We start from the raw sequence: 57,671 nt of genomic DNA, 5'->3' as shown, positions 1-57,671 counted from the left end.
CTTTGAAGACGAGCCGCTCGATTACGGCTATAAGGATGAATTACACTTTGTAGGCGATAAGCAAACATTCATTTTCAATAAAAAAACGAAAGAATCTATTCTTATAGAGAAGCTACCTTAATAAATTAAAGCCAAAAAATAAAGTAACTCGCTGAGTATTTCAGATATTCGGTGAGGTTTAAGTGATTGCGTTACGTCATTACATATTATGATGTCTAAATACCATGCTAGATTTTTAATGCTAGGGCGTATCATCATCCATCTTGATATTCACATGGCGCTTGCCCAATGCTTGACCTTGCAAAATAGCTTTGGCAGCAGTTGCTTCTTGGGCAGTATCGAAGCCGCTAATATGGTACTTACGTGCATTGTCACTATCGACAATTTGTAGCTGTGCGCCGATGAGATTCACTTTATCGCCATCAAGCAGTTGAATATGCGCACGCTTACCGTGATTGTCATGAACCAATTCGCCTACACGCACCCACAAGATGCCGCTATTGATAACGCCACTCATGGATTTTTTACGCTGCTGGCGTTGCTTATTAAAAATAAAACTGCCGATAATAAGCAACGCCAGCGCACCAATAGCCAAACGCTCAGAGAGTAGACTCATCGCCATCGCAACTGCAACCGCACCAACCAATAACGCGGCCCCAAACCAAAACAGGCCATTATCAGCCATTGGTGGCTGATCCTGTAAGGTAATTTTGGCGCCATCATCAGTCAGCTTAAGCATGCAGTACTACCTATTATAGGATAACGATAAAATCAAAATAGACTATCAAAGTCTCTTAAGCATTAATAGCAAGTTACCAACCTAAGGCTGTTTTTTGCATGGCAATAAGCTCAGCGATGCCTTTTTCAGCGAGAATCAGCATATCGTCGGCTTGCGCACGAGTAAATGGCTTTTCTTCCGCCGTTCCTTGCAACTCGATAAACTCGCCTTTTTGGGTCATAACCACATTCAAATCGGTATCACAGCTAGCATCTTCTTCGTAGTTCAAATCTAGATACGCTTTACCATCTTTCATACCAACTGACACCGCCGCGACCAAACCAATCAGGGGATCCGCTTTTAGCTTTTTAGTTTTTTGGATACTTTCTAACGCATCAATAAGTGCAATCGCTGCACCGGTCACACTTGCAGTACGAGTACCGCCATCAGCTTGTAGCACGTCACAATCAAGATAAATGGTATTTTCACCCAGCTTGCTCAAGTCAATCATCGCCCGTAAGCTACGACCAATCAAACGCTGGATTTCTTGGGTACGACCTGACTGTTTGCCGCGTGCCGCTTCACGTTGGTTACGGGTATTGGTCGCGCGTGGCAACATACCATATTCTGCGGTGATCCAGCCTTTACCTTTACCTTTGAGCCAACGCGGTACGCCTGATTCGACACTAGCCGTACACAGTACTTTAGTATCGCCAAAGCTGACTAATACAGACCCTTCAGCATGCTTAGTATAATGGCGCTCAAAGCTGATCGAGCGAAGTTGGTCAAGCTCACGATTGTCAATACGCATAAAAATCCCTAGTACGGTGTTATAAAAGCAATGTCATAAAAATAATAAATAGAGGGTCAACTGACTAGCCAAACTTTATCTAGCACTGTGTTTATATCGTCAAATAGAATTCTATGATCGAATAGAAGCTAACTGAACGCCTTAGCGAACCCAAATCTTAAGATATCCTAACGTGGCAGCGGCGCAATAGCAAGATTCGCTCAAGCCATTACGCCGCTGCGTTGGTCAGTTGTAATGCTACATTTATTCTAACCCTTCCATCTTACGCAATTCTTTACGCAGGATTTTGCCCACGTTTGATTTTGGTAATTCATCGACGAACTGAACATGACGCGGACGCTTGTAACCAGTTAATTGCTTTTTGCCAAAATCAAGCAGCTCTTGCTCGGTCACGTCGCCTTTTTTGACCACGAATATTTTTGGTTCTTCGCCGCGCTTGTCACTTGGCACCCCAATAGCACCGCACTCTACAACTGCTGGATGCTCACTCATGGCTTCTTCGATTTCGTTCGGATAGACGTTAAAGCCAGAGACCAAAATCATGTCTTTTTTGCGATCAACGATTTTGATAAAGCCTTTTTCGTCCATGATACCGATGTCACCTGTTTTTAGGTAACCATTGGCTGTAAAGCTCTCAGCGGTTTCTTCTGGGCGATTTTGATAACCAATCATTACCTGTGGACCTTTGACACAAATCTCACCACGATCACCAATAGACACTTCTTTTTCGTCATCATCGATAAGAATCACATCGGTGCTAGAGGCCGGAATACCAATTTTACCCGTGAATTCAGCGATGGTCATGGGGTTAAAGGCCACCACAGGCGAGGTCTCAGATAAGCCATAACCTTCAACGATAGGCAAACCAGTGATTTTATGCCACTCTTTTGCCACGCTTGGCAGGACAGACATACCGCCACCGATAGCTGCTTTTAGGTTAGAGAAATCTAAGTCTGCAAAGCTTTCTTTATGTACTAAGCCATTAAACAAGGTATTGACTGCAGGAATAAAAGACGGTTTATATTTGGCCATCTCTTTGATCAGGCCGTCAAGGTCGCGAGGATTAGGAATCAGTAGTCCCGCATAACCTTGATACATACCATACATACCGCACACCATAAATGAGAACACATGATATAGCGGTAGCGCAGTCAGGATGACATCATTCGCTTCAGCATCGTCTTCAAAGGCGCTGTTCATCAAGGCGCTGATCTGTAGCATATTGGCGACTAAGTTGCCGTGCGACAACATCGCACCCTTGGCCACCCCAGTGGTACCGCCAGTATATTGCAACAACGCCACATCGCTTAGATTCATATCAGGGCGCTTATATTTGCTGGCTGAGACCGCATTTAGCGCATGCTTAAAGCTGGTGCTCTCTGGCAGACTATAAGAAGGAATCATCTTTTTGACATGGCGAGCGACGAGATTAATCACAGTGCCTTTTACCGTGCCAAGCATATCACCAAGCTTACAGACGATGACGTGCTTGACCTGACCTTTATCTTGCGCCTCTTCATAAGTCTTGGCAAAGTTTTCGACGATGAATAACGCTTTGGCACCGCTGTCGTGCAACTGATGCGACAGCTCACGGCTGGTATACAACGGGTTGACATTGACCAATACCATACCTGCCCGAATGATACCTAGCATCACAATCGGATATTGCAGGACATTGGGCATCATTACTGCCACTTTGTCGCCTTTGACCAGTCCTAACGACTGTAAATAACTAGCAATTTGGCGACTGTATAGGTCTAATTGCTTAAAGCTAATAGACGAACCCATGCAGATATAGGCAGGTTTTTGTCCATAACGGCTAAAGTTACGCTCGAACACTTCAAGTAAAGAGGTACTGTCATCTGGCATGTCGATAGTCGCATCGATACCATAACGCTCATAAGCATTCAGCCAAGGACTGTCGCTGGCTATCGTCGGCATCGTAGGAAAGGTGTTTGTCTCGGTTGCTGACTGAGTATCTTTCGCCACATTGTCGTTGGTTGTCTCTTTATTGATATTGTCCGTCATAACTTTCCCTAAATATTACCGTTAAAAAGATAGAATAATCTGATGAAATACCTTGGTCGTCAGAGACTTATTTATGCCTTCAAATAGACAAACAATCCTGACGCTCATTACTAAGCCTACTACAAATCGAGCAAAAAAGTTAAGCCGCTAATACGCTTTTACGACGATAATCATGCCAGCTCTATAGCGCCAAACCCATGCTATTCTATCGCTAAATAAGAAAATATATCGGCAGGCACTATAGCAGTTTTACTCATAATTCTCTATGAATACTGGCAAAACACGCTGCTAGAAACAAAAAAAATGATAAGACCGTATCCAAACGGCCTTATCATTTTTGGTCATCACGATGTCTCATAGTGCGACAATGGTTACCAGTGCTCGTAAAAAGTCACTTAGCAAACAACTGCGAAAGTCACTGATAACAATCTATCTAGAATAGATTGTTTACCGTCTACCTTTTTATCCTTTAGCATGATTTTTTTCTTCAAGCGCACGCAGATCTTTACGTAGGATTTTACCGACGTTAGATTTTGGTAGCTCATCGATAAACTCAACATAGCGAGGACGTTTATAGCCCGTTAAATTCTCTTTGCCATAGGCGATGACGTCTTCAGCGGTAAGGCTCTCATCACTACGCACCACATAAATCTTCGGCACTTCTCCACTTTTTTCATCATCGATACCGATGACGCCACATTCCAAAATCTTTGGATGACCTGACATGGCATCTTCCACTTCGTTTGGATAGACGTTAAAGCCTGACACCAAGATCATGTCTTTTTTGCGATCGACGATCTTAAAGTAGCCTTCTTCGTCCATAACACCAATATCACCGGTACGGAAATAACCGTCAGATGTCATGACTTCAGCAGTCGCATCATCACGTTTCCAGTAGCCTTTCATAACCTGCGGACCACGAACACAAATTTCACCGCGCTCACCAAGGGCCACTTCATTGCCTTCTTCATCCAAGATGGCCATATCCGTTGCTGGCATTGGCAAACCGATGTTACCTGAGAACTCGCCAGTACCTTGTGGGTTTGCTGAAGCAACAGGAGACGTCTCTGATAAACCATAACCTTGTACGATCACGTTACCGGTAATCTTCTGCCACTTCTCTGCCGTATCTTTTAATACTGCCATACCGCCACCCATCGACATCTCAAGCTTGCTATGATCTAGCGCTTGAAAAACTTCGCTGTTAGCAAGGGCATTGAACAGGGTATTGACCGCTGGGAAAAACGCTGGTGGATAGTCTTTGTAAGCTTTAATCAAGCTGGCACCATCACGTGGATTGGGTACCAGTGAACCGATACAACCGCGATATAAGCCATACATACCACAAACGGTAAACGAGAAAATATGATATAGCGGCAAGGCCGTCATGATAACCGGCTGCTCATTCATTTTTTCAAACTTATCAAACGCATCGCCAAGATAAGTATCACACTGAATCAGGTTGGCGACTAAGTTGCCATGCGTTAACATCGCGCCTTTAGCAACACCCGTGGTACCACCGGTATACTGAAGTACCGCGACATCGTCGAGACCAATGTTATTAGGGCGTTTATAGCTCTTGGCTGGGAAGCGGTTTAGCGCTTTTTTGAATTTTACGCTACCTTTGATATGGAATGCAGGTACCATTTTTTTGACATGACGCACCACTGTGTTCACAATGAGGCCTTTTAGTGGACTCATCAAATCACCCATAGAGGTCACGACTACATGATCAACCAAGTTTTTGCCAATGTCTTCATAGGTTTTGGCAAAGTTCTCTAACAGAATCAAAGCTTTGGTATCAGAGTCTTCTAACTGATGCTCAAGCTCCTTTGTCGTATAAAGCGGATTGACATTCACTAAGGTCATACCAGCGCGCAATACACCCAATACAGCAACGGGTAGCTGCAAGATGTTTGGCATCATAACCGCGACTTTATCGCCTTTTTTCAGTCCAAGTGACTGCAAATAAGCGGCAATTTGTTTGCTATAACGGTCTAAATCTTCGTAAGAGAGCTCGACATTCATGCAGACAAATGCAGTTCTACCCGCATGGTTGATGAAGTTTTGCTCAAGTATGTCGATTAAAGAAGTGTTGGCAGGTGGCATCTCAATATTATACTGAATACCAAGTTTTTCGTAAGTTTTGACCCATACTTTGTCATTACGACGAATGAGGTTGCCTTGATTTTCCATAATCTTATCTCTCCTAGTAAATAGTGCGCTATCGTTCACCCATATCAATCACAGGGTGATAAACATACGAAAACTCGGAGCGCAAGCAAATCCTCTTCAGGATGGCGAGGCTGACGAAGTGGGCGTATGGCGATGAGTAAACAATATAGCGTTAAATAGCCCTTTGTTCTTTAACATACACACTTTATACAAACTACTCAATACAAAAGATTGCTACCTGAGTTCGCAAAGTACCTTGACGCACTATATTATTTTTTATATCAATAGCTTACCTGATAATTGATAGCAGTTGACAGCAATTATTACCATATTTCAATACTGAACATTTATCTATTTATATCAGCCATCGTAACCTAATAGCCGTTTCATTAGCGTTTGCTGTCGAGCGCACTAGCAAGTTCTGTTAAGGTCACAAAGTTACGGCGCGTGCCCTCTTTATCGCTATTTGGTTGCTTGGTAAAGGTATTTGTCGCCAGTTTAGAGCTGTCACTATATTGCCAATCATTGATATAGTCACTCTGACTTAAGCGTTGACCAAATCCTGCAACGGCGATGGCAAACTGGGTATCTACATTGGCACTGTCTAAAGACTGGCTACGCTTATTAATCGGTTGATTAATGAGCTTAGAGCTGCCACCTTTTGGCGCTTTATAGCGAATTTTTAGATAGCCAAGCTCATTTAGTGCCTGACTGTTTTTGACGCTAGATTTGCTATCGCTATCACTATAACGGCGGTCGCTAAACAATCCTTTTGCACCAGTTGATGTCACTTCAAACAATGCAATGACTGCCTTACCTGCTCCCAACTCGCCGGCATCGATTTTATCATTATTAAAATCCTGCTCGTTCAGTACACGGTTTTCATAACCGATTAAACGCCACTCGCTAACCACATTTGGATTGAACTCCACTTGTACCTTGACGTCTTTGGCAACAGTGTTAAAGGTCGCTGCCAGCTCATCGCCAAAGACTTTTTTGGCTTCAGTCAAACTGTCGATATAGCTGTAATTACCATTACCGTTGTCCGCCATCTGCTCCATCATATAATCGTTGAGATTGCCACGACCAAAACCGACAGTCGATAGAGAGATACCACGATCACGATTGGCTTTGACCAAGTCCAACATCTCGTCGACGTCACTAATACCGACATTGAAATCGCCATCGGTGAGCATGATAATACGATTGATACCGTCTTTTTTCAGCGCTTGTTGCGCTTGTCTATAGGCCAGTTTTAAGGCGTCTTCGCCATTGGTCGAGCCAGCAGCATTTAAGCTCTCTATGGCAGTAAGTATTTTGGCTTTTTGATTGCCCTTGGTCGCAGGCAATGCCACACTTGTACTGCCCGAATACGTGACAATGCTAATACTGTCTTGCGCGCGCATCTGCTCGGTGAGCAACTTCAATGACGACTGTGCTAATGGCAGTTTATCGCGTGATGACATGGAGCCTGACACATCGACCAAAAACACTAAGTTGGCGGGCGGCATAACTTGATTGGTGCTTTTATTAGACCAGCTATTATCAACTGCTTTAATCCCAACTTTGACAATTTTATTATCCTGATCGGCCTTGTCCCACGGCGAATCAACCACTTCTGTTGCGACCACAAAAGGTGCATTGGCGATACGTTTGCCATCATCAAATTGATAATTAAAATAGTTAATCAACTCCTCTACGCGCACGGCATCGACAGGTGGCAGCTGCCCGTCATTAAGATAGCGGCGCACATTGGCGTAGCTGCCAGTATCGGTATCGATGGATAGAGTGGCAACCGCCATCTCAGTAGTGCGGTGTACCGGATTGGCGTCGTTTTTTTGATAATTATCACGGTCTTTTGGCTGTACAATGATTCCTGATAATGGTCGTACACTCAACTGCGGTGCAGCGTTTATCATTCTAGTATTGGCGCTTTTCGTATAGAAACTACTTGGCGCTATCATCTCTGATTGTGCTGATGTTTCTACCACTATGACAGGTGACGTAATATTTTGGTTTGACGCTGTTGCATCTTGCGTGACGGTACTGCTCGATGTCTCCGTCATCGGTTTACTTACCTGTGATGAGCTACACGCCGTCAGTCCCATCATACTGGCGACAGCACTGACTAATAGCGCATTTTTGGTTAAAGAATGAGCATGCGTTCGTGATAAATAGACAGGTGATATAGATGACGATGACATAATAGCTACTCCATATGATAGACGGCTTGGATAGACAGTTCGATGATAATGGTTCTGTGTTAAAGCTTTTATAATAATTATTGCTGAGCACTATTGCATAGTGCCTTATGAAACAGGCGTTTAGTAAAAAGGCAAACCATATGCGTCTAATTCACTATACTTATCTTATTTTGTAAAAGCTATCAGCCAAAGTGCCATCAGTACATCTATCTGGCACGTCATGACCTGTCGTCTATTCTGACTTATACCTTTTTAATTTTGCCAATATCCTTTACGATAGCACTATCCTATTTGCACACTTGCACCAATTATTTATATCTATTAAAACTGATAAGTGAACCCTATTTTATGCCTGATATTATTGATAACAGTCCTGCGATTCTATCTGATGATGTGATGGATACCCGCTCCGTGGCGGAATTCACCGAACAAGCCTATCTCAACTATGCCATGTACGTCATCATGGATCGGGCGTTGCCCAATATCGCTGACGGCCTAAAACCTGTCCAGCGTCGTATCGTCTATGCCATGAGCGAGCTTGGGCTAAAATCGACGGCGAAAGCGAAAAAGTCTGCGCGTACCGTCGGTGACGTGCTGGGTAAATACCATCCGCATGGTGATAGCGCCTGTTATGAGGCGATGGTGCTGATGGCACAGCCGTTTAGTTATCGCTATCCGCTGATCACTGGTCAAGGTAACTGGGGTAGCCCTGATGATCCCAAGTCCTTTGCCGCGATGCGTTATACCGAAGCTAAAATGTCTGCTTATGCCAATACTTTGCTTGCAGAACTCGGACAAGGCACGGTCGATTGGCAAGATAACTTCGATGGCACCATGCAAGAGCCAACCACTCTGCCTGCCCGCCTGCCGAATATTTTATTAAACGGCACGACTGGTATTGCCGTCGGTATGGCAACCGATATCCCGCCGCATAACCTAAATGAAGTGGTACGCGCAGCGATTCGCTTGCTAAAAAATCCTGAGCTATCGGTTAAGCAATTAACCCAATCAATACCAGCACCTGATTTGCCAACGCCAGCTGAAATTATTACCAGTAAAAAAGACTTGCAGTCGATGTATGAGACTGGTCGCGGCAGCTATAAAATGCGCGCCACCTTTCATATTGACCCAAAAGAAAAAAATCTCGTCATCATCGATGCGCTTCCTTACCAAGTGTCAGGCAATAAGATTCAAGAGCAAATCGCTAAGCTCATGACGGATAAAAAGCTGCCTTGGATTACTGATATTCACGATGAATCAGACCATGAAAACGCTTGCCGTATCGTGCTTGAGCTAAAATCTACCCGCGTCGACGTGCAGCGAGTAATGAGCCATTTATTTGCCAGTACCGACCTTGAAAGCAATTACCGCGTCAATATGAATATGATTGGCCTAAATGGTAAACCTCAAGTCAAAAACCTCAAAGAAATCCTTGAAGAATGGCTCGTCTGTCGCCGCTCAGTGGTCACGCGCCGTTTGCAATATCGCCTCGATAAGATTGATAAGCGCTTGCATATCCTTGCAGGTTTGCTGATTGCTTATCTGAATATCGATGAAGTCATTCGTATCATTCGTGAAGAAGACGATCCAAAATTATCATTGATGCAAGACTATGACCTGACTGAGATACAAGCCAATGCTATCTTGGACATTCGTCTGCGTCAGCTCGCTAAACTAGAAGAGATTGAGCTTCGCCGCGAGCAAGATGAGCTGGCTGCTGAACGCGCTATCATTCAAGAATACTTGGACAATCCAGACAGCCTGACCAATCTGATGATTGATGAGCTTACCGCCGATATGAAAGAACACGGTAACGAGCGCGTGGCACAATTGGCAGAACGCGAAGAAGCGCAAGCGCTCAAAGAGTCGGATCTCATACCGAGTGAGCCGATTACCGCTATCTTATCCAAAGCGGGATGGATACGCGCGGCCAAAGGTCATGATGTCGATGCTCAAGGCATGAGTTATCGCTCAGGCGATGGCTATCAAGCCTACGCGCGCGGTAAATCCAACGAAAAAATCTATGTCCTCGATAGCACTGGGCGTAGCTATAGTATCGATGCGCACAATCTCGCTTCCGCGCGTGGTCAAGGTGATCCGTTGACCAGCGTGCTCAAACCGCCAGCAGGTGCAAGTTTTGAGCAGTTGCTCACAGGCAAAGATGATGAGCGTATCATCCTCGCCAGCTCCGCAGGTTATGGCTTTATCAATACAATCGGCAACCTCGATAGCAACCAAAAAGCGGGTAAAAATATCATTAACTTCGCTAGTGATAAAAGCTTGCTTCCCGTCGCTCGGATCGATGCGCCAGTCGAGAATACTGCCAATAGTGAAGATAATGACAATACTATTAAGCATACGCCTGACCACGTCGCCGTCGTGACGAATGCCGGATATTTACTCATCTTTGCGTTAGAGGATTTGCCTGAGCAAGCACGCGGAAAGGGCAATAAGATGATTACCCTCAAAGGCGATGAAGAGGTATTAGCTATCACCCCAATGAGCTTGCAAGATAGCTTGATCATTACGGCGGGCAAACGTCATGTGACCTTAAAGCCGATGGATTTGGCAAATTATAAAGGCAGTCGCGGTAATCGTGGTGGACAGTTGCCAAGAGGCTTTCAGAATGTGACGAGTGTTGAGGTTGGGTGATTAGGTCGAATATAAAACATCTTAATAAAAAGGCATCTTAAGATGCCTTTTTTCGTTTATAATCTACAAATGTCTATAAAAATTAAAAGTAGTTTAATTTCAGATGTGACGACACTACTTGACGTCTAATACATACGTATACTTCCCATCTATATTCATCTAGCTATTACTAAGTTAAAATAAGGGTTATAAATGATAGAAAATATTACTTATCATATTCTTCACAAAGAGCAAGGAACTACTGAAAACGTTAGGATTGAAATCAACCCTGAAGTATTAAATATTTCAGACACAAGTCATGAGTTGCTTAATCAGCTAATTGATCGTTATAGAGGTAAAGCAGGTAAAGGGTATGGAAAATTTGAAGAGGATATCGACAACTTCCCAATATCAACTATATTAGAAAACTACCTTAATGAAGATCATTCAGATGACTTTGCTATAACAACAGAACGCTTAATGAATGTACTCAAAGCACGAAGCGAAAGTCAAGCTGGAGCCAAAGGGGGTAAAATTGCTTTCATACATTACACTGAGGCAAATGAAGATTATTTCCTAATAGCATTGCTCACTGAAAAAACTGGTGTAATGGCAAAAGACTGGAACTTAACCCTAGATGAATTTCTGAATATAGATAATATGAGGTTCGCAGGTCGAATTAATTTGAATGAATGGCAAGATGTCAATTGCGATAAACGTTACATCAGCTTTCTTAAGGGTCAAGGTAATGTATCTGATTACTTTAGAAGATTTATGGGTTGTAACGATGCAGTAATGGCGAATTTCGAAACCAAAAACTTAGTTACTTTTATTAATAATTTTGCAACGGAACAAGGTATGGATTTAAATGAACGGAAAATTCTCTCAGAGAATGCTAAGTCTTATTTAAGCCAGTTGTCCGAAGAGAATGAACCATTTATTTTACAAACTTTCGCTAATAACATTTGGTCTGAAAATCCTCAAGTTTTTATTGATAGTATTGAGCGTAGCGGTGAAGAAAACGGTACTTCAATATCAGATGGCTTCATACCTCATAAAACAGCACTAAGAAGGCTTACCGTTTTTACACATAAAACTCAGCATTGGAGTATGAGCTTCGACGCTACAGCTATTCAAAATGAAGATGTTCGCTATGAGAATGGTAATATTATTTTAAGCAATCCACCTAGTGATCTAATCGCCGCTTTTGGTGCCAATAATACAGAGTAAAAATGACTATTATTTTTTCACAGTTAGTTAGTTTATATCGTGAAGCCAAATTTGATAACGAATTGGTTTGCGCAGATTATCACATTCAAAATAGCTCAGATCTTGATTTAGTATGCGAACTACTGGCTGATAACAATTTTGAAAAAACTCAAATAACTCATGTTTCTGGTGATTTATCTGTTGGTAATATCTTAGAACTACAAATAAACCCTCCTAGTACTAAATTAGGATGGCTATACCAAAGTGTGGAGGAATTTGTCAAAAGCGACTTCCCAAAGACCCTGTCTACAACCTCTATATCTAAAAACCCCTACTATATCGTTAAATTGGATTATTATTCGAAAGACTGTGAACCCTTAGATATTATAACTAACTATGATACCGTTAAAAGATTGTTACAACATTTAGCCTCTATATGTATATATCCTGATGTAAGTAATAAGAAACTAGTGTTTTTCAGTAAATATACTTTTGAAGTTAGCTATGACATAGCTAACCGTGTAGGCGAATTTATTCAGATATTTACTGATCTTAATCAAAAAACTAAAAAGGTTATTGAAGATTTCTGTGATTGGCTAGATGACGATCAAGCAAGTAAACATCTCAGCGAAAAAAAGGCCATTCTTTCATATGTCCTTGCTAATACTCGAGAGAATGAGGAAGAGTTAAACCTAATAGATATAGTATTAGAGATTCAAAATATTTATAACGCAACTCTTGCACAGTTTGATTTGTATATTGAAGACTTCAGATATGAAAAGTTCGTCAAAAAACTTGAGGAAAATAGTGAAAAGTTTATAAACCGCGTTAATGATAGTATTTCAAAAATATTATCGCAGGTATTAGCCTTGCCAATCGCTGCAGCTATACCAGCGTTGCTAAGAAGCAATCAGATACAGGTCGACTATGTAGGCCATATTATTATTGCTCTTGCACTGATTGCTTATGCTACTATTTGTTATTTTGCTTTGACTGTGCAAAGTGAAGTTCTTAGTAATATCAAGACTCAGGTTGAACAGTTTGAAGATCATGGAAAAATCCCATCTAGCTTAAAGGAGCAATGGGGAAAGGATAAGAAACAAATCAACAGTCTTATACAGAAACAAAGGCATCTTTATTACGTCATGATGACAGTTGTGTTTTTAGTAATTATTTATGGTGGCTCAAAATTATTTTCAGCAATTTTTAGTTAATTTCACTAATTTATTTCTTGAAGCTTTAAATACAGTATCTTCCTCTCCTAACCCTGCCTCAACCCCAAAATAGGAATCACCAAGTCTTCCTCATCGGTCAAATGTTGCAAGAGTAAATCGGTTGCATCCACCAAGGTTTGATGCAATTGCTCTGCCAACGCTTTATCCTCAACCTCACTTCTCGCCAGCGTATCGTTTTGACTTTGCAATTTATCCAGTAGCGCATTGAGATACTCGTGATCATGACCTAATATCTCAAAAGCAGGCGCGAGTGCAGGATACATGCTCACAAACTCTGGGAAAAACCCATCGTCCTCTACCCCATGGTGTTGATGCAACTTTAAGATATGCATATTGATACGTTTGAGGATTTGTGAGCGATATTCCGCCCAATCAAACTCGCCATCAATATAAGCCTCGCTAATTTGAGTGAGGATGCGTTGGCGTTTACGAATATTGGTGTGCACCTTGAGCCAACCTGAAGTTTTATAGGCATAATCGGCGGCAAACCATTGATCAGGTGGCAGCTTATTGTATAAAAACAACCAATCTGCCTCTAAGCGGCTATCTGGATGTCTTGGCGCGAGACTGAATAAATCATCGTCGAGGGCTTGTTGGCTAGTATTGTTTTGGACGAAATCAGTCATTAGGGAGTCCTCGTTTTTATTGTTAGCGTTCAATTTTTACGGCTTAACTCTTTATATTAATAATTACTATATGGGGTTTTTTATCCCTTCTTTATAGTGGCAACCAAGCAAAACACTTTTCTAATCTTCGCAACAATAGTATTAAAGACATTGTTTGGGCGCGAAACCAGTAACATAACCCACCATTACAACCTCATAACCGCTCATTTATAATGGCTTGTCTTAGTGAATATAAGCTTACGCCATGAGTAAACGTATCAGCCTAATTTTCCCGCATCAACTGTTTGCTGATACCTCGCTTTGGCAAGAGGAGTGCTACCTGATTGAAGAGGACTTGTACTTTACCCAGTTTCCTTTTCATAAACAAAAGCTAGTCCTGCATCGTGCCAGTATGAAAGCCTATGAGCAGAAATTAATTAATGCGGGCAAAACCGTACATTATATTGACTCATCACATGAGCATAGTGACTGCCGCCAGCTCATTGCTAGCTTTGTCAGTATTAAGCATGAGCCTGATACTGACATTAATAATAGCGATGCCATTGCAAAAATATACTGCATTGATATCGTCGATGACTGGTTACGGATGCACATTCAAGAAGCCATAGTAAAAGCTGATATTGAGTTTGATGTTTCGCCAACGCAAATGTTTTTGAACCCGCTACCTATCTATTGTGACTTCTTTAAAAACAATCGACTGTTTCATCATGACTTCTATATCCAAGCGCGAAAACGTGAAAACATCCTTATCGATGACGAGCAAAAACCTATCGGTGGGCAATGGTCATTCGATGAAAACAATCGCAAAAAGTATCCACGTAAACAGACACCGCCTGCGGTCGAATTCCCTGAATTAAGCGTATATTACGAAGAAGCAATAGCGTATGTTGAGGACAACTTTATCACGCACTACGGTGAGGCCAATCCTGACTTTCGCTATCCGACCAGTCATATTGAGGCCGAAGCTTGGCTAGAGAATTTTTTATCGAAACGCTTCAAAGACTTCGGTAAATACGAGGACGCTATCGTTGCCGACGAGCACGTTTTGCATCATAGTATTTTAACCCCAATGCTGAATACGGGACTGTTAACGCCTGAACAAGTCATCACGCGCACGCTTGAGATTAGCGAAGCATATGACATTCCTATTAATTCCTTAGAAGGCTTTATACGCCAAATCATAGGCTGGCGTGAGTTTATGTATGGGCTCTATGAGTCTATCGGGCGTAAGCAGCGCACGAGTAATTTTTGGGGTTTTAAACGTAAGATACCGCCAAGCTTTTATACCGGTGATACCGGCATTGAGCCGATTGATACCACGATTAAAAAGCTGCTTAAAACCGGCTACGCGCATCATATCGAGCGCCTGATGGTTTTTGGCAACTTTATGCTGCTGTGTGAGTTTGATCCTGATGAGGTTTATCAATGGTTTATGGAGCTATTTATTGACTCCTATGACTGGGTCATGGTGCCCAATATCTATGGCATGAGTCAGTTTGCCGATGGTGGTCTTATGGCGACTAAGCCGTATATCAGTGGTAGTAATTATATTAATAAAATGAGTGATTATCCCGTTAAATCCAAAGGCGAGACATTAGAATGGGCGGCGATATGGGATGGCTTGTTTTGGCGCTTTATGCATGTCCATCGTGACTTTTTTGAAAAGAATCCGCGTATTGGTATGCTACTATCGATGTGGGATAAGATGGATAAAGCTCAACAAAAAGAGCATCTAAAAAATGCTAATGATTTCTTAAAAAAACTTGATAAAGAAACTTAAGCTAGTATCTATAAAATAACACTTGCAATAAAAAATAAAGTATAAAACTATAAAGGATATTTATGTTTACCGAATTCAAAGCCAGCGGCGCCTCAAGTACCAATAAAATTCCAACGCCAAAGATCATCTTTTTTGATATTGATGATACGCTAAGTCGTGCAGGAATTATCGCAGAACACAATCAAGCCACTTTAGAAGCCTTAGCCGACAGCGATGTTAAATTAGTCATCTCCACAGGTCGCTCAAAAGCCATATTACCGCCTGACATTTTAGCGTTACTTGAAGCCGATGTCCTCGACGCTATCATCTGTATGAATGGTCAATATAGCTTTGATAACCATAGCAGAATCAGTCACTATCCATTATCAGATATGCAAACGGCTAAAATCGTAACGCTGTGCCAAGCCAGTCAACTTATTCATAAATTCGATTCTGCGACGCATATCGCGTGGTCAGATGAAAACGATCGTCTGCGAGAGTTTAATGCGCGGACGCCGAACTCAATCGTTGATCCCTGTTATTACCAAAGTAATGAAGTCTATCAGTGCTCGGTATTTTTTAATAATCAGGTCGATAAAATGCAAGATATCGATTTTGCCTCGGATGGATTGAAATTAGTACATTGGCATCATATTGGCGCGGATATTCTACCGAGTGACGCCTCAAAAGCGCGTGGCATTCTCGATGTTTGTGAATATTATGGCATCGATGCTAGCGACTGCATGGCGTTTGGTGATGGGATGAATGATTTGGAGATGTTTGATTTGGTAGGCTTTGCCGTAGCAATGGGCGATGCGCAACCGGATTTGATTGCGCGTGCAGATTTTGTCACAGGCACGATTGAAGAGCGTGGTATTCAGTCAGTGCTTGAGCGTTTGGATCTAAGCTAAGCCTTATACAGTTTCAATTTCATAGTTATCTAAACTAACAATAGTAAGATGTTGCATAATACTGTATTTCAAAATTATTAAAGTCTCTGACTATTTTTATTGAAAGCTTTATTAAAAAATACTTACCTTTAATTTTGCTCTTCGTACGGAAATGGAAAGTACTGGCTGCACTCATCTTTATAACAACCAAAGCTATACTTAGAACCATCGCTGCATTCTACATAGCCATAAGCACCAGCATTTAAAGTAATCTCACAAATATTATTATGTATTTTGATATCTTTGAATGTCATATCACAAGTGGTTATAGAGTTCATGATATAAATATCTCTATCAGACTCTTGTGTGACCAATGATAAGATATACTTTAAATCTTTGTGGGTTAGCGACCATAAAATACCATTGTCTGTTACATCGCCTTTAATCGAGGTATCTGCATCAACACATACCGTCTCATAGACTTTATTGTTTTGCCCTTCTTCTTGGCAGGCAGTTGTATATATAGCTATAAATAGTATAACGACAACTTTATAGATATTTTTTGAGGCGATCATAAATGACTTCTCTTCACTAACATTTTTATCAGGCCACTTTTTATTCATTTCTAGATTGAAAGTTTTTAGTCCTAATTACGTACTAAATAATGAACAACGCAAGCAACCATTTTTAATCTGTTATATTGTTAACTTGCTTATTTAGCCACTTTTTTTCAAACATGACTAGGGGCTGTATAGGTTGAAATTTTAACCCGAAAAGAAAGACTCAACCCTTCGCTGCAATCAATCCATAAACCCAACTACCCATTTTATAAAATTCGACCATAATCAAAATAAGCACCACCGCTGCCAATACATAAGCTAGCCAGTTGGGCACACTACTCAACCAACCAATCGTAAATGCCAAGCCCATATAAGTCTCAACTGGCCAATTAATAATAGCGGTCGGTGAGCCAGCGTTAAACAGCGTCATAAAGGCGACGATACCAAGCACAGCCGTGATTATTGCAGCACGTTTACGATTATTCATCTCATTCCTCTTCTTAATTCAATCAAGTTGCTTATCAAGTGATTCATCTTTTAATTTTGAAAACCTATACATTTTTTAGTGTCTTAATCTATGCCACTAACCGCTCAAGGCATTGTTGATTCATCGTTGAGGTATCGTTAAGGCATCGTCAAACCACCATCCACAGCAATGGATTGACCAGTAATAGCCGCACTCAAATCCGATGCCATGAGCAATACAGCATTGGCAAAGTCATCCACTGAGGTCGCTTGACGTAACGGTGTGGTGCTGGCGATATAATCAAATACCTCTTCAGTTGTTGAGCGGCTGGCGTCCGTGGTTTTAAGCAAGCCACCTGCCAACAAATTCACGCGGATACCATGTTGACCAAGCTCAGCGGCTAAATTACGCGTCAGTCCAATCAACGCCGATTTGGCAGTCGTATAGTCGTAATAAGTGACCACAGGATTATAAACAAGGTTGGTTGAGATATTGATAATCTTGCCCATTTTTTGCGTTTTCATTTGTGGTAGTACTGCTTGTACGGTATTAACTGCGCCTTTGACGATGCCATCCATTTGCTGGGAGAAGTGCGCCCATTTAACGGTTTCAATACTGGTATAGTCGGCACTAGGATTAAATTGGTAGCTTGGCAAGGCGTTATTGACCACTATGTCAATGCGCCCGTAGCGCGCAACGACCGCCTTTGCCAGCGCTTGTACTTGCTCAAGTTCAGTGACATTAGCTTGATAAGCAAATGCTTGCCCGCCAGCAGCGACGATGTCGGCAACGACTGCCTCAGCAGCCTCTTTACTATTGAGATAATTGACACAAATGCTTGCCCCTGCCGCTGCCATTTGCTGGGCAATTTGTGCGCCTAGTCCACGACTGGCACCAGTGACGATGGCGACTTTCTCAGGCAATAACGCCGGTATAACAGTGTTATTCTGGGTCATGATGTTGCATCCTTTATTATTATGGTATGGTTGGTCTATTCACGTTATTGAAAATACGGTATAAAAATAAACCAGCTCATCATAGCATGATTGCTTCCTTTGATTGCTTTACCTAGGCTGGGCTATTCTGACACTGCCTTCGACTTGTAAGGCATTGCCTATCGTAATGTCTATTCGCGATTGCCCTTTAAATTACTGGGTATAATAACCATAACAGGGCAACTATCGGTGCTGAGCCTGTAATCATTAGCCGCCTTTATTTATTTTTATCGATTTGCCTTACCTTTATCTAGGAGAGATATTTTGACTCATTTATCATCGCCCCATGCCACTGCCAACACAGCGGCGCGTAACGGTCGTTTAGTACCAAAAGCCTTATTAGCCATGGCAGTCGGCCTAGCACTGGCCAGCTGTAGCAACGCTGACAATGCCGCTGATGGCAACGCTACTGCTAGCAATGAGACGCTAAATCTGTATAACTGGTCAGAGTACATGCCGCAAGAGATTTTGGATGGCTTTGAAGAAGAGACGGGCATTTCGGTCAATTACACCACCTTTGACTCTAACGAAGCCATGTACGCCAAGCTCAAACTACTCGATGATTCTAGTCAGTATGACTTAGCGATTCCATCGACGTATTATGTCGAAAAAATGGCCAAAGAAGGGCTATTGCAAGAGCTTGATAAATCTAAACTGAGTAACTTTAAAAACCTCGATACCTCATTTACCAATACCAAGGTTGACCCTGAGAACAAATACTCAATTCCTTATATGTGGGGCAGCACTGGTTTGGCCATCAATGGCGATTCGGTCGATCCTGCGACGGTCAATAGCTGGAACGATCTGTGGAAACCTGAGTATAAAGGTCAAGTGATGCTGACCAATGATGTACGCGAAGTGTTTGGTATGGCGCTCCTCACCCTTGGCTATTCGGGTAACAGCAGCAATCCTGACGAGATCAAAGCCGCTTATGACAAGCTCACTACCTTGATGCCAAACGTCAAAACCTTTAACTCAGATGCGACACGCATGCCTTATATCGAAGGCGAAACGTCACTCGGTATGACGTGGAATGGCGAAGCCGTCATGGCCAATGACGAAGGCTTAACCAGCTTGGTCTATAAGTACCCAAGCGAGGGCGCGATACTCTGGATGGACAACTTTGTCATTCCGAAGAACGCCAAACAGGTGGATGCCGCGCACAAATTTATCGACTACCTACTGCGTCCTGAGAACGCCAAGATTGTCAGTGAAGAGATTGGTTATGCCTCGCCGAACTTGGCAGCGCGTGAGCTGATGGAGGAAAGCGTGCGTAATAACCCAACCATTTATCCTAGCAAAGAGGTGTTGGCCAAAGCTGAATTCCAAGAAGACGTCGGTGATGAAGCCCTGCAAGTGTACCAGCAGTATTGGGATAAGCTAAAAACGGGTCGTTAATACAGAAGGCTAGAAAAACACGCCCTAAAAATATTGTTTAAGTAAAAACGCTGACTTGTGAGAGTCAGCGTTTTTATTTGTTTTCTTCATAAATGTAAATCTGTCTCGCTGCCTTTATGCTCAATACGGCGCTGTTCACGGCGCTGATAACGCAGGCCAGAAGCAGCAAACCATTGCGGCTTGGTCTTTTGTAATAAATCACTTAATCGCTGCAACTGTACTTGCAGAGTTTGGGTCAACCAAAAATAGCCCTGCCACTCAAAACCTAAATTCTGCACGCTCGGATACTCTGATACCGCGATGCGAGTAATGGGGCGAAATACCTCATCGTTTGGGCTACGTAATACCGCAGCCATATGCTGCATTGCCTGCGTTAATTCGTGCTGATAATGGATAAGCAAAATATGATTTTCATCGTCAATCTCGATATTTGCCAAGCGCGGTGCGGCACTTAACAGCAAATCAATGGTACCGATAATATTACGATGGGTACGCTGAATGGTTTCTAGCGTTTCTTTATCAATGCCCGATTCACTGGCAGTCGCTGCGATATGCGGACGCACGGCAAGCAAGCGCTTATTAATCTTTTGTAACGCCTTCACCAAGGCTTTATTGACGGGTGTATCCGGTATAGAACTGCTCGATGGATAAATAATACTGGCTGAACTGGTCGCCTTACTATATTTAAACGGCTTGGGTACTAGTACATCGGCATCAATATGATTGCCCACTCCTGCATACAAATTGCTGCACGTCTCAAGATTGCTGGCCAACAAAAACCGCCACATCAACGTCGACTTCAGCGGTAAAATTAATGTTGCTGCGACCGCCACCCCTGCGCCAAGCAAAATATTAAACGCGCGATATAAGCCATCTTGGGCAATACTGCTGTGGTCAGGACTCGATACAATCATCAGCATGGTAATGCCTGTTAGCAGCCCAATATAACCCAATTGCTTGACCGCCACATAACCGATTATGCCACTGATAATGCCAATCAGCCCATAATACAACCACAGCCAACCACCGATATCTTTAATCAACCATAAGAAGCTAAGCCCGACCAACACTCCAAGCAAAGTACCCAATATCCGCTCTTTAGCCTTGGTATAAATCGCGCCCTGATATTGCAACAAACCCAAAATTACAAACACGGTAATGGTCGTCCACTCGCCATGTGGCAAGTGCGTAAACTCATTTAACAACAGTGCAATAAGTACGGCCACACCCAAACGTATGGCATGCAAAATATCCGCATGCTGGTAGCGGGCATAAGGCTCTACAAACGGTGCCGTAAATCGTTGCCAAAAAGTCGGTTTCACGCAGGGTATCTCTTATAATAAAGGAATAAAAAGGTGGTTAAATCCTAGCTACTGGCTTAACCACGAATAAAGCGATGGTCAAAAAATAACGCCTTTTACCTATTAAAAGATAAAAGACGTCAAAGGTCAAAACATGCTAGCACATAACGACAAAAAAACATCCGAAGAAGATAGCATTTGGCTATTGATAACACTAAGAGACGCTGACAAGTAGTTGCAAGTGGGTGTCAGTATCTCTGTTACTTACAAGTGTAAGTCTGACTCGCCACCCTGCTCTTTCATTCTACGCTGCTCGCGCCTTTGATAGCGCAGACCAGAAGCAGCATACCACTGCGGTTTGGTCACTTGTAGCAGATCACTTAGCTGTCGCAGTTGAGTTTGCAACGTTTGCGTCAGCCAAAAATAGCCCTGCCACTCAAACGTTGCAGTCTGTACGCTAGGATATTCTGATAGCGCAATACGCGTAATCGGTCGAAAGGTTTGATCGCTTGGACTGCGTAGTACTGCTGCGATATGCTGCATGGCTTGTGTCAACTCGTGCTGATAGTGAATCAGTAGCGTATGGTTTTCATCATCGATATCGATATTCGCCAAGCGCGGCGCCGCACTGAGCAATAAATCGATGGTACCGATGATATTGCGGTGGGTACGCTGAATCGTTTCTATGGTTTCTTTATCAATGCCTGATTCGCTTGCAGTGGCAGCGATATGGGGCCGTACTGCGAGTAGTCGCTTGTTTATTTGCTGCAGCGATTTTAACAATGCTTTATTGACAGGGGTATCTAGAGTAGCGCTATTTTTGGCATTATTCAGGCTCGCTGAGCTTGTCGCTTTAGTATAAACAATCGATTTAGGAGCCACTATTTCAGCATCGATATGATGCCCGACACCAGCATAAATAGTGCTACAGGCCTCCAAGTTATTTGCCAATAAAAAGCGCCACATTAAGGTAGATTTGAGGGGCAAGACCACTGTCACTATGACCGCAATACCCGTACCAATTAAAATATTGAGTGCGCGATAGACACCATCTTGCGCTATGTTAATTTGATTTAAATTAGAGACGATCATTAGCATAGTAATGCCAGTCAGTAATCCGGTATAGCCTAGCCGCCTGACCGAAAAATAACCAATAACCCCACTGATCATTCCAATCAGCAAGTACTCTATCCCTAACCAAGCACCCGTCCCTTTATTGAACCATAAGATCGCAAATGCCACGACAATACCTAAAACTGTGCCCAGTACTCGCTCTTTGGCCTTGGTATAAATAGCGCCTTGATACTGTAGCAATCCTAAAATAATAAAGACGGTGATCGTCGTCCATTCTCCGTGTGGAAAACGGCTTATTTGATTGGCTAACAGCGCAAGTACGATGGCTGCACCTATACGTATGGCATGCAAGATATCAGCGTGCTGATAGCGCGCATAAGGTTCAATAAATGGTGCAGTAAATCGTTGCCAAATTTTTGGTTTCACGCACAGGTACTCTTATTAATTGAAGAATATGTAGTCAGTGAGAAATAATATCGAACCATCATGTACTGCTGATATCGATTTTTCTTGCTACTCTAATTTTCGTGAATGGCATTAGACGTAAAAGACTAAGCGTTACTTAGACATTAGCAGCATAACCAGCTATCAAAAAAAACGTCTTTTGCCTGTTAAAAGGTAAAAGACGTTTGAGAACAAAGCAAGGCAATCAGTCACTGGATGTAAATCAAACCCATTAAACCTCTAAGAAGTCCAAAATACCTTCAGCGGCTTCACGCCCTTCCCAAATGGCGGTTACGACCAAATCAGAACCACGTACCATATCGCCACCAGCGAAGATTTTGGGGTTTTTGGTTTGGAATTTAAAGGTTTGCTTTTCGAGAGCCAAAACACGGCCAGAGCTGTCCATCGCCACTTGCTGTGACTCGAACCAATCGGCAGGACTAGGGCGGAAGCCAAAGGCCATAATCACTGCATCACAAGGGATAATCTCTTCAGAATTTACAATTGGCTCTGGACGCTGACGACCACGATTATCAGGCGCACCTAAATGGGTCGTCACGACTTTTACGCCTTTGACCTTACCATTTAAGCCAATGATTTCGGTTGGCTGACGGTTAAATAAGAACTCAACACCTTCCTCGCGGGCATTGACTACTTCGCGGCGCGAGCCTGGCATATTTTCTTCATCACGGCGATAAGCGCAGACGACTTGCTCAGCGCCTTGGCGGATACTGGTGCGATTGCAATCCATTGCTGTATCACCGCCACCGAGCACCACCACTCTTTTGCCTTTAAAATCGATATACTCTTCGGGATTTTTTTCCCAATCGTTACAACGGTTCACGTTGGCAATCAGGTAATCTAGCGCATCATAGACACCGTCTAACTCCTCGCCAGCGAAGCCGCCACGCATATAAGTGTAAGTGCCCATACCCATAAACACCGCATCGTACTCGCCTAATAGCTCATCGATACTAACGTCGGTACCGATTTCTGTCTCTAGACGAAACTCGATACCCATGTCTTCAAAGATGACCCGGCGATTGCGCATGACGTCTTTTTCCATCTTAAACTCTGGAATACCAAAGGTTAATAAGCCGCCGATTTCAGGACGTTTGTCAAAGACAACTGGTTTAACGCCATTTCTCACCAAGATATCTGCACAGCCCAAACCTGCAGGTCCTGCGCCAATGATAGCGACTTTTTTGTCCGTCCAAACCACGTCAGACATATCAGGTCGCCAGCCAAGCGCAAAGGCGGTATCGTTAATATACTTCTCAACATTACCAATAGTGACCGCGCCAAAGCCATCGTTCAGGGTACAAGCACCTTCACATAGGCGATCTTGGGGACAGACACGGCCGCAAACCTCAGGCAAAGTATTGGTACGGTGGCACAACTCAGCGGCTTGGAATATCTGCCCTTCGGCGGCCAATTTGAGCCAGTTAGGAATGTAATTGTGTACAGGACACTTCCACTCGCAGTACGGGTTACCACACTCAAGACAGCGATGTGACTGCTGCGCCACTGGCTCACTCTCGAATGGTTTATAAATCTCGACAAACTCCGTTGAGCGCGTTGCGATGTCTTTTTTAGTCGGCTCAAGCCGAGGCACATCTAAAAACTGAAAACTATTTTCTAAGCGTTTTGCCATGGTGTTATCTCTTTTATAGTGGGTGATAACAGCCAATATCTGCAGCCTCAATGAGGCAAATTTACGGATAAGGGCTGTCATTTACCTGCTCAAAACCTATGAGTTAAGATGCTCGTAAACCTATTACTGACTGAGCTACTGTGGGTCAGCCATCGTGGTCTTAAGCAAGCTTGCAATGTTTGCCGCTTTTGGCTTCACCAAGTAAAACTTGCGCACGTAATGCTCAAAGTCAGCCAAAATAGTCTGACCCCACGCGCTACCAGTTTTATCCACATGAGTCTCAAGCACTTGTTGTAAGTGAATACGATGACCTTCCGTCTGCTCGCTTGAGATACGGTTTAAGTCAATCAATTCATGATTACAACGATCAAAGAAGTCCCCTTCCATATCGAGCACATAAGCGAAGCCGCCCGTCATACCCGCGCCGAAGTTAAGACCAGTACGACCAAGAATAGTCATGATGCCGCCCGTCATATACTCACAGCAATGATCACCCGTGCCTTCGATGACCGCATGCGCGCCAGAGTTGCGCACCCCGAAGCGCTCGCCTGCTGTGCCCGCTGCGTACAACTTACCACCGGTTGCGCCATATAGACAGGTATTGCCGATAATGGCAGTATCTTGCGCGGTAAAGCTAGAGTCTTTGGGTGGATAAATGACAATCTCGCCACCTGCCATGCCTTTGCCCACATAGTCATTGGCATCGCCTTCTAGCTCAATATGTAAGCCACCAGCATTCCAGACGCCCAAACTCTGCCCAGCAGTACCCGTCAGATGCAGTTTGATTGGCTTCTCATTCATGCCCAGATTGCCCCATACTTGCGCAATCTCACCTGAGATACGTGCGCCAATGGAACGATCACAATTACCGACGTAATAGCTATAATCGCCGCCATTACCTTGACGAATATTGAGCAGCATATCGCTAATCATTTGCTCCGCAAGCAAGCCTTTATCAAACGGCTCATTACGTTCTACCTGACAAGTCTGCGCTTTGCCGCTACTGGCTGGATGGCTAAATAACAGCGGCGACAAATCTAAATGACGCTGCTTATCGGTATTACCCTCTAGCACATCAAGCAAGTCTGTACGTCCGACCAACTCCTCCATGCTACGCACACCCAATGCAGCAAGCCACTCACGCGTTTCGGTGGCGACAAACTTAAAGAAGTTAATCAGCATTTCTGCTTCGCCAATGAAATGCTCGTCACGCAGTTGGGCTTTTTGGGTGGCAACGCCCGTCGGACAGTTATTGAGATGGCAAATACGTAAATACTTACAACCAACAGCAATCATCGGCGTCGTACCAAAGCCAAAGCTTTCGGCACCAAGGATAGCGGCTTTAACCACATCAAGACCAGTTTTTAGACCACCATCGGTTTGGATACGTACTTTGTCTCGCAAGCCATTGACGCGTAATGACTGATGGGTCTCGGCAAGACCCAACTCCCACGGCGAGCCAGCATGGTGAATAGAGGACAACGGTGACGCTGCCGTACCGCCATCATAACCTGAGATCGTGATCAAGTCGGCATAAGCTTTTGCCACACCAGTAGCAATAGTACCAACGCCCGGACGTGAGACCAACTTGACCGAAACCAAGGCGTCTGGATTGACTTGTTTTAAGTCAAAAATGAGCTGTGCCAAATCTTCGATAGAATAAATATCATGATGCGGCGGCGGTGATATGAGCGTTACCCCCGGCACAGAATAGCGCAGACGAGCAATCAAAGCATTGACCTTACCGCCCGGCAACTGACCACCTTCACCCGGCTTGGCGCCCTGCGCGACTTTAATCTGCATGACTTCTGCTGAGCGTAAATACGCTGGGGTCACACCAAAACGACCCGAGGCGACTTGCTTAATTTTTGAGTTACGCAGCGTGCCATAACGTACAGGATCTTCGCCGCCCTCACCAGAATTTGAACGCCCACCAATGGTGTTCATTGCCATCGCGATGGCTTCATGGGCTTCAGGAGACAACGCCCCTAACGACATACCAGCCGAATCAAAACGGGTTAAAATTTTGGAGATATCTTCGACTTCATTAACATCGATGGAGTTGTCCGTCTTCAACTGCAATAAGTCACGCAAGGTGGCAACCGGACGACTATTGACCAAATCGGCATAATGACGATAATTGTCATAATCACCCGTACGTACAGCGGTATGCAGGCTATTAATCACATCTGGATTAAAGGCATGATATTCTTTATTAAAGACAAACTTCAATAAACCACCTTGATCCAGTGGCGCACGACGTTTAAAGGCATTGGCGGCTAGCTGTGCTTGATCAGCAGCCAAGTCTGCAAAGGTAGCGCCTTTAATACGGCTTTGTACGCCTTTGAAACACAAGCTCACGACTTCTTCAGAAAGGCCAACGGCTTCAAATAACTGTGCACCGCGATAAGAGACAATGGTAGAAATACCCATTTTTGATAAGATTTTTAGCAAACCTTTATCTAAGCCCTTACGGAAATTAACCCGCGCTTGAATCGGATCGCCCAATAGCTCACCGGTTGCAACCAAATCATCAATGACATCATAAGCCAGATATGGATAGACACAAGTCGCGCCAAAGCCAATCAATACTGCTATTTGATGCGAATCACGCGCGAGACCCGTCTCAATGATTAAATTGGCATCAGTACGAATACCTTGACCAATGAGGTAATGATGCACCGCACCCGTTACCATAATGGCATTGGCCGGTACTTTTTCCGCATCGATGTCTTTATCAGACAACACAATCAACGTCTGCCCTGCCCGAATGCTGCTGGCCACTTGCTCACAGATAGCAGTGATGGCCGCTGATAGCTCTAAGGTGCGATCATAGTTTAGGTCAATACGGGCAACCTTAAACGCTGGATCATCCAAAGTTTCAAGCTGCTGCATTTTGCTAGCGGACAATACAGGCGACGATAAGATAATACGGTGTGCATCTCGCGCAGATGGCGCAAACACATTGGTTTCAGCGCCCAAGCAAGTCTGTAGCGACATCACGATCGACTCACGCAGTGGATCAATCGGTGGATTGGTCACCTGAGCAAACTGCTGACGGAAAAAGTCCCCGACATGGCGAATCTGCTGTGACAGTACTGCCATGGGCGTATCATCACCCATCGAACCGACTGGCTCTTGCGCATTTTCGGCATTAGGCCGAATGATTTCTGTGCGCTCTTCATTGGTAATGTGATACATTTTTTGCAGCGCTTTTAGCTTATCACCGCGGCAAGCTTGTGCTGCCAACTCTTCTTCTAAGCGCTCATCATCGCGGATACGAGTGGCTTCTTCGCGTAACCATTTACGATAGGGATGGGCTTTTTTCAATAAGGTCGCAATCGCTTTGGTATCTAAGATTTGACCAGTTAAAGTATCAATGACTAGCATCTGACCTGGTCCTACCCGACCTTTTGCCAGTACATCCTTTGGCGCATAGTCCCAAACGCCTACTTCTGACGCCACAGTGATATAGCCATTTTTAGTCGTCACCCAACGTGAGGGGCGTAGACCATTACGGTCAAGCATACAGACGGCATAGCGTCCATCTTGAATCACAAGACCTGCTGGGCCATCCCATGCTTCCATATGCTGCGAGTAAAACTCGTAAAACGCCCGCAAGTCCATATCCATGCTATCGACATTTTGCCATGCTGGTGGCACTAGAATAGACATCGCATGGAACAGATTCATGCCACCAGACATAAGCACTTCAAGCATGTTGTCTAAGCTTGACGAATCAGAGCCCGTGCTATTAACCAGCGGTGTTAGCTCATTCAGATTGGGTAATTTGGCAGATTTTAATTTTGGTGTGCGTGCCTCAGACCAGTTACGGTTACCGGTAATGGTGTTTAATTCGCCATTGTGCGCAAGATAGCGAAACGGCTGTGCCAATGGCCAGCGTGGTAGCGTATTGGTTGAAAAACGTTGATGAAATACCACAATATGTGATGCCAAACGTTGATCTTGGAGATCTAGAAAAAACGCTGGTAGATCTGATGGCATCACCAGACCTTTATAAATAATAGTCTGACAGTTCAGCGAACAAACATAAAACAGCTCGTCATCGACCAGACGTTGCTCTGCTTTTTTACGCGCGACAAACAGCTTACGGTTAAAATCATCCGCATCTAAATTATCAGGCGCATTGACAAACACTTGCTTAAAGTCTGGCAAGGTCTCACGACCAATCTCACCAACGATACTCAAATCAAGTGGCACATCACGCCAGCCAGCAACCTCTAAGCCTTCAGCGATAATCTCTTCGGCGAGTACCTGCTGGCTGTGCTGTGCTTTGGTCTCATCTAAATTGACGAACACCATACCCACAGCAAAGTTATCCGTCACTGTTAACTGTTGCTCGCTAGCAATGTCTTTAAAAAAAGCGGTCGGCGTTGCCAGTAGCAAGCCACAACCATCACCCGTCTTGCCGTCAGCAGCAACACCACCGCGATGGGTCATACAGCTGAGACTATGAATAGCCGTTTTTACCAAATCATGACTGGCTTGTCCCTCAATATGAGCAATCAAACCAAAACCACAGTTATCAGAAAAGTCATCCGGCGTGGCCAAATGCGTATGGGAAGAAATCATTGACATAGCTTGTCCTTTTAAGTAAACGGGCAGCTTATATATCCAATGCGGAACATAAACTGGTGACCGCAGGCAGAACGGGCTGGTAGGTAAATATTCGTATATCCGAATTAATAAATGACGTGCAGCTCAGTAGATAGTTATGTTGTGAGCGTGAGATAACCCCCTGACTCTTACAGTCGCTTGATAGTCTGATAACAGACAAACGGTGTTATAACAAAATGCACCAATAAATAGTCAGTAACCGCCCATGGCAACTGGATAAAAAATACCCCGTATACCAGTTACTCACTCGTCAGCACGTACCTTAACGTTTGGCGTTATATCCTACTAGCGCGGCTTAGTCGACGGCTAGTTGAGCATGCGAAAATATGACATTTGACTAATTTTGAATATCAGACGCTCTATATTCAAGCGCCTTAATGACCCTAATAGCAGTGACAATAAGAGGGATTTTGCGATTTGCAATAAGCTTACTGTCGATGGCAAATCGCTGCGCTTGAGACAACAATCGCTTAGTACGCAACTATGTTATCACTAATAGTACGTAACTAAATGACTGTGCGTTAAATCGTTATTTACGATAACTATACAGAGCGTTGCCCATAGTCATCTTAGTTAATGACGGACAAAAAATCTAGTCTTTTCTGTCGATTCATCAGCCAGATTTTGTAAGAGCTTATATTATGAGTTGCTAATAAACAGTCAATAACTCACTGCAATGGCTTTTACAGCTATAGGATACGAGGGTTTTTAAAGCTGCTTTGACGAAGTTCTTTTAACCTCTATCTTGGTTAGTTGTCTAACAAAATAGGCAAGTATGTAAATGAGCAGATAGACAAACATAAAAAAACCTCACTAAACAAACGTTTTAGTGAGGTTTTTTTAGGGCATAGCACTAACCATAACCAAAAATTAATTGCTTTTTTCTTCGATCAGCTCTTTTATACTGTCATTATTGGCTTTAGGCGCACTACTATTGCTGTTTTTATTAGCGGCATTCGAGCCATTATTTGTACTATTAGTCGAACTTGGCGGCTTAGGCGTTGGTACAACCGGCGGTTTTTTTAGCGTGCTATTATCAATTGTAGGTTTTTTGGCAGCTTGCTCAGGCTTACGAGTATCATCGTTTTTAGCGCTCGGAGCGGTCAGTGTTTGCTCTTCATTGCCGACGGTACGCTCTTCATTGACCGATAGGGTCGCAGAGGTATCGACCGATTGACGAATGCTTTCATCATTACTATTGTTAGCCGCTTCTTGACCACTACGACTGGTATTATTGCTTGCTGCTTGCTCATTAGCACCATCACTATCATTAGCTTGCACTTTCTGACGGACTGGCACTTCACGTTTGGTCGGGCGCAAATTTACAGAGCGCGTGCGTCTCGCACTCAAGTCTTTCACCGGATCAGGGCGCTCATAATTGTCGATGATACTGACGTAGCGATTGATCTCTTCAGGTAAGACACGCACATTGGCCGGCAGCCTAAAGTCAATCAATTTGGCAGCACCAACGGCCTCTTGCGGGCTGCTCATCAAACCATAAGTCAGCATATAACGGACTTGATTGTTGTCATCAAGGTAGCGAAAGTAGGAAAATTTCGCACGGTCTTCCCGACCTTCTAAATAACTGACGATCACCTCGTTTTCCGCAACATTCATGACCTGTACAGTCCATTTGCCTTTGTTAGCCAGCAGATAACGCTTGTCTTTAAACTCATCAGGATAACTGCGCAAATCACGAACGGTCGCATCAAAATTGATCGGCTGCACGTCCGTATCCAGCTCATGCAATGATTCAATGGCCAATGGCTGCTCAAGTTCGGTGCTCGTTGTTTGCGGCGCAGATATCGGCGCATTTTCAATCTTGGCACCCATCGCTGGCGTTTGACTAAACATCCAAACCAAAGCGGTGACGACGCCTAGCAACAGGGTCACCAACAACCAAATCAGTGCTTGACGGCGATATGATTGGCCAGCGTTACGAGTCGACGAGCTAGATGCTGCCATGAGGATGTCCTTGGTGAAATAGAGTTAAACGCTTTAAACCTGTGCTCATGCCAATACAGTAGTGACTAACAGCTCCATTGCAATGGTTCGCTTGCAAGGGTTTAGTGATATCACTAAATTTGACGTTCTGATGAGCTGTGCTGTGACAATACGTCAGTAAGAAGCTCAGCATCGAAATCATTGGTTAATACCGCGTCACCCAGTGATTTTAACAAAATAAGGCGGATTTGTCCGTGTTTCACTTTTTTATCATGCCCCATCAAGTCTAAAGCCGTCTGAACATCAATAGCAGGTGGAGTGATAGGTAAATTGGCCAATGTCAAAACGCGTTTAATACGAGCCACGTCTTCGCTCGTTAACCAGCCAATTTTTTGAGACAGCTCGGCTGCTTGTACCATACCAACGGCAACCGCCTCACCATGCAGCCAATTACCATAGCCTTCGTGGGTTTCGATCACATGACCAAAAGTATGACCGAAATTTAATAGCGCCCGTACACCCGACTCTCTTTCATCTTGCGCCACGACATCGGCTTTGTATTGACAGCAGCGTTTGACCGCCTCGCCAAGTACTGCCAAATCTAACGCCATCATCGCTGGTAAATTGTGCTCAAGCCACGTTAAAAATTCCGCATCCATAATAAGTGCGTATTTAATGACCTCTGCAAGACCTGCTGATAGCTCACGCGCTGGCAAGGTTTTTAATGTACTCATCTCAGCAAGCACCATTTGCGGCTGCCAAAAAGCCCCGATCATGTTTTTGCCTTGTGCGTGATTGATGCCTGTTTTGCCGCCAACGCTTGAATCCACTTGTGATAATAGTGTGGTTGGAATTTGGATAAAGTTGACACCGCGCATAAAACTGGCTGCTGCAAACCCAGTCATATCACCAATGACACCGCCGCCGAGAGCAATCAATGTCACATCCCGATTGAAATGCTCGGCCATGAGCGCATCATAAATCTGGTTAATGCTCGTCTGATTCTTATATTGTTCGCCATCTGGGAGTATACATACCTTCACGATGAACTGCTTTGCCAATGGTGCCTCTAGCGCTGCCAAGTAAAGCGGTGCAATCGTCTCGTTGGTGACAATTAATACTTGCCGACCAGTAATATAGGGCATGATTTGCTGAGCCATAGCGCTTTGCTCAGTGCTGTTTTGTTCAGTAATGACAATAGGATAATCATGACTGTGCGTGTGTACGGTTAAGCCATCATGAAACAGTGGCGTTGCCATGAAAGTCTCCTTGAGCATTTTTAATGAGGGAACGTTAGTTGACTGAGTATCATTATATTTATGTTCTATTATTTTTTGCCATCAATCTTCTTTAGATTCTGGCGTTATAGAAGGCGTGCAATAGAACGATTCGAGTTGCTGTAATAATTGACTGACCATATGACGAGGATAAGTATGACCGGTAGGCATGATGATATGAGCCACTTGCCGATATAATGGGTCGCGGGTGCTGTATAAATCTTGCAAGATTTTTCTAGGGTTGGGCTGTTGTAGTAAAGGTCGCGACTTATCTTTCGCGGTGCGTGCCATTTGTACATCGACTGGCGCATTAAGATAAACCACGATACCGCGCTGCTTTAAAAACTCGCGGTTTTCAGCAGACATAACGGCACCACCACCCGTTGCCAATACTATCTGCTGTTGTTGGCTCAGCTCATCGATGGCACGTGTCTCACGCTCACGAAAGCCCGCTTCGCCTTCTTTAGCGAATATCCAAGCAATATCAGCGCCGGTTTGCGACTCGATATACCAATCACTATCTACAAACGGCCGCCCCAATTGTTTGGCAAGCAATCGACCAATGGTGGTCTTCCCCGCTCCCATCGGTCCCACTAAAAACACCGACGGTAATTCCTCCATCATAGTACTCACTCAGCTAAATTAGGTATGATACAACGTCATTGATATTCTGGCTAGTAATGAGCCATGATTATTGTTGTACCAAATTCAAAAAATACGATTGACAGTGTCTTGCTATGGTCAAATCAACCTAAATTTATCCATAAAAAAAGCAAGCACTAAGGCTTGCTTTTTTCGATTGATAATTGATAGTAAGATTATTAATTTAAACGGCTTACACCATCGTTGATCAGCTTTGGCGTGACAAATATCAGTAGCTCTTCTTTAGAGTTATTACGTACATCCTTACGGAAAGCTCGGCCAACATAAGGCAAGTCTCCTAAGAAAGGCACTTTAGATACCTCATTGGTGGTACGATTTTTAAAGACACCACCTAGCACGATGGTTTGACCATCTTCAACGATAACGTTGGTCGAGATTGAATCTTCAGCGATCGCTACCTGATTATTGATAATAGTCGGTGTGCCGTTAGTGATAACCAGTTGCAAGCCAATTTTACCGTCTGGTGTAATGTTCGGTGTCGCTTCTAAACTCAGTGCGGCTTCTTTAAAGCTGGTCGTGGTTGCCCCACTGGCCGATGCTTCTTGGTAAGGAATCTGCGTACCCGATGACACTTTGGCCGTTTGTTTGTCCGCTGTCAAAATCTTCGGTGTTGAGATGACCTCACCACGGTTGTCGGCTTGCAAGGCTGACAACTCAAGATCTAGCATCACATCGGACATACTCAGCAAACCAAAAGCGATACTACCCGCTGGATTGGCAACGCCTAAGTCAACGTTTAAGTTATCAGGACGGCTGATATCGTAAGAAGGATAGGAAACCGTTTGACCGTTAACTGTCGTCGTTTCAATATCAAAATCCTTCAAATCTGCCAAAGTCTGATTACTACCACCGACCAGTAGGCTACGGTTATTCGCCGCGCCATTCGATAGGATGCCCCAACGAACACCAATCTCTTTACTAAAGCTATCAGTCGCACTAACGATACGCGCTTCAATCATCACTTGACGAACCGGTATATCAATTTTGCTGATAAGCTTATGGATATTTTCGATACTATCCGCCACATCTTTGATAATCAGAGTATTAGTACGTTCGTCAACCGTGACCGTTCCACGATTAGATAATAAGGTATTATTGGCACTGGAATTGGCGTTGCCAGTATTGCTGCCACCAGATGAGCCACGACCTTTCGAGATAAGGGTTAACACATCTTGCGCTTTTGCGTAGCTTAAGCGAATATATTCGGTGCGGAGTGGTGCATAAGATTCAACCGCTTGCTGCGCTTCAAGCTCACGCGCTTCTTGTTCAGCAAGTTCCGTAGCAGGCGCGACTAAGATCACCCTACCATTCTCACGTTTGCCCAGATTTTTACTTTTTAGAATAATATCAAGCGCTTGATCCCAAGGTACGTTGATTAGGCGCAAAGTGATATTGCCTGCTACCGAATCACTAGCGACGATATTCATATCTGTGAACTGCGCTAAGATATCTAAGACACTACGGATTTCTACATCTTGGAATTCCATAGACAGCGCTTCACCACTATATACTCTCTCTTCTAGGGTTGGCTCTCGTAGCAGCTCAGGTTTGCTGATACTAACATTTAACTGGTTACCCGATTGATAAGCTTGATACTCATAGTCTTCAGTCATATTAATGGTAATGACCCCATTTTGACCTTGGTTTTTAGTATCAATACTATTTACGAGACCACTATTAATATTCAAGCGACGTAATAAATTTCTGGGCACCGTGCTGCCAGTCAAGCGTATGACCAGCTTGTTACCTTGGCGCTGCACATCCACCGGAATCGCTTCATTGGCAAGCGCAACACTGACATTACCGCCGCCGTTATTTGCTGCCGAAAAATTCACAGCCGTCAAACCATCATAGCTATATTGCTTACTAACTTGAGAAGCAGCAAGCTGTGGATTTAATAGCGGATTAACTCGCACGATCATCGTATCCGTCGGCACTTGGTTATTAATCACAGTCGTGCTGGTTGCCGTTGTTCTAACTGGGGCAACAGCTACACTACTGGTTTCTACAATCGGTGTAACTACTGCAGTCGTAGTAATGGCGTTATTGTCATTGAGTACGTCTTGAATCGGGTCATTGGTTATGACTGGACGACTGGGGTCAGTCAGGGTCAACAGTAGATCATTACCGTCAATCGCCGTCGTATAGTTGCCTGCTTGTTTAAGCCCAACAATCAGACGCGTGGTGTTGTCGCTGCTTAACGTAGTCACGTCGTTGACCATACCAATGTTGTATTCGCTAAAGCGACTGGCAAGCCCGTTTTGCACTTGCTCAAAATCCAACACCAAACGGCTAGGATCATCAAGCTGATAAGCGGCAGGTAATACCGGCAAGCCTGCAAACCCTAAACGCATTTGTGTCACTGCTGGTGCCGTCTGTACTACAGAGACATTGTCGATGCGCTGGGCAGCATGGGCGCTACTATTAACTGCTACCATGCCGATTGCCAATGCAGAGATGGCAAAAGCAGAAGAGACGCGGTTGCTCATCATCATTACCTTGTTATTGCGTACTGTCATTATTTATTCCTCAAAAAATCTGCCGACTTAACTTATAGGGGAGACCAACGACTGGGGCTTTTCAATAAACCCGGCGCGACTGTCTGGCACAATTTCAATCAAATTAATCTGAGTCGGCGTGATTTCAACAATACGGCCGTCATTTAATCCAAGATAATCACCTACTCTCACACTAGCCACTGAACCATCAGGACGTTGTACGAGTGCATATTGCTGACCTTCAGGCGAAATTACGACGCCACGAAAAACCAGCTGTGATAGCTCGTATTGCTCAAGCGGTTCTTTCACTCTGGTGACATCAGGGCGTACACCATCGATAGAAGTACTAGGACCTTGTACATTGACTAAGCTTGGCGGCAAAAACGGACTACGCTGCGTACTAGCGCTATAGACAAAATCTTCTACCAGTTCAGCTTTTGGTGGTGGCTCGATAGGCTGAGCGGGCTGATTGCGAATATCGGTCATCGCCTGCTCTGCCATACCAATACGATCACTACAACCTGTCATTGATAAAACAGCGGTACTTAAAACCAGTAGCATGGGCAGTTTTTGAATAGTCATTAGTTGCCTCCTGCAGCATCAGTTGTAGCAGCATCAGTCGCGACGGCTTCTTCACCTCCAGGTGCCGCCTCTTTTGAGCGATAGGTTTTGGTTTGTAATACCAAATTCAGCTCCGGCAACACATCCAAAGTAGGTTGTGGATTACTGACTTCAAAATCGTGCATGGTAATAATACGTGGTAAAGCAGCAAGTCCACTGAGAAAGCTACCAAACTGATGATATTCCCCTAACGCTGCAATGCGAATAGGCTGCTCAATAAAGAACTCATTTTCAATTTCAGGCTCTACAGAAATATCTTGGAAACGTATATTACTGCCAACGCCCGTCATATTGATACCCTCTACCAGCTCTGACACACGCGTGTCTTTTGGCAGTTGGTCAAGTAAGGTGTTAAACTCCGTTTCCATCTGGACAACCTGTGCTTGATAAGCCTCTAAATGACGCGCCCGTGATTCTTTTTCACGGTAGCTGTCAAGTAAGGTTTGCTGCTGACTTTCAGCTGCAGTAATCTCATCAATTTTGCTGCTAATCGGTAGCGCCCACGATAGCGCGGCTATCAGAGCAACAATAAATCCAATCACCGTTATCTTTACTGGAAGAGGCCAGCTGCCGTAGTTTTCAGAATCTAAAGACTCAAAACTGCGGCGAAACTCATTCAAGTCAAACTGTTTTTTAGGATTGACAACCGTCTTTTTGGTTTTAATTAGGCTTTTTTTACGGCTAAGTTTCATAACTCACCTCCAAGCCCAGTAGTTGCATTAGCATCTGCAGGTACCGCCGTCTCTGATTGTACCTTGGTCGTTACGACAAACTGCACATAACTGTCTTCAGGATAAACAGGGCGTGGCTGTTCACCAGTCGTAACCGTTTCATTGAGCGCAGGTGCTGGTGCATAAGCGCTGATATTTTGCTGAATATTACTGACCGCTGAATTGCCCATCCATTTGCTACTATCAAGATTACGAATCAAACTTGATACGACATTTGGATTGTCCGCAAGACCTGTCAAGGTAAGGGTGTCACCTTCACGTTTTAGATTATTTAGATAAAGCGCAGGAGGAATGGCTTTGGCCAAATCATCCCACAGGCGTACAGGGACGGGACGTCTACCTTGCAAATCTTGAATCACCTGCATACGCGATATGATATCTTCGCGGCGTTGCTCTAGGCTATCAATTTCAGTCAACGCTTTGTCTAAGCGGGCGTTCTCTTGCTCAATCAGGGCATTGGCATTGCGTTGTTCATCAAGCTCATTATTAAAATAGCTCCACGAAGCGAACGCTGCTAACAAGGCGAGTAAAGTTACCGCCACTACTAGGGTAAGAAATTCTTTGTTACGACGTTCGCGCTCTTCTTGCCGCCAGGGCAATAGATTAATACGAGCCATTAGTCGAAGCTCCTTAACGCAAGACCGCACGCGGCCATTAAACTCGGTGCATCAATGACCAACTGCTCATTATCAATGTGCGGCGCAATGGTCATATTGGTAAATGGATTGGCGATACTGACCGTCACACCCAGTTTTTGTTGCGCCATACCAGCAAGACCGGCAATAGAGCTACTACCACCGGCGAGCACGATATGATCAATACTGCTGTATTGGCTCGAGGAAAAGTAAAACTGTAGGGAGCGGGTGATTTGTTGGATGGTATTTTCTATAAAAGGAGTCAACACATCAGCATAGTAGTCATCTGGCAAGGTACGTTCACGTTTGCTAATATTTGCTTCTTCAGCTGATAGTCCATAGCGATTTTGTATCGCCTCTGTGAGTTGAGAGCCCCCAAATAACTGCTCGCGACTATAGATAAACTCACCATTCTTAGCAATATATAAAGTGGTTTGATTATGACCGATGTCGACCAAAGCGACCAATTCTGGCATGTTTGGTAGGTTATCCGCCATTAGGCCAAAAGCGCGTTCGATAGCGTGGGTTTCAATATCCATTACCTTGGTTTGCAGGCCACCAAAGGTCAAAGCATCTACTCTTTGGTCAACATTTTCCGAGCGTGAGGCCGCAAGCAGTACTTGCACCATCTCATCATTGATCAAAGACGGGCCCAAGACTTCAAAGTCCAAATTGACATCTTCTAATGGATAAGGCACATATTGATCCGCATCCAAACGAATTTGTGCTTCGCGCTCGACATCGTTTAGCACCATATCCATATCAATGATTTTGGTAATCACTGCTGACCCTGAGACGGCGGCAGCGGCGTCGCTGCCAGCTACCTGACAGCGTCTCGCCAAACCAGCTATAATGTTACCCACTGCCTCAGTATCTACAATGAGTTTGTCGACGACTACGCCTTCCGGTAGTCTTTCAATACCATAGGATTTCAGATGAAATATCCCTTGTTGGCGCTGTATGTCGACCAATTTGACTGAAGTGGCACAGATATCTATGCCAATCAAATGTCGACTTTTGGAAGTAAATAGCCTCACAAACTCTATACCTTATATTAAATGTACAATCTGATAGTTATTTGTAATAATTTAGTACAATACTTTACTTACCAGATAGATTCAAGCATTTAAATAAGTTATTAAGGGTAGCTTACACATTTATTATGACCTACCTATTTTGTTCAAGGTATAATAGTCTATCTGTTGCGAATTTTAATTGATAAGTCTGATTATGACCAAAAAAAATGCTACCGTTCGTCTCATTCACTTTTTGGTGGGGCTTTTCATTGCCTGCTTAGCGTTAGCGCTTATTTTAGCGCTGGCCGTGCCTATTGGCTTCTATGGTATGGCGATGTATTTGTCGCCCACCCTACCTAGTATTCAAGAAATCAAAACTGCCAATTTAGAGATGCCCTTACAGATCTATAGTAGTGATGACAAATTAATCGGTCAGTATGGTAACCGTCTCTCGCTACCGGTTACTTTTGATGAAATCCCTGAAGATCTTACTCATGCTTTTTTAGCAGCAGAAGACGCGGCATTCTTTCAGCACAGTGGTATTAGTATTAAAGGTCTTGGTCGCGCGGTCACCGAAGTGGTGACTGATGATGACAGCCAAACTGGTGGCTCTACCATTACTATGCAGGTTGCCAAAAACTACTTTCTCAGCCCAGAGCGCACCTTAAATCGTAAACTGACGGAATTGTTTTTAGCTCGCAAAATTGAAGACGAGCTCAGCAAAAACGATATTTTGACTCTTTATGTCAATAAAATTTATCTCGGCGAAGGTGCTTATGGTATCCGCGCCGCTGCCAAAAAATATTACAGTAAATCTTTAGAGCATCTCTCTATCGCTGAGATGGCCATGTTAGCAGGTCTGCCAAAAGCCCCCTCTAAATACAATCCAGTTGCTAACCCTAGCCGCGCTCTTACTCGCCGTAATTGGATCATTGGTCGTATGCTTGAGCTTGGCTATATCAGCAAAGCGCAACACGATGAAGCGGTAAGCTCACCGGTAGCTATCAATTTATACCAAGAAAAGCTAGACGTTAATATGCCGTATCTGGCAGAAATGACTCGCTCTACCTTGGTTGAGCGTTATGGTGAGCAAGTCATGAATGGTGGCTGGCGTGTGCGTCTTACTGTTGATAGCAAAGCCCAGACCGATGCAGAAGCTGCCGTGCTGACAGGTCTAGTAGCTTATGATCATCGTCATGGCTGGCGCGGTGCGGAAGCCAATGATGAGCCACTTGAGAATTTCCGTCGTTACAGCAACATGTCCCCTGCCAAAGTTACCAAGGTTAATTCGCGTAGTTTCGAGGCAACCATGCCATCAGGTGAAAGCGTGACCGTTAACTGGTCAGGCATGAGCTGGGCACGCAAATATTTTTCAGCCAATCGTATTGGTTATTATCCGAGTAACGCCGGACAAATTGTTAATAAAAATGACATCGTTCGTCTGATACCGACAACTAATGGTAATTGGCAACTGGCGCAAGTACCTAAGGTGCAAGGCAGTTTGGTTTCGTTAAATCCTGAAACGGGTGCAGTTAATGCCTTGGTCGGTGGTTTTGACTTTAACCACAGCAAATTCAACCGCGCTCTGCAAGGGTGGCGTCAACCGGGCTCAACGATTAAGCCGCTGGTCTATACCACTGCTTTAGAAAAAGGCTACCGTCCAGACAGCATTGTCTCGGATCGACCCATTCAAGTAGGCGATTGGAAACCTAAAAACTCCGATCAACGTTTCTTAGGTGACATCACCTTACGCCGTGGCTTATATCTATCACGCAACTTGGTATCCATTCGCTTATTACAGGCGATTGGTATCTCTGACGCCCGTAACCTATTAGATGAATTTGGTCTTGATAAAGAAAAGCTACCGACGACCTTATCGCTGGCATTGGGTGCAGGACAAGCAACACCATTACAAATGGCAACCGCCTACTCTACCTTCGCTAATGGCGGTCATCGCATTCAGCCTTACTTTATCGAACAAATCTATAATTATGACAACAAGCTATTATTCCAAGCCAATCCGCAGCAAGCTTGTGCTTTATGCTTTAACGAACAACTGGAAGATGCTAATAAAAAGCTGCTTGAAGATTATCAGGCAAAAATAGAAAAAGAGAATGAAGCGCTTGCTGCTAAAAAACAGGAAAAGGCTAACACTAAAGACAAAGCATCAGAGAATGGATCAGCTGCTGAGCTAAATGCAGAAAATAGTGACAATACGGTAAAAGATGAAAAGGCGCTTGATTTAAATGTTTATGATGCAAGTCCAGCTTCAGATCGCTTAAAAGCGCCTGTTGTGCAGTACGTTATGGCAACGCAAGCACCACGTATTTTAAAGCCAAGAGTGGCTTATGATATGGCTGATATCTTACGTGATGTGGTACAACGCGGTACAGCCGTTCGGGCAAAAGCCTTAGGACGCAACGATATCGGTGGTAAGACCGGTACGACTAACGATGCGAAAGATGCTTGGTTTGCCGGATTCCATCCGACCAACGCGACCGTCGTATGGATGGGTTTTGATCAACCATCGACCCTTGGTCGCCGTGAGTATGGTGGTGTGGCAGCATTACCTGTGTGGATGGACTTTATGAGAGCCCAGCTTAAAGGTGTACCCAATCAATGGGTCTCCGTTAATAACCGTGCCAAATCTAAAAAGCAAAAACAACAAATTATAGAAATGACGGATGATGGCACTATTGCTAGCGAAGACGAGGATACTGATGTCAGTACTTCAGCCAACAAACCTGTCAAGACCAAAGCGCAGCAACGTAAGGCACCAGAACCTGAGCCGGTTGAAGAAGCAGAGCGTGCGCCCGTGGCAAAACCAAATAATAGTAACAATGATAGCGTGCCACAAAACCCGCTGTCGGTCACTCCTGTGGAGCGTATGCCGCCCATGCCAGAGTAAAACCTTTGTCATGATAATGGCTATTTAACGTTAAAAGGCTGGTTCAGCAATCACTGAGCCAGTCTTTTTTTATTTTAAAACCATGCTCTCAAAGCTGTTCTTTTAAAACTTTGCTTATAAAATCAGTTAAGTCCTACCTTGCTAAAACTCAACCATACCAGCACGCAACTGCTCAATCAGCTCAAGAAACTGTTGGCGCCATTCACGTATGGTTGCCTCATCTGGTAACCATTGGTTCGATAAAGTAACGACATTGACGATAAGATCTTTTGGTTCTATCTCAACCGTATTAACATTTTCAGCTGTCGAATTATCGGGTAATACGGCATACAGGCAACGTTGGTAAGCCCGCTCTACATTGGCCAAAAAGCCATGTTGTTGTAACTGCTGCAAGCGTTGAATTTCAGGCGACACTTGGGTACGTTCGCTCAGCGCTTGCTCGATATCTGCCAAGGTTGGGGCAGTCATATTTAGGCTATAAAAATGACCAAGCTCTTGGATAAAGGCTAAAAAACTGCCGTATAAATGAAAAATAGCAGTCTCACAGTGTGCTTGGTATAACTGCTTATCGTTGGTACTTCCTGCCGCTTGGCAAGATAGACGACAAAAATACAGCTTTTGGTTGGTTCGATCTGCTTGATATTTGGCAACGCGCGTTTTACCTGCCATGCTTTAATTATCCTTGTGTTAGAGGGTCAGTATTTACAAAGAATACGCTATTTTTCCAGTTTACTATTTTCTAAGACATATTTCTGAAAAAATTTATTTTCATTATATGACTTTCAAGTATTTGCTTTTCTCTGATGTTTCTATATTTCAACGCATAAAAAAGCCAGCGACTGGGCTGGCTTTTTTATTTTTATTCAAAAGTTAACAGCAGACCCTTAGTTGTCTTGATTTAGCTCTTGAGCAAAGGCTTCGTCAAAGCTAGCAAAGTCTTTACTATCAGTGCTTGCTGTCATGTCAAAAGCTGCATTTAAGTCTTTGTCTTGTAGCTTCTGATCTGCTTTCTCTTTGCGTGCTTTATGATAAGCAAGACCGGTACCAGCAGGTATCAAACGACCAACAACAACGTTTTCTTTCAGACCACGTAACTCATCGACTTTACCAGTGACGGCAGCAGCTGTTAGGACACGAGTAGTCTCCTGGAATGATGCTGCTGAGATAAAGCTTTCCGTTGCCAAGCTGGCTTTAGTGATACCCAGTAATTGACGCTCAAACTGTACTGGGAATTTATCTTCCGCTTCTAGTTTGGCATTCAATGCTTTGATATCAGCGTACTCGACCTGATCACCTTTGAAGTGACTTGAATCGCCGCCATCAGTAATTTCAACTTTACGTAGCATCTGACGAATAATAACTTCGATGTGCTTATCGTTGATTTTTACACCCTGCAAGCGATAAACGTCCTGTACTTCGTTTACGATATAATCAGCAAGCGCCGTTTGACCTTTCAGACGTAAGATATCGTGCGGGTTTTGTGGACCATCAGCGATAACTTCACCACGAGCAACTGTTTCGTTTTCGAAGACGTTAATTTGACGCCATTTCGGGATCAGCTCTTCATGAACCTCACCATCTTCATTGGTGATAATGAAGCGGTTTTTACCTTTGGTTTCTTTACCGAAGCTAACCACACCACTCATTTCAGCCATAATCGCATGGTCTTTTGGACGCCGTGCTTCGAACAAGTCAGCAACACGTGGTAGACCACCGGTAATGTCTTTAGTACCTGAAGACGCTTGTGGTACACGGCCTAGAATCGAGCCGGCTGCTACTTTTTCACCGTCGCTCACGCGAATGATGGTTTCAGCTGGCAAGAAGTAAACCACTTCTTTACCTTCGTCAGTGTTCAAGATAATCGCTGGACGTAAGTCTTTGGCTGAGCTTGAACGGTCACGAGTAGCTAGAATCTCAAATGAACTCATACCTGTCGCGTCATCAACCTTCACAGTCGCCGTCATACCATCAGTGATATCGCTGAAGCGTGCAGTACCTGCGAATTCAGTGATAATTGGATGCGTGTGCGGATCCCATTTAGCGATGGTTTGACCACCTTCGACCTGATCTTCGTGTTTGACAAGAACGCTTGAACCATAAGGAACTTTATAACGCTCACGCTCACGACCAAGCTCATCGGTCAACGCAATTTCAGCAGAACGCGATACGATAACTAGGTGACCGTCTGTATGCTGAACCGTTTTCATGTTTTCGAAATGCGCTTGACCAGCATTACGTACAGAGATGCTGTTGTCCACTGATGCTGAGCTTGCTGCCCCGCCCACGTGGAACGTACGCATGGTTAACTGAGTACCAGGCTCACCGATAGACTGCGCCGCCATAACACCGACAGACTCGCCGATATTGACTTTATGACCACGGGCAAGGTCACGACCATAACACTGTGAACAAACGCCATGTTCGATATCACAGGTAATAACTGAGCGTACCCAGATATCATCGATTGCGTTTTCGTCAAGCACATTGACCCAATGCTCATCGATCAACGTACCCGCTGGAATTAATACCTTATCGGCATCATCGTTATACGTCACATCACGAGCCGTCACACGACCAAGTACTAGCTCACCGAGTTTCTCGATGATCTCACCACCTTGAATATGTGGCTTCATGAGCAAGCCTTGCTCAGTACCACAGTCATCACTGGTAATGACCAAATCTTGTGCCACATCAACCAAACGACGAGTCAGGTAACCCGAGTTAGCGGTTTTCAATGCGGTATCTGCTAGACCTTTACGCGCACCATGCGTAGAGATAAAGTACTGAAGTACGGTCAAACCTTCACGGAAGTTGGCTTTAATCGGGGTCTCAATAATTGAGCCATCTGGTTTTGCCATTAGACCACGCATACCAGCCAACTGACGAATCTGCGCCGCACTACCACGAGCACCAGAATCTGACATGATAAAGATAGAGTTAAATGACTTCTGCTCTTCTTCTTCACCTTGGGCGTTGATCACTTTATCCGTTGCCAAGTTATCCATCATCGCTTTCGCGACTTTGTCATTGGTACGTGACCAGATGTCGACCACTTTGTTATAACGCTCACCAGCGGTCACAAAACCTTGCTCGAACTGATCTTCAATCTCGCGCACTTCGCCTTCAGCAACTTCGATAATTTGCTTTTTGCTTGGCGGAATAACCATGTCATCCAAACCGATAGACACACCAGATAGCGTTGCTTGCGCAAAACCTAGATACATCAATTGGTCAGCAAACATAACACTGTCTTTAACACCTACTTTACGATAGCAAGAGTTGATCAATTTAGAGATGTTTTTCTTCGTCATCTCTTGGTTACACTCATCAAACGTCATACCTTTAGGCATGATGTTCCAGATAAGCAAACGGCCAGCAACCGTGTCTTTGATACTGATCTCTTTGGTCTCGTTGCCTTCTTCATCAAAATGCGTTTCAGTCACACGAACTTTGATTTTGGCGTTCACATGTAAATCGTTTGAGCCAATCGCACGCAATGCTTCATTGACCGTGGCAAAAATCATGCCTTCGCCTTTGGCATTTACTGATGAACGGCTAATATAATACAAACCAAGTACCACATCCTGTGACGGTACGATGATTGGATCACCGTTCGCAGGCGACAAGATATTGTTGGTCGACATCATCAAAGCACGTGACTCAAGCTGAGCTTCTAGCGTCAATGGCACGTGAACTGCCATTTGGTCACCATCGAAATCGGCGTTGAATGCGGTACAAACGAGTGGATGCAGCTGGATGGCTTTACCTTCGATTAGTACTGGCTCGAACGCTTGTAGACCCAAACGGTGAAGCGTTGGTGCACGGTTCAAGAGCACTGGATGCTCACGGATAACCATGGCCAACATATCCCACACTTGCGGTTCTTCACGCTCAACCATCTTTTTAGCAGCTTTAATCGTCGTTGCCAAACCATGAGACAATAGTTTGTTATAAGTAAATGGCTTGAATAGCTCAAGTGCCATCTTCTTCGGTAGACCACACTGATGTAGACGTAGCGTAGGACCGACAACGATGACCGAACGGCCAGAATAATCGACACGCTTACCCAATAAGTTTTGACGGAAACGACCTTGCTTACCTTTGATCATATCTGCCAAAGATTTCAATGGACGCTTATTACTACCGGTAATCGCACGACCGCGACGACCATTATCGAGTAGCGCATCGACTGATTCTTGCAACATACGTTTTTCGTTACGCACGATGATATCAGGGGCGCTTAGCTCTAATAGACGCTTAAGACGGTTATTACGGTTGATGACGCGGCGATATAAATCGTTTAGATCTGATGTCGCAAAACGGCCGCCTTCTAGTGGTACTAGCGGGCGCAAGTCTGGTGGTAAGACTGGTAAGATATTCATTACCATCCACTCAGGCTTGTTATTAGAATCACGGAATGCTTCTAATAGCTTAAGACGCTTAGACATCTTTTTAAGCTTAGTTTCAGAACCTGTTTGCGGAATCGCTTCACGCAGCTCATCGATTTCTAAATCTAAATCGATGTCTTTTAATAGGTCTTGAACAGCTTCTGCACCCATTTTGGCTGTGAACTCATCACCAAACTCTTCAAGTGCTCTGTAATAATCTTCATCATCAAGCAATTGATACTTCTCTAGAGAAGTCAGACCAGGTTCTGTGACAATATAGCTTTCAAAATAAAGCACACGCTCAATGTCACGCAGCGTCATGTCTAACAATAGACCGATGCGGCTTGGTAATGATTTTAAGAACCAAATATGCGCCACAGGACTGGCTAGGTCGATATGACCCATGCGATCGCGACGAACTTTGGCGGTCGTGACTTCAACGCCACATTTTTCACAGATAACGCCTTGGAATTTACGGCGTTTGTACTTACCACATAGACATTCAAAGTCTTTTACTGGGCCAAAGATTTTGGCACAAAAAAGACCATCACGCTCAGGTTTAAATGTACGATAGTTAATGGTTTCAGGCTTTTTCACTTCACCATGCGACCATGACTTGATCACATCAGGTGAGGCCAACGTAATTTGGATGCTATCAAACTCTTGATTACCGTTGCCGGTAGGGCTTTGCATGATATCGAGTAAATCTTTCAAGTTGCTTCTCCGTTATCTTTATAATCATCTAATGGCGTGCTATTGACGCAAATAAGATGAATGAAGGCAATGAATAGGGTTGAGACAAATCACTAAAAGCAGCAGCTATGCGCGTACTGCTTCTAGATTGACCACTAAGAATAATAATTAACTAAAGCTATGTTAAAGGTAGCTTCAGTCAGCCGTGCTTAATGGGTTTGCTTTAACTCAATATTGATACCCAGTGATTTGATTTCTTTGGTCAAGACGTTAAACGATTCAGGCATACCTGGATCCATATATTGCTCACCATCGACGATGTTTTTGTACATACGGGTACGGCCTTCAACGTCATCCGACTTCACCGTTAGCATTTCTTGCAAGGTATAAGTCGCGCCATATGCTTCTAGTGCCCAAACTTCCATCTCACCGAAGCGCTGACCACCAAACTGTGCTTTACCACCGAGTGGCTGCTGCGTTACTAGTGAGTAAGAACCGGTAGAACGTGCATGCATTTTATCATCAACCAAATGGTTAAGTTTCAGCATATACATATAACCGACCGTTACTTGACGATCAAACTTCTGACCGGTACGACCATCATACAATGTCTGCTGACCGTTTCTAGCTAGACCAGCAAGCTCTAGCAAGTCTTTGACTTGATGCTCATGCGCACCATCAAATACTGCTGTGCCCATCGGTACACCGCCACGCAAGTTGTCTGCCAATGCCATGATATCGTCGTCAGACAAGCTATCAAGATCGACTTGCTCGCCGCCCACTTTGTTATAAATTTGGTCTAAGAATTCACGTAAGTCTTTCATCGCAGCTTGTGCTTTCAGCATGCCATCAATCTTCTCACCCAAACCTTTCGCCGCCATACCCAAATGCGTCTCTAGCACCTGACCGATGTTCATACGCGATGGAACACCAAGTGGGTTCAGTACAATGTCAACTGTGTTGCCATGCTCGTCATAAGGCATGTCTTCAACCGGCATAATGCGCGATACAACACCTTTGTTACCATGACGACCAGCCATCTTATCACCAGGCTGAATACGACGCTTAACCGCTAGATATACCTTAACAATTTTTTGTACGCCATGTTGCAAGTCGTCACCAGCGGTCAATTTGCGTTTTTTCTCAGCAAATTTAACATCGATATCTTTTTGCTTATCGACTAAGTAATCGGCAATCTGCGTGAGACGCTCAGAGATTTCTTCTTCAACCGGCTGGATATCAAGCAAGGTCTCAAGGCTCATGTCTTTCATATCAGCCAATGCCATAACCGTACCGGCTTTTAGACCCGAACCACCACTGACTTTTTGGCCATCTAATAGATTACCAATACGACCACGTGCTGCTTCTTCAAAGATACGTAGCTCTTCTTTTAAATCTTTACGATAGCTATCAAGCTGCGATTTTTCAATCGCTCTTGCGCGCGCATCTTTTTCGACGCCATCACGGGTAAAGACCTGTACGTCGATGACCGTACCTTTGCTTGATGTTGGAACACGCAATGAGGTGTCTTTCACATCAGCCGCTTTTTCACCAAAGATAGCCCGTAGTAATTTCTCTTCTGGCGTCAGTTGCGTCTCACCTTTTGGCGTGACTTTACCAACTAAAATATCACCAGCGTCCACTTCAGCACCGATATAAACGATACCAGCTTCATCAAGACTTGATAGCGCCGCTTCACCGACGTTTGGAATATCCGCAGTGATCTCTTCTGTGCCAAGCTTGGTATCACGTGCCACACACGTCAATTCTTGAATATGAATCGTGGTGAAACGATCTTCTTTTACCACTTTTTCAGATAACAAGATCGAATCTTCGAAGTTGTAACCATTCCACGGCATAAATGCGATGCGAATGTTCTGACCCAATGCAAGCTCACCAAGATCCGTAGAAGGACCATCAGCTAAGATATCACCTACAGCAATAGCATCACCTTGGTTGACGATGACGCGTTGGTTGATACACGTGTTTTGGTTTGAGCGCGTGTATTTAACGAGGTTATAGATATCAATACCGGCTTCGCCAGCGATCATCTCATCTTCATTCACACGAACAACGACACGTGAGGCATCAACGTCTTCGATCACACCGCCACGCTTAGCGATGACACAAACACCAGAATCACGCGCAACGTGACGCTCCATACCCGTACCTACTAACGGCTTATCAGCACGTAGCGTAGGAACAGCCTGACGCTGCATGTTCGAACCCATCAAGGCACGGTTAGCATCATCATGCTCTAGGAACGGAATCAAACCTGCTGCGACCGATACGACCTGACTTGGCGACACATCCATATGCGTCACTTTTTCTGGCGGCATGCGGACGAATTCACCGTAGCTACGCACACTGACCATTTCATCAGATAATGCGCCTTCTGCGGTTACTGGTGAATCAGCCTGTGCAATGACCGTACCTACTTCTTCAATCGCTGATAGATACTCAATAACGTCCGTTACTTTACCATCAACCACACGGCGATAAGGCGTTTCTAAGAAGCCAAAGCTGTTGGTCTTTGCAAAGGTCGCTAATGAGTTAATCAAACCAATGTTTGGACCTTCAGGAGTCTCAATCGGACATACACGGCCATAATGGGTATCATGTACGTCACGTACTTCAAAGCCTGCACGTTCACGGGTCAGACCACCGGGCCCTAATGCAGATACGCGACGTTTATGGGTCACTTCTGACAACGGGTTATTCTGATCCATAAACTGTGACAACTGACTTGAACCAAAGAATTCTTTTACCGCAGCCGCTACTGGCTTTGAGTTAATCAAATCTTGTGGCGACAAGTTATCAGATTCCGCCGAGCTTAAACGCTCTTTGACCGCACGCTCAACACGTACTAAACCAACACGGAATTGGTTTTCTGCCATTTCGCCTACTGAACGAATACGGCGGTTACCTAGATGGTCAATATCATCGACTTCGCCGCGACCATTACGAATTTCAATCAATTCTTTTAGGACGTTAACGATATCGGCATTGGTTAATACGCTACGTTCACGCTGAATATCAGCATCATCGGTATCTACAAAATCAAGACCAAGACGGCGGTTGAACTTCATACGACCGACATTAGATAAATCATAACGATCAGCGTTAAAGAACATACTATCAAATAGCTTCTCAGCGGTCTCAACCGTTGGTGGCTCACCTGGACGCATGACTTTATAGATCTCAATCAATGCTTCTTCACGGCTTGAGGTGCTATCTGCACGTAGCGTATCGGCAATATAACTGCCTTGATCGATATCATTGGTGAACAGAATGCTGAACTCTTTGATAGACTCACTGGCTTCAAACGCGCTTAATTTAACCAATAATTCATGGTCAATTAACGTATTGGCTTTGGCAATAACTTCATCGTTAACGACGATGTCTTCGGCCAAGATACGCTCATATAAGTACTCATCAGGGATAGAGATTTTAGTCATACCCGCTTCTTCAAGCTGACGGATACGGCGGGCGTTGATACGCTTGCCTTGCTCTACAATAACCTCACCTTCAGGTGATACGATGTCGAACTGTGCCATCTCACCACGTAAGCGGTCAGCAACCAGATCAATCTCAAACTGCTCTTCGCCCTTATAAACGGCTACTTTATCAAAGAACAAATCTAAGATTTCAGAGGTACTCAAACCCAATGCACGAAGAATAATAGACGCTAATAGCTTACGACGACGGTCAATACGAGCAAAGACTAGATCTTTGGCATCGAATTCAAAGTCAAGCCATGAACCACGGTAAGGGATAATACGGGCGTTATATAGCACTTTACCGCTTGAATGTGACTTACCTTTATCATGATCAAAGAAAACGCCAGGAGAGCGATGCAGCTGAGACACGATAACTCGCTCAGTACCATTAATAATAAAGGTACCATTTTGGGTCATCAAAGGCATCTCGCCCATATAGACGCTTTGCTCACGGATATCTTTGATTGCCGCTTTGCTGTCTTTGTCTTTGCTGTCTTTATCTTTGATAATCAGACGGATTTTGACACGCATAGGCGCTGCAAACGTTGAGCCACGCAGGATACACTCACGCTCGTCAAATTCAGGTGTACCTAAGTAATATTCAACGAATTGTAGCTCTGCGTTACCAGAGTGACTCTCAATTGGGAAAATAGAGGAATACGCAGCTTGCAAGCCACTATTCTCACGAGCTTTTGGTTTTTTATGCTCTTGCAAAAATTGCTCGTAGGAATCTACTTGAATAGACAGCAAATAGGGAATGTCCATCACAGTGGGCAATTCAGCAAAACTTTTGCGAATACGCTTTTTTTCAGTATAAGAATATGCCATCGAGAGTCCTTACAGTAAACGTGGAAACGAATTGAAAGCGTGGCCAGCTTGCATCAATACTATTTAATATTAATATTATGCAAACTTGACAACGTAAACGATAATATAAAACGGGTGTTAATACTTAGCTAGTGACTGTTTATCCATTAGTACAGGTGATACAGTGGTATGTGCTTCAGCAGTGCGTCACTATGACACTGTATTCAATCTTATAACTGCCTTTAATCTCACAAGTTGCTCTAATCTTATAATCGGTATCTAAGCCACTCTATATGATGCCTTAGAACGACAATTTCAATATCAGCCAATCTATATTCAATTGCCTAAAAGGCCAAATTTACCAATATTCTTGAGAAGAAATAACTTCTATTCGAGTCATGCTAAACCACTTGCTATCAAAATCAATATCGTCGCTAATATCTACCGTCTATGAGCCTACCTACTGACAGTAAAACCATGCTAAATGGACAACCTAAGATCAACAGCTTTTCAGGATTAATAATTGGGGTAGCTATAACTTTTAGAATCAGTATAAACTATAGTGTTAATGGGAAAGCATGCAGACACAAAAAAATGCCAAACATCTATGGACGTTTAGCTGATATTAACTGATTTCAAAAACTGGTATGTGTGCTTGCACTGTGTTTATTTGCATAGCTATCGTCTGTCCTTTTGATGGGTATCCACCGTGATGTTGCATACGACTGTTGGCAGACACAAAAGGTCAAGCTACGAATTATAATAAAAAAAAGCTGGCAATGCAAGGCATTACCAGCTTTTTTTGTACAACACTAAGATAAGCTCAGCTTATTTTAGTTCAACAGTTGCACCAGCTTCTTCAAGTTTCTTTTTCAACTCTTCAGCTTCAGCTTTAGATGCGCCTTCTTTGATTGGAGCTGGAGCGCTTTCAACCAAATCTTTCGCTTCTTTTAGGCCAAGACCAGTTGCTTCACGTACGGCTTTAATTACGCCAACTTTCTTCTCGCCAAAGCTAGCAAGAACTACGTCAAATTCGTCTTTTTCTTCAGCAGCAGCAGCAGCAGCAGGACCAGCAGCAGCAGGTGCAGCAGCAACAGCAGCTGTTACGCCGAATTTTTCTTCCATGTCGCTGATTAATTCAACGATATCCATTACTGACATTTCAGCGATTGCATTTAACACGTCATCTTTAGATAGTGCCATGAGAACTCTCCGTTATCTGATAAAAATTAATTGATTCTAATATCGCTTTGATTGATTGCCGAATGTGGCAATAAAATTCAACCAAAATTAGCGATGTTAAAGTTACGTTAAAACAAGCAATTAAGCAGCTTCTTTTGCGTCTTTGATTGCCGCTACAGTGCGAACGAACTTGCCAGGAACAGCGTTCATAGTCTGGACAAGCTTGGTCACTGGTGCATTCATAGTAGCCATCAAGATAGAGATTGCTTCGTCGCGAGTTGGTAGCTTCGATACGCGCTCTAGCTCTTCTGGACCATAAACTTCACCACCGACTGATACTAATTTGGTCTCTAAAGCTTTGTTATCTTTGCTAAAGTCGAAAACGACTCGTGCTGCAGATCCCAAATCTTCCATAGAGAAAGCCAAAAGTAGTGGACCAGTCATACGGTCTGACATGCTCTCAAACTTAGTGCCTTCAAAAGCGCGTTTTGCAAGGGTATTTTTTACCACTTTCAAAACAACACCTTTATCACGAGCTTGTTCGCGAAGCTGAGTGAGCTTAGCAACGCCAATTCCGTGATACTCGGCAGCTACTGCTGAGTAAGCATTAGCAGCAACTTCAGACACTTCAGCCACAACTTGTTGTTTTTGCTCTAGCGTTAATGCCATAAGTTGACTCCTTTAATCTTATCAATCTAATTCATACTAAGATTGACTTGATACGACACGTTATTTATAAATTCTATAAAGAATTCACTCATAACGACTGATTACGGCACCGTTATCAGAATGACATCAAGTGATAGGTTGCCCTATCGGCTCTTATCAACAACTGGGTGGGTCACCGTCTGCGTAGGACAACTGAGATTTTCATCTGTCGTCGATTAACAAAAGCAGCTCGTTGCTATTATTAATAATCCGAAGATTAAAACTAATAACGCGAAACCGCTTTCTACCTACGGTCTTAGACAGCATAGCGTTTGCTACGCTGACCTAATTCTTTAAAATAGTGTGTTCATGCTTCAAAACTGTTGAATCATGAGTAATTCTTTATGCAGTAAAATTATTTAGCAACACGATATGGAACAGGATCAATCGTGATACCTGGGCCCATGGTGCTAGACAAGGTGATTTTCTTAATGAAAGTACCTTTAGACGTAGCAGGCTTAGCGCGTTTTAGATCAGATAGCAATGCTTGAGCGTTTTCTATAACTTGCTCAGCAGTAAAGCCAACTTGACCGATAGTGGTATGGATAATACCCGCTTTATCAACACGATACTGTGCTTGACCCGCTTTCGCATTAGCCACAGCTTCAGCAACGTTAGGCGTTACCGTACCAACTTTTGGGTTAGGCATTAGACCACGTGGGCCTAGGATAGTACCTAACTGACCGACGACACGCATCGCATCAGGAGCCGCGATGACCACGTCAAAGTCCATGTTACCGGCTTTGATTTGATCCGCTAAATCATCCATACCAACGATGTCAGCACCCGCTTCTTTAGCGGCTTCAGCAGCAGCACCTTGAGCAAATACCGCAACGCGTTTGGTTTTACCAGTACCAGCAGGTAGGTTGGTAGCGCCACGAACGACTTGGTCAGATTTACGTGGGTCAACGCCCAAGTTTACTGCGATGTCGATAGACTCTTTGAATTTAAGAGCTGGCAAATCGTTTAGGATTTGAACCGCTTCTTCAAGAGTGTATAACTTTTCGTTTTCTACACGCTCAGCAATTAATTTTTGACGCTTAGTAAGTTTACTCATTTACACACCCTCCACGGTAATACCCATTGAACGTGCAGTACCAGCGATGGTACGAACAGCAGCATCAAGATCAGCAGCCGTTAAATCTGCGTCTTTAGTCTTAACGATGTCTTCTAACTGAGCACGGTCCACTTTACCGACTTTAGCGGTGTTTGGTGTACCAGAACCTTTAGCGATACCAGCAGCCTTACGTAGTAAGTATGCCGCTGGTGGTGACTTCATGATGAAGGTAAAAGACTTATCGCTGTACACAGTGATCTCAGTAGGAATCGGTAGACCCGGCTCTTGATTTGAGGTCGCAGCGTTAAATTCTTTACAGAACGCCATGATGTTCACGCCTTTTTGACCCAATGCTGGACCAATCGGTGGTGAAGGGTTTGCTTTGCCTGCAGGCACTTGCAGTTTGATGTAACCATCAATCTTCTTAGCCATGAGATACTCTCCTTTATGGGTAATAGCGCCAAATCAATACGGTATAACCCTTATTGACTAACAGCTCCCCGGTTGATAAATTTTTTGCAGGTTTAGTCTAATTTTTCAACTTTACTAAACTCAAGCTCAACCTGAGTCGGTCGATTAAATACGTTTACTGTTAAATGCAATTTAGACTTCTCATAATCCACCTTTTCAACCAACCCTTTAAAGTCAGTAAATGGACCATCGATAACCAACAACTCTTCGCCCGGCTCAAATAGCGTCTTAGGACGTGGGTCAGTTTCAGTCTGATTCAAACGGTTTAGAATGCGATCGGCTTCTACTTGCGTAATAGGCGCTGGCGTCTCAGGTGTACCACCAATGAAACCCATAATACGTGGACAGTCTTTTACGATGTGCCAAGTATTGTCGTTCATCTCCATTTGGATCAATACATATCCTGGAAAAAACTTACGCTCGCTCTTACGCTTTTTGCCGTCTTTCATTTCGACGACTTCTTCCGTAGGCACCAATACATCACCGAATGACTCAGCAAAGTCACTACGATTGATACGATCAGTTAATGAACGTTGTACTTGTTTTTCATATCCTGAAAACGCTTGGACAATATACCAACGCATATCACGCTCCTGATCATTGTAAGTAAGTCGTTATAAATAAAATTTGAGTTAAACAAGCAAGATACTCGCTATTCGTAATGCACGATATGCGCCAAATCCTAGACTATTTAACCAATAAATATCCCAACGAACCAATTAAAGAAGTTATCTAGCAACCAAACAAAAAACCCAACAATCGCAATCATGACAATGGTTTGCCATGTGTATTGAAAGGTTTCGTCTTTGCCCGGCCACGTCACTCGGCGTAGCTCAACGGCGGCGTCTTTTAATAATATTTTAAAAGCGCGGCCTTGATGCGTTAATGCCAAGCATACTAATGCCAATACGATAAGGGCGACAATAAGACCGATACGTACCCAGACATCATTGGCAGGCTGCCAATAGCCAGGTAAATATTGGTTAACTAACGTCGCGCCAATTAATACTACTGCGGCAAGTAGCCACAAAACCACATCTTTTGCTGAGCCAGTCTTGGCCACTTCAACAGCAGTTGTTTGATTACCTGCTGAGATGTGCTGACCTTTAGACAGCATTCCACCAGTACCCGCCTTGGCATCAGATAACTTAGTCTCGAGGTTATCTTGATTATTGCTCATAAAGAACTCGCTTCGGAGATGGTGGGAGACAACAAAGATGTGATAAGAAGATGGCAGGCGATGTAGGACTCGAACCTACAACCCTCGGTTTTGGAGACCGATGCTCTACCAATTGAGCCAATCGCCTATGGGTGTTAAGGCTGATAATTATACCTATCTTTAATCATAATGCAAGTTTTATGGGGTTTTTATTTGTTTAGGGGTGAAAACTCTTAAAGTAATGATGTATTTTACTTGCTAAGATTAGCTTTGTTACAAAATTTGGCGTAGGGTGCGTTCCACGCACCGATAATTGGTCACAATCTTGTTAATAGTGCGTACAGCAATTGCTCAGGGTACTTTAGTTTATTCAATCTTGTGCATAGTAAACACGACTTGCCACCTGATTTTGAATCATGAATTTGGTGGGTTACGCTTTGGCTAACCCACCCTACGCTTGCTTCCAAATTTGCCACCATTTTTTATTTATAAAATCATCTTTTCTAAATTTAAAAAATGCTGAATCAATTACATGGTCATCTACCGTATAGGTATCGAATCCAAGTTTATCATTCATTAATTCATGTAAAATTATTTGTGGTAGTGAATCTTCAGTATAAAATTCAGTCTCATTATCAGGGTCAAAATAAACCTTTTCACTCTCATAATCTTCATCATCTATATAGTCTGTACGTGCGTTTTTCCACCTTAACTCAATTTCATCAAGTTCACCTTTATCAACAGTAGTTTCATAAGTGATACTACGAAATCTTCTGATAATTTGTTTATTGAGCATAATCGCATAACTATAAGTACCTCCACTGTCGTACTCTTCAAAAATAAAAGCAAATTCAGGAGTAAAAAATTTCTGAATTATTTCCATATTAACCGATTCTTTATTCTGTAAAATTTCATCGACAAGCTTGGCATTAGATATTATTAAATATTTATCAGTCTTAGCGACGAAAAAACAGTCCTCATCTCTACAGTCACAATCTTCTTCAATGAAGATGAACTCTTTATCGAATAAATTAATCAAGATCGATATAAAATCTAAGTCTTTTGTGTCTGTTTGAATCACAATGCCATTGGCTGATGTACCCATAATTTTTCCATTATTTTTTGACAATACATTCTTAGACTGTATTAAAGCTCGTAGGTTGAGTCAAGCTTACGACACTCAACACGATAAAGTAATATTAACTTTTCATTCACGATTATCATGTTGGGTCTCGTCCCTCGACACCAACCTACCTTTATAGTAACCCACAAAAAAGCCGCCCTCAATAAAGAGAGCGGCTTTTCAGGTTTAGTAACCGTTTAAACGATACAAGATTAAGTTAAAACATAAACCCTACTAGTATAGATCAACCAGTCACTAAATCTTAGTTCAATACGTTAGCAACAACACCAGCGCCTACCGTACGGCCGCCTTCACGAATAGCGAAGCGAAGACCTTTGTCCATAGCGATTGGGTGGATAAGCTCTACGCCCATCTCAACGTTATCACCAGGCATAACCATTTCAGTACCGTCTTGTAATTGGATTGCGCCAGTTACGTCAGTAGTACGGAAGTAGAACTGTGGACGATAGCCGTTTAGGAATGGTGTGTGACGACCACCCTCTTCTTTGCTCAACACATATACTTCAGCGTCAAACTTGGTGTGAGGAGTGATTGAACCTGGCTTAGCGAGTACTTGGCCACGTTGGACGTCTTCACGCTTAGTACCACGTAGTAGTACGCCACAGTTTTCGCCTGCACGACCTTCGTCAAGCAGTTTACGGAACATCTCTACACCCGTACAGGTGGTTTTTTGAGTGTCACGGATACCAACGATTTCAATTTCGTCACCAACTTTAACGATACCAGATTCAACACGACCGGTCACAACGGTACCACGACCTGAGATTGAGAAGACGTCTTCGATTGGCATTAGGAATGCTTTGTCGATGTCACGCTCTGGCTCTGGGATGTAGGTGTCTAGTACGTTTAGTAGTTCTACGACGGCTGGTTGGCCGTATTTTTCTTGTGAGCCTTTTAGGGCTTCAGTAGCAGAACCATGGATGATTGGGGTGTCATCACCTGGGAAGTCATAGTCGCTTAGTAATTCACGAACTTCCATTTCTACGAGTTCAAGCAGTTCTTCGTCGTCAACAACGTCGCACTTGTTCATGAATACGACGATGTATGGTACGCCAACCTGACGTGATAGCAGGATGTGCTCACGGGTTTGTGGCATTGGGCCATCGGTCGCTGATACGACTAGGATTGCACCGTCCATTTGGGCTGCACCGGTGATCATGTTTTTAACATAATCGGCGTGACCTGGGCAATCGACGTGGGCGTAGTGACGTGATGGGGTGTCATATTCTACGTGTGAGGTGTTGATGGTGATGCCACGTGCTTTTTCTTCTGGGGCTGAGTCAATAGACGCGTAGTCTTTGGCTTCGCCACCTGAGGTGATTGCTGCTACGGTTGCGATAGCGGCGGTTAGTGTGGTTTTACCGTGGTCAACGTGTCCGATGGTACCGACGTTGACGTGTGGCTTGCTGCGTTCAAACTTGGCCTTTGCCATGGGTATTTCCTCTTTTTTTGG

General features: G+C 43.8%; 40 protein-coding genes and 1 tRNA gene (1 of these 41 running past the window's edge). 8 read left to right on the top strand and 33 right to left on the bottom strand.

The features are described from left to right. Positions 1-121: the 3' portion of a WG repeat-containing protein gene (locus W293_RS0109910; protein WP_198015440.1), read on the top strand. It extends 2,012 nt beyond the left edge of the window; the window shows 121 of its 2,133 coding nt (coding positions 2,013-2,133); its start codon lies off the left edge, out of view; the stop codon is at positions 119-121. Positions 122-241: 120 nt separating this feature from the next. Here the strand turns inward: W293_RS0109910 and W293_RS0109905 are convergent, their stop codons facing one another. The 5 genes from W293_RS0109905 to W293_RS0109885 all read right to left on the bottom strand — a co-directional run bounded on the left by W293_RS0109905 (position 242) and on the right by W293_RS0109885 (position 7,936). Further along, positions 242-739, bottom strand: a complete 498-nt coding sequence (locus W293_RS0109905) for a hypothetical protein (protein WP_025652277.1) — start codon at positions 737-739, stop codon at positions 242-244. 73 nt (positions 740-812) lie between these two features. After that, positions 813-1,529: a ribonuclease PH gene (rph, locus tag W293_RS0109900; RefSeq protein WP_025652276.1), complete on the bottom strand. Its 717-nt coding sequence runs from the start codon at positions 1,527-1,529 to the stop codon at positions 813-815. 243 nt (positions 1,530-1,772) lie between these two features. Further along, positions 1,773-3,557 (bottom strand): AMP-binding protein, encoded by a 1,785-nt coding sequence (locus tag W293_RS0109895; RefSeq protein WP_025652275.1) that lies wholly within the window; start codon positions 3,555-3,557, stop codon positions 1,773-1,775. Between the two features lie 462 nt (positions 3,558-4,019). Continuing rightward, a complete protein-coding gene (locus tag W293_RS0109890; protein WP_025652274.1) occupies positions 4,020-5,753 on the bottom strand; it encodes an AMP-binding protein in 1,734 nt (577 codons plus the stop codon). Positions 5,754-6,121: 368 nt separating this feature from the next. Next, positions 6,122-7,936, bottom strand: coding sequence for a vWA domain-containing protein (locus tag W293_RS0109885; protein ID WP_025652273.1), 1,815 nt, complete (start codon positions 7,934-7,936; stop codon positions 6,122-6,124). A gap of 348 nt (positions 7,937-8,284) precedes the next feature. Here W293_RS0109885 and parC point away from each other — a divergent pair, with 348 nt between their 5' ends. From parC to W293_RS0109870, 3 genes are all read left to right on the top strand, one after another. Continuing rightward, positions 8,285-10,588, top strand: a complete 2,304-nt coding sequence (gene parC / locus W293_RS0109880; protein WP_025652272.1) for a DNA topoisomerase IV subunit A — start codon at positions 8,285-8,287, stop codon at positions 10,586-10,588. Between the two features lie 192 nt (positions 10,589-10,780). Continuing rightward, positions 10,781-11,797 carry a nucleoid-associated protein gene (locus W293_RS0109875; protein WP_025652271.1) on the top strand — a complete coding sequence of 339 codons (1,017 nt, stop codon included), beginning with the start codon at positions 10,781-10,783 and terminating at the stop codon, positions 11,795-11,797. Positions 11,798-11,799: 2 nt separating this feature from the next. Next, positions 11,800-12,990 carry a hypothetical protein gene (locus W293_RS0109870; RefSeq protein WP_025652270.1) on the top strand — a complete coding sequence of 397 codons (1,191 nt, stop codon included), beginning with the start codon at positions 11,800-11,802 and terminating at the stop codon, positions 12,988-12,990. A gap of 47 nt (positions 12,991-13,037) precedes the next feature. Here W293_RS0109870 and W293_RS0109865 read toward each other — a convergent pair whose 3' ends face one another. Continuing rightward, entirely contained in the window at positions 13,038-13,637 is a 600-nt protein-coding gene (locus W293_RS0109865; protein ID WP_025652269.1) for a hemerythrin domain-containing protein, read from the bottom strand. Between the two features lie 244 nt (positions 13,638-13,881). On the opposite strand from W293_RS0109865, the gene W293_RS0109860 reads away from it, so the two are divergent. After that, positions 13,882-15,417, top strand: coding sequence for a cryptochrome/photolyase family protein (locus W293_RS0109860; protein ID WP_025652268.1), 1,536 nt, complete (start codon positions 13,882-13,884; stop codon positions 15,415-15,417). Between the two features lie 62 nt (positions 15,418-15,479). Next, positions 15,480-16,307: a Cof-type HAD-IIB family hydrolase gene (locus W293_RS0109855; RefSeq protein ID WP_025652267.1), complete on the top strand. Its 828-nt coding sequence runs from the start codon at positions 15,480-15,482 to the stop codon at positions 16,305-16,307. A 128-nt stretch (positions 16,308-16,435) separates the two neighbouring features. On the opposite strand, the gene W293_RS0109850 is transcribed toward W293_RS0109855, so the two are convergent. The 3 genes from W293_RS0109850 to W293_RS0109840 form a co-directional block, all read right to left on the bottom strand. Beyond that, positions 16,436-16,861 carry a hypothetical protein gene (locus W293_RS0109850; protein ID WP_156915617.1) on the bottom strand — a complete coding sequence of 142 codons (426 nt, stop codon included), beginning with the start codon at positions 16,859-16,861 and terminating at the stop codon, positions 16,436-16,438. Positions 16,862-17,069: 208 nt separating this feature from the next. Then, positions 17,070-17,333, bottom strand: a complete 264-nt coding sequence (locus W293_RS0109845) for a hypothetical protein (protein WP_025652264.1) — start codon at positions 17,331-17,333, stop codon at positions 17,070-17,072. Positions 17,334-17,470: 137 nt separating this feature from the next. After that, positions 17,471-18,268 carry a 3-oxoacyl-ACP reductase gene (locus W293_RS0109840; RefSeq protein ID WP_051395094.1) on the bottom strand — a complete coding sequence of 266 codons (798 nt, stop codon included), beginning with the start codon at positions 18,266-18,268 and terminating at the stop codon, positions 17,471-17,473. Between the two features lie 303 nt (positions 18,269-18,571). Here W293_RS0109840 and W293_RS0109835 point away from each other — a divergent pair, with 303 nt between their 5' ends. Next, positions 18,572-19,705 carry an ABC transporter substrate-binding protein gene (locus W293_RS0109835; RefSeq protein ID WP_025652262.1) on the top strand — a complete coding sequence of 378 codons (1,134 nt, stop codon included), beginning with the start codon at positions 18,572-18,574 and terminating at the stop codon, positions 19,703-19,705. Positions 19,706-19,791: 86 nt separating this feature from the next. Here the strand turns inward: W293_RS0109835 and W293_RS0109830 are convergent, their stop codons facing one another. The 12 genes from W293_RS0109830 to pilM all read right to left on the bottom strand — a co-directional run bounded on the left by W293_RS0109830 (position 19,792) and on the right by pilM (position 38,222). Then, positions 19,792-21,027, bottom strand: coding sequence for an FUSC family protein (locus W293_RS0109830; RefSeq protein ID WP_025652261.1), 1,236 nt, complete (start codon positions 21,025-21,027; stop codon positions 19,792-19,794). 243 nt (positions 21,028-21,270) lie between these two features. Beyond that, on the bottom strand, positions 21,271-22,506 hold the full coding sequence (locus W293_RS0109825) for an FUSC family protein (RefSeq protein WP_025652260.1): 1,236 nt from the start codon (positions 22,504-22,506) through the stop codon (positions 21,271-21,273). 250 nt (positions 22,507-22,756) lie between these two features. Continuing rightward, positions 22,757-24,178, bottom strand: a complete 1,422-nt coding sequence (locus tag W293_RS0109820; RefSeq protein WP_025652259.1) for a glutamate synthase subunit beta — start codon at positions 24,176-24,178, stop codon at positions 22,757-22,759. A gap of 135 nt (positions 24,179-24,313) precedes the next feature. Continuing rightward, entirely contained in the window at positions 24,314-28,777 is a 4,464-nt protein-coding gene (gltB, locus tag W293_RS0109815; protein ID WP_025652258.1) for a glutamate synthase large subunit, read from the bottom strand. A 909-nt stretch (positions 28,778-29,686) separates the two neighbouring features. Then, complete coding sequence (locus W293_RS0109810; RefSeq protein ID WP_025652257.1) at positions 29,687-30,781, bottom strand: hypothetical protein; 1,095 nt, start codon at positions 30,779-30,781, stop codon at positions 29,687-29,689. Between the two features lie 113 nt (positions 30,782-30,894). Further along, positions 30,895-32,019, bottom strand: coding sequence for a 3-dehydroquinate synthase (gene aroB / locus W293_RS0109805; protein ID WP_025652256.1), 1,125 nt, complete (start codon positions 32,017-32,019; stop codon positions 30,895-30,897). Between the two features lie 81 nt (positions 32,020-32,100). Then, positions 32,101-32,661 (bottom strand): shikimate kinase AroK, encoded by a 561-nt coding sequence (aroK, locus tag W293_RS0109800; RefSeq protein WP_025652255.1) that lies wholly within the window; start codon positions 32,659-32,661, stop codon positions 32,101-32,103. A 197-nt stretch (positions 32,662-32,858) separates the two neighbouring features. Further along, on the bottom strand, positions 32,859-35,219 hold the full coding sequence (pilQ, locus tag W293_RS0109795; RefSeq protein WP_025652254.1) for a type IV pilus secretin PilQ: 2,361 nt from the start codon (positions 35,217-35,219) through the stop codon (positions 32,859-32,861). A 27-nt stretch (positions 35,220-35,246) separates the two neighbouring features. Further along, complete coding sequence (locus W293_RS0109790; RefSeq protein ID WP_025652253.1) at positions 35,247-35,780, bottom strand: pilus assembly protein PilP; 534 nt, start codon at positions 35,778-35,780, stop codon at positions 35,247-35,249. Next, entirely contained in the window at positions 35,780-36,511 is a 732-nt protein-coding gene (locus W293_RS0109785) for a type 4a pilus biogenesis protein PilO (RefSeq protein ID WP_025652252.1), read from the bottom strand. The genes W293_RS0109790 and W293_RS0109785 overlap by 1 nt, the downstream gene beginning before the upstream one ends. Next, the gene (locus tag W293_RS0109780; RefSeq protein WP_025652251.1) at positions 36,508-37,167 is read right to left on the bottom strand and encodes a PilN domain-containing protein; all 660 of its coding nucleotides are present in this window, start codon (positions 37,165-37,167) and stop codon (positions 36,508-36,510) included. The genes W293_RS0109785 and W293_RS0109780 overlap by 4 nt, the downstream gene beginning before the upstream one ends. Continuing rightward, positions 37,167-38,222 carry a type IV pilus assembly protein PilM gene (gene pilM / locus W293_RS0109775; RefSeq protein ID WP_025652250.1) on the bottom strand — a complete coding sequence of 352 codons (1,056 nt, stop codon included), beginning with the start codon at positions 38,220-38,222 and terminating at the stop codon, positions 37,167-37,169. The genes W293_RS0109780 and pilM overlap by 1 nt, the downstream gene beginning before the upstream one ends. 193 nt (positions 38,223-38,415) lie before the next feature. Here pilM and W293_RS0109770 point away from each other — a divergent pair, with 193 nt between their 5' ends. Further along, positions 38,416-41,109: a penicillin-binding protein 1A gene (locus W293_RS0109770; protein WP_025652249.1), complete on the top strand. Its 2,694-nt coding sequence runs from the start codon at positions 38,416-38,418 to the stop codon at positions 41,107-41,109. Positions 41,110-41,250: 141 nt separating this feature from the next. On the opposite strand, the gene W293_RS0109765 is transcribed toward W293_RS0109770, so the two are convergent. The 12 genes from W293_RS0109765 to tuf form a co-directional block, all read right to left on the bottom strand. Continuing rightward, a complete protein-coding gene (locus tag W293_RS0109765) occupies positions 41,251-41,778 on the bottom strand; it encodes a DUF6586 family protein (RefSeq protein ID WP_025652248.1) in 528 nt (175 codons plus the stop codon). 215 nt (positions 41,779-41,993) lie between these two features. Next, positions 41,994-46,211 (bottom strand): DNA-directed RNA polymerase subunit beta', encoded by a 4,218-nt coding sequence (gene rpoC / locus W293_RS0109760; RefSeq protein ID WP_025652247.1) that lies wholly within the window; start codon positions 46,209-46,211, stop codon positions 41,994-41,996. Between the two features lie 188 nt (positions 46,212-46,399). Continuing rightward, positions 46,400-50,518, bottom strand: coding sequence for a DNA-directed RNA polymerase subunit beta (gene rpoB / locus W293_RS0109755; protein ID WP_025652246.1), 4,119 nt, complete (start codon positions 50,516-50,518; stop codon positions 46,400-46,402). Positions 50,519-51,325: 807 nt separating this feature from the next. After that, positions 51,326-51,700 (bottom strand): 50S ribosomal protein L7/L12, encoded by a 375-nt coding sequence (gene rplL, locus W293_RS0109750; protein ID WP_025652245.1) that lies wholly within the window; start codon positions 51,698-51,700, stop codon positions 51,326-51,328. Between the two features lie 120 nt (positions 51,701-51,820). Continuing rightward, entirely contained in the window at positions 51,821-52,348 is a 528-nt protein-coding gene (gene rplJ / locus W293_RS0109745; RefSeq protein WP_025652244.1) for a 50S ribosomal protein L10, read from the bottom strand. Positions 52,349-52,742: 394 nt separating this feature from the next. Then, complete coding sequence (gene rplA, locus W293_RS0109740) at positions 52,743-53,444, bottom strand: 50S ribosomal protein L1 (protein WP_025652243.1); 702 nt, start codon at positions 53,442-53,444, stop codon at positions 52,743-52,745. After that, positions 53,445-53,876 carry a 50S ribosomal protein L11 gene (gene rplK, locus W293_RS0109735; protein ID WP_010201717.1) on the bottom strand — a complete coding sequence of 144 codons (432 nt, stop codon included), beginning with the start codon at positions 53,874-53,876 and terminating at the stop codon, positions 53,445-53,447. It lies immediately after the preceding gene. A gap of 92 nt (positions 53,877-53,968) precedes the next feature. Next, positions 53,969-54,499 carry a transcription termination/antitermination protein NusG gene (nusG, locus tag W293_RS0109730; RefSeq protein ID WP_010201718.1) on the bottom strand — a complete coding sequence of 177 codons (531 nt, stop codon included), beginning with the start codon at positions 54,497-54,499 and terminating at the stop codon, positions 53,969-53,971. A 107-nt stretch (positions 54,500-54,606) separates the two neighbouring features. Then, on the bottom strand, positions 54,607-55,095 hold the full coding sequence (gene secE, locus W293_RS0109725) for a preprotein translocase subunit SecE (protein ID WP_025652242.1): 489 nt from the start codon (positions 55,093-55,095) through the stop codon (positions 54,607-54,609). A gap of 51 nt (positions 55,096-55,146) precedes the next feature. Next, a tRNA-Trp gene (locus W293_RS0109720) sits at positions 55,147-55,222 on the bottom strand. Between the two features lie 303 nt (positions 55,223-55,525). Further along, entirely contained in the window at positions 55,526-56,179 is a 654-nt protein-coding gene (locus W293_RS0109715) for a hypothetical protein (RefSeq protein WP_025652241.1), read from the bottom strand. 280 nt (positions 56,180-56,459) lie between these two features. After that, a complete protein-coding gene (gene tuf / locus W293_RS0109710) occupies positions 56,460-57,650 on the bottom strand; it encodes an elongation factor Tu (RefSeq protein WP_025652105.1) in 1,191 nt (396 codons plus the stop codon). Between the last annotated feature and the right edge of the window lie 21 nt (positions 57,651-57,671).

The sequence above is a fragment of the Psychrobacter sp. TB67 genome (genome assembly GCF_000511065.1).
In the GTDB taxonomy this organism is placed as follows: Bacteria; Pseudomonadota; Gammaproteobacteria; order Pseudomonadales; family Moraxellaceae; genus Psychrobacter; species Psychrobacter okhotskensis.
The sequence above is the reverse complement of the archived record's forward strand: the minus strand, read 5'-3'. Positions and strand labels throughout refer to the sequence as shown.

Excerpts from the sequence above, each read along its gene's own strand:
- rplK (WP_010201717.1), bottom strand. The coding sequence starts at position 53,876 with ATGGCTAAGAAGATTGATGGTTACATCAAACTGCAAGTGCCTGCAGGC.
- W293_RS0109870 (WP_025652270.1), top strand. The coding sequence starts at position 11,800 with ATGACTATTATTTTTTCACAGTTAGTTAGTTTATATCGTGAAGCCAAA.
- W293_RS0109840 (WP_051395094.1), bottom strand. The coding sequence starts at position 18,268 with ATGACCCAGAATAACACTGTTATACCGGCGTTATTGCCTGAGAAAGTC.
- W293_RS0109715 (WP_025652241.1), bottom strand. The coding sequence starts at position 56,179 with ATGGGTACATCAGCCAATGGCATTGTGATTCAAACAGACACAAAAGAC.
- W293_RS0109890 (WP_025652274.1), bottom strand. The coding sequence starts at position 5,753 with ATGGAAAATCAAGGCAACCTCATTCGTCGTAATGACAAAGTATGGGTC.
- rph (WP_025652276.1), bottom strand. The coding sequence starts at position 1,529 with ATGCGTATTGACAATCGTGAGCTTGACCAACTTCGCTCGATCAGCTTT.
- parC (WP_025652272.1), top strand. The coding sequence starts at position 8,285 with ATGCCTGATATTATTGATAACAGTCCTGCGATTCTATCTGATGATGTG.
- W293_RS0109855 (WP_025652267.1), top strand. The coding sequence starts at position 15,480 with ATGTTTACCGAATTCAAAGCCAGCGGCGCCTCAAGTACCAATAAAATT.
- W293_RS0109770 (WP_025652249.1), top strand. The coding sequence starts at position 38,416 with ATGACCAAAAAAAATGCTACCGTTCGTCTCATTCACTTTTTGGTGGGG.
- W293_RS0109905 (WP_025652277.1), bottom strand. The coding sequence starts at position 739 with ATGCTTAAGCTGACTGATGATGGCGCCAAAATTACCTTACAGGATCAG.
- W293_RS0109845 (WP_025652264.1), bottom strand. The coding sequence starts at position 17,333 with ATGAATAATCGTAAACGTGCTGCAATAATCACGGCTGTGCTTGGTATC.
- W293_RS0109865 (WP_025652269.1), bottom strand. The coding sequence starts at position 13,637 with ATGACTGATTTCGTCCAAAACAATACTAGCCAACAAGCCCTCGACGAT.
- W293_RS0109885 (WP_025652273.1), bottom strand. The coding sequence starts at position 7,936 with ATGTCATCGTCATCTATATCACCTGTCTATTTATCACGAACGCATGCT.
- W293_RS0109820 (WP_025652259.1), bottom strand. The coding sequence starts at position 24,178 with ATGGCAAAACGCTTAGAAAATAGTTTTCAGTTTTTAGATGTGCCTCGG.
- pilQ (WP_025652254.1), bottom strand. The coding sequence starts at position 35,219 with ATGACAGTACGCAATAACAAGGTAATGATGATGAGCAACCGCGTCTCT.
- rplA (WP_025652243.1), bottom strand. The coding sequence starts at position 53,444 with ATGAGTAAACTTACTAAGCGTCAAAAATTAATTGCTGAGCGTGTAGAA.
- rplL (WP_025652245.1), bottom strand. The coding sequence starts at position 51,700 with ATGGCACTATCTAAAGATGACGTGTTAAATGCAATCGCTGAAATGTCA.
- aroB (WP_025652256.1), bottom strand. The coding sequence starts at position 32,019 with ATGGCAACGCCACTGTTTCATGATGGCTTAACCGTACACACGCACAGT.
- W293_RS0109810 (WP_025652257.1), bottom strand. The coding sequence starts at position 30,781 with ATGGCAGCATCTAGCTCGTCGACTCGTAACGCTGGCCAATCATATCGC.
- W293_RS0109850 (WP_156915617.1), bottom strand. The coding sequence starts at position 16,861 with ATGATCGCCTCAAAAAATATCTATAAAGTTGTCGTTATACTATTTATA.
- gltB (WP_025652258.1), bottom strand. The coding sequence starts at position 28,777 with ATGTCAATGATTTCTTCCCATACGCATTTGGCCACGCCGGATGACTTT.
- W293_RS0109785 (WP_025652252.1), bottom strand. The coding sequence starts at position 36,511 with ATGAAACTTAGCCGTAAAAAAAGCCTAATTAAAACCAAAAAGACGGTT.
- W293_RS0109860 (WP_025652268.1), top strand. The coding sequence starts at position 13,882 with ATGAGTAAACGTATCAGCCTAATTTTCCCGCATCAACTGTTTGCTGAT.
- secE (WP_025652242.1), bottom strand. The coding sequence starts at position 55,095 with ATGAGCAATAATCAAGATAACCTCGAGACTAAGTTATCTGATGCCAAG.
- rplJ (WP_025652244.1), bottom strand. The coding sequence starts at position 52,348 with ATGGCATTAACGCTAGAGCAAAAACAACAAGTTGTGGCTGAAGTGTCT.
- nusG (WP_010201718.1), bottom strand. The coding sequence starts at position 54,499 with ATGCGTTGGTATATTGTCCAAGCGTTTTCAGGATATGAAAAACAAGTA.
- W293_RS0109790 (WP_025652253.1), bottom strand. The coding sequence starts at position 35,780 with ATGACTATTCAAAAACTGCCCATGCTACTGGTTTTAAGTACCGCTGTT.
- W293_RS0109765 (WP_025652248.1), bottom strand. The coding sequence starts at position 41,778 with ATGGCAGGTAAAACGCGCGTTGCCAAATATCAAGCAGATCGAACCAAC.
- W293_RS0109780 (WP_025652251.1), bottom strand. The coding sequence starts at position 37,167 with ATGGCTCGTATTAATCTATTGCCCTGGCGGCAAGAAGAGCGCGAACGT.
- rpoB (WP_025652246.1), bottom strand. The coding sequence starts at position 50,518 with ATGGCATATTCTTATACTGAAAAAAAGCGTATTCGCAAAAGTTTTGCT.
- W293_RS0109875 (WP_025652271.1), top strand. The coding sequence starts at position 10,781 with ATGATAGAAAATATTACTTATCATATTCTTCACAAAGAGCAAGGAACT.
- aroK (WP_025652255.1), bottom strand. The coding sequence starts at position 32,661 with ATGATGGAGGAATTACCGTCGGTGTTTTTAGTGGGACCGATGGGAGCG.
- W293_RS0109895 (WP_025652275.1), bottom strand. The coding sequence starts at position 3,557 with ATGACGGACAATATCAATAAAGAGACAACCAACGACAATGTGGCGAAA.
- tuf (WP_025652105.1), bottom strand. The coding sequence starts at position 57,650 with ATGGCAAAGGCCAAGTTTGAACGCAGCAAGCCACACGTCAACGTCGGT.